This is a genomic window from Paenirhizobium selenitireducens ATCC BAA-1503 (assembly GCF_000518785.1).
Taxonomy (GTDB): domain Bacteria; phylum Pseudomonadota; class Alphaproteobacteria; order Rhizobiales; family Rhizobiaceae; genus Allorhizobium; species Allorhizobium selenitireducens.
The window spans coordinates 1-41,992 of the sequence record NZ_JAEG01000022.1 but is presented as its reverse complement, the minus strand read 5'-3'; the positions used below and the strand labels follow the sequence as shown (position 1 = coordinate 41,992).

At 61.5% G+C, this 41,992-nt stretch carries 34 protein-coding genes and 3 pseudogenes; 16 read left to right on the top strand and 21 right to left on the bottom strand.

Features of this window, described 5'->3' with window-relative positions:
- Positions 1-111: 111 nt before the first annotated feature.
- The 9 genes from L867_RS0120465 to L867_RS25950 form a co-directional block, all read right to left on the bottom strand.
- Complete coding sequence (locus tag L867_RS0120465; RefSeq protein WP_028738581.1) at positions 112-1,107, bottom strand: LacI family DNA-binding transcriptional regulator; 996 nt, start codon at positions 1,105-1,107, stop codon at positions 112-114.
- Positions 1,108-1,255: 148 nt separating this feature from the next.
- Positions 1,256-2,170, bottom strand: coding sequence for a TIM barrel protein (locus tag L867_RS0120460; protein WP_028738580.1), 915 nt, complete (start codon positions 2,168-2,170; stop codon positions 1,256-1,258).
- Between the two features lie 35 nt (positions 2,171-2,205).
- Positions 2,206-2,955: a glycerophosphodiester phosphodiesterase family protein gene (locus L867_RS0120455; protein ID WP_028738579.1), complete on the bottom strand. Its 750-nt coding sequence runs from the start codon at positions 2,953-2,955 to the stop codon at positions 2,206-2,208.
- A gap of 32 nt (positions 2,956-2,987) precedes the next feature.
- Entirely contained in the window at positions 2,988-3,869 is an 882-nt protein-coding gene (locus L867_RS0120450) for an ABC transporter permease (protein WP_028738578.1), read from the bottom strand.
- Positions 3,870-3,879: 10 nt separating this feature from the next.
- On the bottom strand, positions 3,880-4,806 hold the full coding sequence (locus L867_RS0120445) for an ABC transporter permease (protein WP_028738577.1): 927 nt from the start codon (positions 4,804-4,806) through the stop codon (positions 3,880-3,882).
- 10 nt (positions 4,807-4,816) lie between these two features.
- Positions 4,817-5,803, bottom strand: coding sequence for an ABC transporter ATP-binding protein (locus L867_RS0120440; protein WP_028738576.1), 987 nt, complete (start codon positions 5,801-5,803; stop codon positions 4,817-4,819).
- Positions 5,804-6,802, bottom strand: a complete 999-nt coding sequence (locus tag L867_RS0120435) for an ABC transporter ATP-binding protein (protein WP_037174068.1) — start codon at positions 6,800-6,802, stop codon at positions 5,804-5,806.
- Between the two features lie 109 nt (positions 6,803-6,911).
- Positions 6,912-8,546 (bottom strand): ABC transporter substrate-binding protein, encoded by a 1,635-nt coding sequence (locus L867_RS0120430; RefSeq protein ID WP_028738574.1) that lies wholly within the window; start codon positions 8,544-8,546, stop codon positions 6,912-6,914.
- 133 nt (positions 8,547-8,679) lie between these two features.
- Positions 8,680-9,399, bottom strand: coding sequence for an HAD family hydrolase (locus tag L867_RS25950; RefSeq protein WP_051439135.1), 720 nt, complete (start codon positions 9,397-9,399; stop codon positions 8,680-8,682).
- Between the two features lie 183 nt (positions 9,400-9,582).
- Between L867_RS25950 and L867_RS0120420 the strand changes: the two genes are divergently transcribed.
- On the top strand, positions 9,583-10,524 hold the full coding sequence (locus tag L867_RS0120420) for a sugar-binding transcriptional regulator (protein WP_037174067.1): 942 nt from the start codon (positions 9,583-9,585) through the stop codon (positions 10,522-10,524).
- 127 nt (positions 10,525-10,651) lie between these two features.
- On the opposite strand, the gene L867_RS25945 is transcribed toward L867_RS0120420, so the two are convergent.
- Positions 10,652-11,992 carry an AGE family epimerase/isomerase gene (locus L867_RS25945; RefSeq protein ID WP_084638668.1) on the bottom strand — a complete coding sequence of 447 codons (1,341 nt, stop codon included), beginning with the start codon at positions 11,990-11,992 and terminating at the stop codon, positions 10,652-10,654.
- Between the two features lie 540 nt (positions 11,993-12,532).
- On the opposite strand from L867_RS25945, the gene L867_RS0120410 reads away from it, so the two are divergent.
- The 3 genes from L867_RS0120410 (at position 12,533) to L867_RS27540 (ending at position 16,449) form a co-directional block, all read left to right on the top strand.
- Complete coding sequence (locus L867_RS0120410; RefSeq protein ID WP_028738572.1) at positions 12,533-14,806, top strand: glycosyltransferase family 4 protein; 2,274 nt, start codon at positions 12,533-12,535, stop codon at positions 14,804-14,806.
- A gap of 46 nt (positions 14,807-14,852) precedes the next feature.
- Positions 14,853-16,154: a glycoside hydrolase family 130 protein gene (locus tag L867_RS0120405; protein ID WP_028738571.1), complete on the top strand. Its 1,302-nt coding sequence runs from the start codon at positions 14,853-14,855 to the stop codon at positions 16,152-16,154.
- A 151-nt stretch (positions 16,155-16,305) separates the two neighbouring features.
- The gene (locus L867_RS27540) at positions 16,306-16,449 is read left to right on the top strand and encodes a hypothetical protein (protein WP_156951580.1); all 144 of its coding nucleotides are present in this window, start codon (positions 16,306-16,308) and stop codon (positions 16,447-16,449) included.
- A 234-nt stretch (positions 16,450-16,683) separates the two neighbouring features.
- On the opposite strand, the gene L867_RS0120395 is transcribed toward L867_RS27540, so the two are convergent.
- The 6 genes from L867_RS0120395 to L867_RS0120370 form a co-directional block, all read right to left on the bottom strand.
- A complete protein-coding gene (locus tag L867_RS0120395; RefSeq protein WP_028738570.1) occupies positions 16,684-17,379 on the bottom strand; it encodes a VIT1/CCC1 transporter family protein in 696 nt (231 codons plus the stop codon).
- 81 nt (positions 17,380-17,460) lie between these two features.
- Positions 17,461-18,402, bottom strand: a complete 942-nt coding sequence (locus tag L867_RS0120390; RefSeq protein ID WP_028738569.1) for an FAD:protein FMN transferase — start codon at positions 18,400-18,402, stop codon at positions 17,461-17,463.
- Complete coding sequence (locus L867_RS0120385; RefSeq protein WP_028738568.1) at positions 18,383-20,581, bottom strand: PepSY domain-containing protein; 2,199 nt, start codon at positions 20,579-20,581, stop codon at positions 18,383-18,385. Before L867_RS0120385 ends, L867_RS0120390 begins: the two co-directional genes overlap by 20 nt.
- Positions 20,582-20,599: 18 nt before the next feature.
- Positions 20,600-21,070, bottom strand: coding sequence for a DUF2271 domain-containing protein (locus tag L867_RS0120380; protein WP_028738567.1), 471 nt, complete (start codon positions 21,068-21,070; stop codon positions 20,600-20,602).
- A gap of 28 nt (positions 21,071-21,098) precedes the next feature.
- Positions 21,099-21,449, bottom strand: a complete 351-nt coding sequence (locus tag L867_RS0120375) for a hypothetical protein (RefSeq protein WP_028738566.1) — start codon at positions 21,447-21,449, stop codon at positions 21,099-21,101.
- A 48-nt stretch (positions 21,450-21,497) separates the two neighbouring features.
- Entirely contained in the window at positions 21,498-21,776 is a 279-nt protein-coding gene (locus tag L867_RS0120370; RefSeq protein ID WP_028738565.1) for a PepSY domain-containing protein, read from the bottom strand.
- A 134-nt stretch (positions 21,777-21,910) separates the two neighbouring features.
- Here L867_RS0120370 and L867_RS0120365 point away from each other — a divergent pair, with 134 nt between their 5' ends.
- The 6 genes and pseudogenes from L867_RS0120365 (at position 21,911) to L867_RS25930 (ending at position 29,972) form a co-directional block, all read left to right on the top strand.
- Complete coding sequence (locus L867_RS0120365) at positions 21,911-22,570, top strand: response regulator transcription factor (RefSeq protein ID WP_028738564.1); 660 nt, start codon at positions 21,911-21,913, stop codon at positions 22,568-22,570.
- The gene (locus L867_RS0120360; RefSeq protein ID WP_028738563.1) at positions 22,567-23,931 is read left to right on the top strand and encodes an ATP-binding protein; all 1,365 of its coding nucleotides are present in this window, start codon (positions 22,567-22,569) and stop codon (positions 23,929-23,931) included. Before L867_RS0120365 ends, L867_RS0120360 begins: the two co-directional genes overlap by 4 nt.
- Before the next feature lie 897 nt (positions 23,932-24,828).
- Complete coding sequence (locus L867_RS0120355) at positions 24,829-25,257, top strand: hypothetical protein (protein WP_146086537.1); 429 nt, start codon at positions 24,829-24,831, stop codon at positions 25,255-25,257.
- Positions 25,258-25,755: 498 nt separating this feature from the next.
- Complete coding sequence (locus L867_RS25940) at positions 25,756-27,132, top strand: site-specific DNA-methyltransferase (protein ID WP_051439134.1); 1,377 nt, start codon at positions 25,756-25,758, stop codon at positions 27,130-27,132.
- Positions 27,132-28,034 carry a hypothetical protein gene (locus tag L867_RS25935; protein ID WP_051439133.1) on the top strand — a complete coding sequence of 301 codons (903 nt, stop codon included), beginning with the start codon at positions 27,132-27,134 and terminating at the stop codon, positions 28,032-28,034. The genes L867_RS25940 and L867_RS25935 overlap by 1 nt, the downstream gene beginning before the upstream one ends.
- 799 nt (positions 28,035-28,833) lie before the next feature.
- A pseudogene (locus tag L867_RS25930) lies at positions 28,834-29,972 on the top strand (RHE_PE00001 family protein).
- Positions 29,973-30,171: 199 nt separating this feature from the next.
- On the opposite strand, the gene L867_RS0120330 reads toward L867_RS25930, so the two are convergent.
- Positions 30,172-32,328, bottom strand: coding sequence for a hypothetical protein (locus tag L867_RS0120330; RefSeq protein ID WP_028738560.1), 2,157 nt, complete (start codon positions 32,326-32,328; stop codon positions 30,172-30,174).
- A gap of 380 nt (positions 32,329-32,708) precedes the next feature.
- Here L867_RS0120330 and L867_RS0120325 point away from each other — a divergent pair, with 380 nt between their 5' ends.
- From L867_RS0120325 to L867_RS25920, 3 genes and pseudogenes are all read left to right on the top strand, one after another.
- A complete protein-coding gene (locus tag L867_RS0120325) occupies positions 32,709-33,425 on the top strand; it encodes a hypothetical protein (RefSeq protein WP_104367949.1) in 717 nt (238 codons plus the stop codon).
- Positions 33,426-33,456: 31 nt separating this feature from the next.
- Entirely contained in the window at positions 33,457-34,656 is a 1,200-nt protein-coding gene (locus L867_RS0120320; RefSeq protein ID WP_028738558.1) for an XRE family transcriptional regulator, read from the top strand.
- 105 nt (positions 34,657-34,761) lie between these two features.
- A pseudogene (locus L867_RS25920) lies at positions 34,762-35,860 on the top strand (IS3 family transposase).
- A 157-nt stretch (positions 35,861-36,017) separates the two neighbouring features.
- Here L867_RS25920 and L867_RS0120305 read toward each other — a convergent pair.
- The 4 genes from L867_RS0120305 to L867_RS0120290 are packed head-to-tail and all read right to left on the bottom strand — an operon-like array spanning position 36,018 to position 40,749.
- Entirely contained in the window at positions 36,018-37,367 is a 1,350-nt protein-coding gene (locus tag L867_RS0120305) for an efflux RND transporter periplasmic adaptor subunit (RefSeq protein ID WP_084638667.1), read from the bottom strand.
- Positions 37,368-37,370: 3 nt separating this feature from the next.
- Positions 37,371-38,852 (bottom strand): TolC family protein, encoded by a 1,482-nt coding sequence (locus L867_RS0120300; RefSeq protein WP_028738556.1) that lies wholly within the window; start codon positions 38,850-38,852, stop codon positions 37,371-37,373.
- Positions 38,849-40,051, bottom strand: a complete 1,203-nt coding sequence (locus L867_RS25915; RefSeq protein ID WP_051439132.1) for an ABC transporter permease — start codon at positions 40,049-40,051, stop codon at positions 38,849-38,851. The genes L867_RS0120300 and L867_RS25915 overlap by 4 nt, the downstream gene beginning before the upstream one ends.
- Positions 40,048-40,749: an ABC transporter ATP-binding protein gene (locus L867_RS0120290; RefSeq protein WP_037174069.1), complete on the bottom strand. Its 702-nt coding sequence runs from the start codon at positions 40,747-40,749 to the stop codon at positions 40,048-40,050. The genes L867_RS25915 and L867_RS0120290 overlap by 4 nt, the downstream gene beginning before the upstream one ends.
- A 156-nt stretch (positions 40,750-40,905) precedes the next feature.
- Here L867_RS0120290 and L867_RS27535 point away from each other — a divergent pair, with 156 nt between their 5' ends.
- The 3 genes and pseudogenes from L867_RS27535 to L867_RS0120280 all read left to right on the top strand — a co-directional run.
- Positions 40,906-41,343, top strand: a complete 438-nt coding sequence (locus L867_RS27535) for a hypothetical protein (protein WP_146086536.1) — start codon at positions 40,906-40,908, stop codon at positions 41,341-41,343.
- 130 nt (positions 41,344-41,473) lie between these two features.
- Positions 41,474-41,664: pseudogene (locus tag L867_RS25910) on the top strand (transposase); the annotation flags it as partial.
- A 65-nt stretch (positions 41,665-41,729) separates the two neighbouring features.
- A partial coding sequence (locus L867_RS0120280; RefSeq protein ID WP_028738553.1) for a transposase occupies positions 41,730-41,992 on the top strand: 263 nt, incomplete at its 3' end.

The following is a 41,992-nucleotide window of genomic DNA, read 5'->3' as shown; positions in this document are numbered from 1 at the left end:
GGGGAGAAGAGGAACGGCCATCGCTCGCCTTGCCAGAGACGAGCAGGGCGACTTGCCTCTTGTCGAGGGCATGGCTTTTCTCAACCGTTTCCCATCGCCAGAAGACCCGGATCAACAACCCTGGTCGATCCGTCGCACCGTGCCGCCGGTGTTCAGCTTGTAGCCAAGCGTGAGATGGCGGGGCGTTGCCGAGTTTTCGGCGATGTCGAGCAAAAGCGAGGCAGCCGTCGCGCCCATGCTGGCATCGGCCATCTCGATCGTCGTCAAGGGCGGATGCATCAGCCGGCCGATGGCGATGCCGTCGAAGCCTGCGACCGACACGTCGCCGGGAACCGAAAGCCCCTCGCGGCGAAGGGCGCTGATGACGCCCAGCGCAAGAAGGTCGTTCGAGGCGATGATTGCGGTCGGGCGGTGAAGCGACATCGCCTGGGCAAGATCGAGGTCGTCGTACCCGGTGGTAAAGGAGATCTGCAGGGCTTCGTTGATCGGCAGCCCGCTCGCCTCCATCGCGTCCCGGTAGCCTTCATAGCGCAGGCGCGCACGGTCAGAACTCTCGAAGCGGCCCGATACGAACAGGATCTGCCGATGGCCGTGTTCGATCAGATGCGTGGTGATCTCGCGCCCGGCAAGCCGGTTGTCGGTTGTCACGGCAGCCGGAAAGCGCGACGTCGGCAGGTTGTTGAGCAACACCGTCGGCGGCAGGAAGGCGGGGAACGTCGACTGGCTTCTCAGCGGGTCGCACACGGTGAGGATCAGGCCCGTCGGCTTTTCCGCCAGCAGATAGTCGACGGCATCGGCCTCGCGAGACGGGTCGTAGTCGGACTGGGCGATCAGAACGCCGTGCCCTGACACCCGCATGCGGTTCTGGATGCCGGACAGCGATGCGGCGAAGACCGGATTGGTGATGCTGGGAATGAGCACGCCGATCACCGGCCGGCGACGCCCCGGCGGAAGGGTTCGCTCGATCCGGTGATAGCCGAGATCGGAGGCCGCCTTGCGCACGCGCCGCACCATGCCCTCGCTGACCGGTCCGCTGCGATTGAGCACGCGGCTGACCGTGGCCATGGAGCAACCCGCTCGCGATGCGATTTCCTCAAGTGTCGACATTTGTTTCGCTCGTCATGTCGTTGCGAAAGTCAGGCAGGGTTGTGGATCATATGCGACAGCGACCGACAATGGCTCGGCCGAATATCCCGAAACGCCATTGGCCGCCGTGATCTCCACGGCGGCCATGCATGTCTGTCCGGCCGGGCGATCACTCGGCGGCGATGGACTTCTGGCGATCGTTGAGCGCCATCAGCTTGCGGGCACGTTCCAGGCTTTCCGGCTGTTCGGCGCGGTAGCGGGCGCCGATTTCCATCATTGCGACCGTGCCGGGCAGGAAGTCGAGTTCGCTGAAGATGTCTTCCCAGTCGATGTCGCCCCAGCCGAGCGGCATGTGCAGGTCGCCGATGCCCATCGCGGTGTTTTCCTGCAGGTGATAGCCCTTGTAGAAACCCTGCGGGCGGCCGAAGCTGTCATGCAGGTGCAGATGGCCGGCAACCGGGGCCATGGCGGCGATCTGTTCGCGGAAGTTGAGGCCGCGATAGGTCGATTCGATATAGGCGTGGCTGAAGTCGATGAGCGCGACGACATTGGCGTGATTGACGGCCTTCACCGTCTCGGCGACCTCGGCCGGCGTCTGGCGATACTGGCCGGGCTCGGTGGTGAAGATGTTTTCGAGCGCGATGCGCACGCCGTAGGGCTTGGCGAATTCGGCGAGTTCCAGCAGCGCTTCGCGTTCGCGAAGGTCGGCGGCGGCCCGGTCGAAGATCTGCTCGGCGCGCAGGCAGCCGCCATGCTGGACGAGGATGCGGGCATCGATGCGATCGCAGATCTCGACCAGCGCCTTGGCGGCGTCGATCTGGTAGCGGCAGGTGGCGGGGTCCATGAAGTTCGATGAGACGAGGCCGTGGACCGTGTAGCGCAGGTCGAACTGCTTGGTGAGGGCGACGAGGCGCTCGGCGCGATCCTTGATGATGCGGCCGCCGGCGATCAGGTCGAGGGTGGTCACGCCCAGTTCGACCGTGTCGACGCCCATGTCGGCGAGCGCCCGAAGGTCTTCCCCGAGGCTCAGCATTTCGCCATTGTCTGAGGCGGCGTTGAAGCCGGTTGCGATGATATTGCTCATGGTTTCACTCCAGGTGTGTGGGTTGGGGCAAGGGTTCAGGCGGCGGTCGCGATCTTGCTACGCAGCGTCAGCGCAAGGTCGGGGCTGTCGGAGGTCAGGTGGCCGACGCCGCGCTCCAGCCATTTGGCGATCAGCGCCTCGTCGTTGAGCGTCCAGACGCAGAGGCGATCAGCCGGCAGGAGGCTTGTGATCAGGTCCCATTCGGCCTCCATCAGTTCGTGATGGATGGCGACGATCTCCACGAGCCCTTCGACCTGCGCGATGAAGCGCTTCAGGCCCCCCTGCTTATCCGCCCAGGCGGCATTGACGGAGACGAGCCGGGCGATGTCCGGCGCGACGCGGCGGCATTCTTCGAGCACGGAGACGTCGAACGAGGTCAGGTAGCTGCGACCGGCAATCCCCTGGGCTGCGAGTTCCGCAGCGACCTTTTCGACGATGCCCGGATAGGGCGTGCCGGTCTCGTCGCTCTTGATCTCGACATGCAGGGGCAGGCCGTCGGCCGCCGCCAGCACCGAAAGCACCTCGGACAGTGTCGGAACGGTCTCGTCGCTGTCCTTGAGCCTGACGTTCAGCCGCGCCTCGGGCGTCAGCGCGCGGACCGGGCCCTGGCCCTCGGTGGTGCGCTCGAGCGTCGCGTCATGGATGACGAGGAGTTCACCGGCATCGGTGAGGTGGACGTCGAACTCGACGGCGTCGACGCCGAGTTCGAGCACGTTGCGAAAGCCTTGAAGCGAGTTTTCGGGCCAGAGATTGCGGGCGCCGCGGTGGCCGGTGATCAGTGTCATTAGCGTGGTCCTGGATGTGGGGTTGAGAAGTGTCAGCGCACGGTCGGGTCGAGCTTGTCGCGCAGCCAGTCGCCGACCAGCGAGATCGACAGCGTCGTCAGCATGATGACGACGGCGGGCGCGAGCATGATCCACGGCGCGCGCGTCAGGTATTCGCGGCCGAAGCCGACCATGTTGCCAAGGCTCGTTTCGGGCGGCTGCACGCCGAGCCCGAGGAAGGACAGGCCGCTTTCCATCAGGATGATCTCGGGAAAGGTCAGCGTCATCGAGACGATCAGCGTCGAGGCGACATTGGGCAGGATGTGGCGGAAATAGACCCTGAAGGGCGTGGCGCCAAGCTGTACGACCGCCGAGGCATAGCCCTGGGCGCTGGCGGAGATGGCCAGTCCCCGGGCGATGCGCGCATAGCGTTCCCAGCCGTAGAAGCCCATCAGACAGACGATCAGAAGCATGGACGAGCCGAAGAAGGCGAGAACGGCCAGCGACATGATGAGAAAGGGCAGGGCCGCCTGAAAGTCGGCGAGCACGAGCACCAGGTGTTCGACCCAGCCGCGGAACTTCGCTGCGGCAAAGCCGAGCACCGTGCCGAACACCGCCGAGAGGATGGTGGCGCTGAACGCGATGACAAGCGAGACGCGGATCGACTGGATCAGGCGGGCGAGCACGTCGCGGCCGAGCTCGTCGGTGCCGAGCCAGTGTTTGGCATTGCCGGGCGCGGCCAGGCGGTTGGCAAGGTCCATCGCCGTGATGCCGTAGGGGCGCAGCAGGTCGGCGAAGATCGCCACCAGCACCATGGCGACGAGCCACAGGATACCGAGCCCGATCGTGAGGGGGACGTTGCGGCGAAGGGTGGAAAACACGCCGGCCGTGCGGCCGCTCTGCGGTTGCGCCTGTGCCATGTCTGTCGAGCTCATGACGTCCTCCTCAATGGGCGGTTTGGGCGCGAAGGCGCGGGTCGAGCCAGCCGTAGAGCAGGTCGACGATGAGGTTGGAGATCACCATGGTCGCGGCGATCATCAACAGGATGCACTGGACGACGGCGAGATCGCGGTTGGCGACGGAAACCACCAGCAGGCGGCCGATGCCGGGCCAGGAGAAGATCGACTCCACCACGACCGCGCCGGCGATCAGCGAGCCGACCATGAAGCCGACGATGGTGACGATCGGCACGGCGGCATTCGGCAGCGCGTGTTGCCAGACCACGTCCGGCCATTTCAGCCCCTTGGCGGAGGCGGTGCGGATATAGGGCTGGCCCATCACCTCGATCATGGCGCTGCGCGAAAAGCGCGCGAGGATGCCGATCCCGCCAATGCTCATGGTGAGCGTCGGAAGCAGGCCGTGCATCCAGGTGTCCTGTCCGCCGGAGGGAAGGAGACCGAGGCTCACGGAAAAGATCAGCACCAGAAGCAGGCCCATGACGAAGGACGGGATGGTGAAGCCGAGGATGGAGAGCATGATCACGCCGCGGTCGATGATGCTCTGGCGGTGAAGTGCGGCATAGACCCCGGCCGGAATGCCGATCAGCAGTTTCAGAACGAGCGCCGGAATGGTCAGCTGCAGCGTTGCGGGAACACGTTCCAGCACCAGCTGCAGGGCGGACGCCTTGTCGCGCATCGAAACGCCGAAATCGCCGGTGAAGATCGACTTGATGTAGGCGAGGTACTGGATCCAAAGCGGCTGGTCGAGGCCCCAGGCCTTGCGGAAGGCATCGACCGCGTCCTGCGGCACGTCGGGGCCGAGCATGACCTGGGCGGGATCGCCGGACATGCGCAGCACGACGAAGGCGAAGGTGACGACGGCCAGAATGGTGACGAAGGCGCGCAGCAGGCGGGTGAAGACGAAGCGGATCATGGTCGTCTCCTTACGCGGCGAGCGGCGCGTCGGCGCCTTCGACGAGATGGCAGGCGGCGGTCCGCTGGACGCCGATGGTCCGCAGCGCCGGCACGGTCGTGCGGCAGATGTCCGCCGCCAGCGGACAGCGCGGATGGAAGGCGCAGCCGGACGGCCGGTTGGCCGGGTTCGGCGGCTCGCCCTGCAGGATCGTCCGGCCGGTGAGCGGCTTGCCCGGAACCGGCACGCTGGAGACGAGCGCCTGGGTATAGGGATGCTTCGGCGCGGCGAAGATCACGTCGGAAGAGGCTTCCTCGACGATCCGGCCGAGATACATGACGGCGACGCGGTCGGCGATGTTGCGCACCACTTTGAGGTCATGGCTGATGAACACCATGGCGATGCCGTTGTCCTCCTGCAGGTCGCGCAGCATGTTGACCACCTGCGCCTGGATCGAAACGTCGAGTGCCGAGACGGGCTCATCGCAGACCAGCAGCTTGGGGCGGGTGGCGAGCGCGCGGGCGATGACGGCCCGCTGGCGCTGTCCGCCGGACAGTTCGTGCGGGTAGCGGTCGGCCTGGTCGTGTCGTAGCCCGACGGCCGCCATCAGCGCTTCGACGCGCGCCGGGCGCTCGTCCTTCGACAGAAGGTCGTGGATTTCCAGTGGTTCGCCGATCTGGGCGGCGATGGTGAGGCGCCGGTCGAGTGCCGCCAGCGGGTCCTGGTAGACGAGCTGCATCTGGGCCCGCAGCGCGCGCCACTCGGCCGTGCCGAACGTCGGCATGGACTTACCTTCAAAGGTAACCGTTCCGGATTGTGCCGGATCGATGCCAAGCAGCATGCGCCCCAGTGTCGACTTGCCGGAGCCGGACTCGCCGACGATGCCGAGCGCCTCGCCCGGCATGACGTTCAGGGAAACGCCGTCGACGGCGCGAACGGGGGTCGGTTTGCCGAACAGGCCGCGCCGCAACTGGTAGACGCGGGTGAGGCGGTCGGCCTTGATGAGGGGAGCAGTCACTTATGCGCCTTCCAGGATCTTCGTCTTGACGGGGTGCGAGCGGGCGGCCGGGACGGGGCTGAAGCAGGCCAGCCGGCGGCCGTCCTCCATCGGTTCCAGCATCGGCCGCTGGTCGGTGCAGCCGTCGGTGGCGCGCGCGCAGCGCGGTGCAAAGGCGCAGCCGGCCGACAGGTGCTTCGGGTTGGGCACGGTGCCGGGAATGGGGATCAGCCGGTTGCGCGGGCCGTCGATGCGCGGGATCGCGTCGAACAGGCCGCGGGTATAGGGATGGCGCGGTTCGGAGAACAATTGTTCGATCGAACCCTGCTCGACGATCCGCCCGGCATACATGACGCAGACGCGCTCGCAGACCTGGGAAACCGCGCCGAGATCATGGCTGATGAACACGGTCGCCATGCCGGTTTCGGCGCGAAGGGCGATCAACAAATCGAGGATCTGCGCCTGGATCGTCGCGTCGAGCGCCGTGGTCGGTTCGTCGGCGATCAGGAGATCCGGCTGTCCGGCAAGCGCCATGGCGATCATCAGCCGCTGGCACTGGCCGCCGGAGAATTCGTGGGAATAGAGATCGAAGCGTCGCCGGGCGTCGGGAATGCCGACGAGGTCCATCAGCCGCAGCGCCTCGGCCTTGGCGGCGGCCCCATGGAGCCCGCGATGGAGCACGAGCGCTTCGGTGATCTGCCGGCCGATGCGCAGCACCGGATTGAGCGAACTCGACGGATCCTGGAAGATCATCGCGACGCGTCCGCCGCGCACGCTTTCCAGCGCCTGGCGCGGGGCGCCGCAGACCTCGCGCCCCTCGACGCGAACCGAGCCGGAGACGCTCGCCTTGCCCGGCAGCAGGCCAAGCGCTGCAAGCCAGGTCACCGACTTGCCGCAGCCGGACTCGCCGACCAGGCCCAGCGCCTCGCCGGGTTTTACGTCGAGATCGATGCCGTGCAGGACCTGAACGCCGTCGAAGGCGACTTTCAGATTGCGAAGTTCCACGAGATTGGGGCTCATTGCGGTCACCTTCTTCAAGGCCTGATGCGGCAGGGCGCTTGGCCCGCCGCTGCGGTTGCTGGAAGGGCAAATCCGGCGGCGCAAACGCCGCCGGATCGAGCTGGAGCGATCACATCGTCCAGTTGTTTGAGCGGAAGTCCATGGCGAAGGCGGGCGCCGCCTTCCACTTGAGCGAGGACTTCATGCCGGTGAACACGGCGTTCTGATGCAGGACCTGGTAGGCCGGGTCTTCGCGCTCGGCGATTTCCAGCATGCGGGCATAGGCCTTCTTGCGCTCGGCGTGGTCGGTGGAGGTTTCCATGATGACGGACAGCTTGTTCAGCTCCTCGTTCGACCAGTCCTTCTTCTGCTGCATTTCACCGTTCGGGCCGAACTGCGTGACCATCGGCGTGATCGGGTCGTTGATCGAGTTGCCGGCCGACCAGTCGCGCACGCCCTTGACGCCTTCCGGATCGTGGATCTGCGCCCAGTTTTCCTTCATCTGGATCTCGACGTTGAGACCGACCTGCTTCCACATCTCGACCATGATCTGCGCGTTGGCAGTCTGGTTGGTGTAGTAGTTGTTGAGCAGGCGGTAGGGGATCGCATCGCCCTTGTAGTTGGCTTCCTTGAGAAGCTGGCGGGCGAGTTCCGGGTTGAACTCAGGTGCTGCCCAGCCGTCGATGAACATGTCGTTGTTCTTGTAGGAGTCGAACTGCAGGCCGGCGGGGATGACGGTCAGGCCGCCCCAGAGGGCTTCGACGATCGCCTGGCGGTCGATCGAGTGCGTCATGGCGCGGCGAACCAGCGGGTTGGCGAGGATCTCGTTCTGGGTGTTGAACACCGAGATACGGTGGTTCCAGATGGTCGAGCTCTGGACCTCGAAGCCGGATGCGGCCTGGACGGTCGCGATCTGGTCCGGCGGCAGGTCGCAGGCGAAGTCGTACTGGCCGGAAAGCAGGCCGTTGACGCGCGAGGCGACTTCCGGAACCTCGACGAAGCGGATTTCCTCGAGCGGCGGGCGGCCACCCCAGTATTCGTCGAAGGCGACGAGGGTCAGCGAGACGTCCGGCTTGTAGTCGCCGACCATGTAGGGGCCGGTGGTGATCGGCTTGCGCGCCCAATCGGTGTAGGAGGCGGCTTCGTCCCAGGCGCGGCGGTTGGCGATCTGGCTGCCGCCGGAATAGAGGCGGCCTTCCAGCGTGACGTCCGGCGTGGCGTTGTGGAAACGCACGGTGTACTTGTCGACGGCTTCCACGCCTGCCAGTGCCGGCCACAGGCGGCGACCGATGCCCGGAACGGCAGCCGGCAATTCCTTGACGGAGGTCGGCTTGTTGTCGGCTTCGAAGATTGTCTTGCCGCCCTTCGGCTCGGTGTTGCCGAACACGCGCTCCTTGGAGAACGAGAAGACGACGTCTTCAGCCGTCAGTTCGTCGCCATTGTGGAACTTCACGCCTCGGCGCAGCTTCAGCTCGAGCGTCTTGTCGTCGATGCGCTTCCACTCGGTGGCAAGACCGGCGACCGGACCCTGGTTGCCCATCCAGTCGCGCAGGATCAGGCCTTCCCAGAAGTTCGGGAAGAAGACGCGTTCACCGACGTTCGACTGCTCGTTCCAGATGTCGAGCGTGTTGTTGTTGGTGATCTTCTGCACGGCGATCGTGACCGAAGGGCGCTTGCCCTGGGCGAAGCTCATGCGCGGCAGGAGCAGGCTGCCAGTGGTTGCGCCGATCAGTCCAAGCGCGCCGCGTCGATTGATGGAAAGCATCGAAATCCTCCTTTTGGGATGGGTTCACTCGAAAACAGAGACCGTCCTCTTGCGCGTTCCGAGTGTCGGTTTGTTAATGGCATCGTGAATTTTGCATGACGGGACACGCCGCGGAGGCCGCGGCGGGCATCGCTCAGACGGGCACGGTCAAATCCCGCAGATCCCGGGCCAGATGCGGATGCGGGCCTGCGGAAAGGACGGCATCGAAAGCGCGCGAAAGCTCGTCCGCGCCGGTCGCGACAAGCATTGCGCCGGCATCGGCAAGCACGGCGCGGCGCCCCTCGCGCGGATCGGCCGGATCGACGAAACCGATCGCCCGCATTCCGGCCGCCGCCGCGCCGGCGATGCCGTGCGGGCTGTCGTCGACGACCAGGCAACGGGCCGGGTCGACGCCGAGTGTCGCTGCGCACAGCAGGAAGAGATCGGGCGCCGGCTTCGGCGCCGCGACCATTTCGGCGCTGAAGATGTTCGGATCGAACGCGTCCCACAAGTCGAACAGGCCGAGGCTGTTGCGCAGGCGCTCCAGCGTGCTGTTGGACGCCACGCACTTGCGCTGGGGCAGGGAGCGGACGAGGGGAGCGATGCCGGGCATCAGCTGAAGCGAGTGTGAAAACGCGGCGTAGAGACGGTCGCGGCATTCGGCGAAGGCCTGATCCACGTCGGCGACCCCCAACTCCTCGATACAGATCCGCCGGGCGTCGCTTTCCGAATAGCCGGTGAAGCGCCGGTGGACCTCGGCATGCGAGATCGCCACGCCGGCAGTCTGCAGGACCTCCCACAACACGCGGCTTGAGACCGGCTCGCTGTCGATCAGCACGCCGTCGCAATCGAAGATGAGAAGATCCGCCGTCATGGAATTCCGCTGCCTGTTTCTTGGCTGGTGGACTAGTTGCGTAGAAACGCCCTGACCTCGCCGCCAAATCGGTTGCTGACCGCCGGGCTTTCCGAGACAATTGCCTTCGGCTCCGCGGTCGTCTATGCGGTGTCTCTAGGTTACATATGTTACGTCAGTGTGACATTTGGTCGAGGATGCAAGTTGGATAATCAGGAACTCATGGTGCGGGCGTCGTGGCTCTATCACGTCGAGGGTTTGACCCAGGCGCAGATCGGCGAACGCATGAGCCTCACCCGGCGGCGGGTGAACGAACTCCTGGGCGAGGCCCTGGAGAAGGGCGTGGTGCGCATCAGCTTTAGTTCGCCGCTCGCCGAAAACGTCGCGCTGGAGGCGCGGCTGTGCAGCCGCTTCGGCCTGGAGGAGGCGGTCGTCGCGCCGACCCCGTCGGATCCGGCCCACATGCATGCAGTGATTGGCCGCGCCGCCGCCGCCTTCCTCGACCGTGTGGTGCTGAACCGCAAGCCGCGCTCGATCGGCGTCGGCTGGGGAGCGACCCTGCACGAGACGGTGCAGCACATGACCGGCGCGAACGAGCCGGACATGCGGATAAGGTCGCTGATGGGCGGGCTGACGCGGGGTTCGGAGATCAACACCTTCGAGATCGTCCGCAGTTTCGCCAAGGTGCTGAACGCCAAGTGCCACTATTTCGCGGCACCGATCTATGCCGGCAGCGAGGAAGCGCATGACGTGATCATGGCCCAGCCGGTGTTCCAGGACTTCCTGCGCGACGGTTCGAACGTCGATCTGTCCTTCCTCAGCGTCGGCGACGTGACGGGCAAGTCGCTGCAGGTGCGCTATGGCCTGCCGTCGCAGACGGATATCGGCGAACTGGTGGCGGCAGGTGCAGTCGGCGATCTGCTCGGACGCTACCTGGATGCCGAGGGGCGGCCGGTCGACCATCCGCTGAACCGCCAGGTGATTTCGCCCGACCTTCAGGCCTATCGCGGCATTCCCAGCCGCATCATCGCCTCGGGCGGACCGCACAAGCGCGCCATCCTGCGCGCCACCGCCAAGGCCGGCCTCGCCACGGCAATCGTCACCGACGCCGACAGCGCCCGCTGGCTGCTGGACGAGGTGAAATAGGGCGGAGAGGGCGAGAGTGGGCTGGTGAGCGTGGATGCCATCACGATTTCAAAGGGGTAGCGATCCGCCCGCTGCTCGCCCGCCCGCCGGTACCCGCCCGGCCCGGCGTCTGGCCTCGGGGTGTCGGTCATTCGAAATAGGCCGAACTTGCCGATTTGCCGGACCGTTTCCCAGTCCGGCTCCCGGCAGGCGGGAAGATGGATGGGGCCGCCCATTCAACTCGGATGCGGCTGCGCGTCCATCCAGCGCCGATGTCCACCACGGCGGGCAGGCGGGAGGGCCGTACCGTGACGATGCCGAGCCTGAGCGCTTCATCTTCTACCGACAGACGATGCGCGTCAGTCTTGTCCAGCAGTTCGGCCACGGCCGTCCAGAGGTGGTAGAGCGAGCTTGCCGGGATCGTCTTCGCCACCGGTTTACCCTCGAGATCGAGCGCGTCGTGCCAGCAGCCGGCGGGGGCTTCGGAGAAGTAGGAGGCAAACAGCGCCGCAGCGACCGCCTCCGCTTCCAGCCGGTGGGCCTCGTCGCCGAGTGCGCGATGCTGCATCAGGAAGGCTTTCAGCATCTCCACCTGCGGCCAGAGACGGCGGTGACTGGAGAGCGGCGTGCCGTCGGCCAAGACTTCGTCCAGCAGGAAGATCGAGCCCTCGAACCGGCCGACGGCGAGGCCCGTCGCCAAAAGGGCCGCGCAGAGCGGGCTGTCCTTCTGTCCGGTCAGCACGGCATGGCGCCGGACCAGCCAGACCCACTCGCACATATGCCCGGGCTCGAGACGATCGGACCGGTAACGGTCGGCGACTTCCCATAGCGGACCGAAGCTCTCGCGCAGCGGCCCTGCCGCACCGTCAAAGAAGCGGGCGTGGAAGAGGGTGAGCAGCCGGTCGGCCATCTGTCGGCAATCGGCGTTGCCGCCGGTCTCGCACAGCGCCAGGCTGGCTTCCAGATAGTGCATGTGCGGGTTCTGGCGGCGCGGCAGGGTGCCGAGGCTGTCTTCCGCCCAGCCGCCGCCCGGATTGCCGAGCGTCTGGTCGATCGCGGCAATGGCGGCCTCGATCTGCTCTCGGTACCGGCGTCTGCCCGTCGCTTTCAGCAGCCAGGCAAGCGCCAGAAGCACGCAGGCATTGTCGTAGAGATCCCGTTCCGGATCGGTGACGGCGTCGGTGAGCCGGTTGAAGGCGCGCGCATAGCCGGGCCGCGCGCCGGCGTTCCAGGTAACGCGATGCAGGTTGGCAAAGGCGCGCTCCGCCTTTTGCAGCGACCCGGCGGGTGCGACCCCGAGCACGGTGGCATGGGCGTAGACATAGATCAGCCGTGCGGCCGTGCGGGTGCGGACGATCCCCGTCGTCTCCGGCGTGCCGTCGAGCTTCAGCGATTCCATGAATTGGCCGTGGCGCTCGTCATAGGCGGCCACGGCCCATTTGGGCAGCGCCTCCTCGATGAAGAAGTCTTTCAGACGTTGCAGATCCATAAGGGCCTATTCCTTGTTGATGGCGAGGTTGATGGCGAGCCGGGCGAATGACGCCGGGGCCGGGTGCGACGAGCGCGCCACGGCAAAGGCATGGTCGCCCTGGCTGCGTCCGTTGCGTGCGTCGTGGCCGAGGGCTTTTCCGCCCCGCCTGCAAAAGTCGCGATAGCCTGCTATCGGAGGGCGCGCTTCGCCCGACCGGTTCGTCCCGAGCGCAAGTCGAGAGCAATTGCATTGCGCAGGGCGGAAGAAACCGAGCCTGTCTCCGACGATGCAATTCGGAACTCGAAATCTTATTTCGGTCTTATTGTCAGAGATATTTGTGATATTAATGAGGCACGCACATAATATGTGGGCCTATTTATTCAAATAATAATCTTTGCGCGCGGGAACAATACATTGTTTCCGTGAGTTTAGTCGCGCGCAATATGAGAAAATATTTGAAATTGTTCAGTCAGGCATTCGCCGGAGCGGCTCTCCGTGACTTGCGAAAACTGAGAGCCGGCTCGCTCACAACTGATCCTGCACGAAGGGAATACCGGAATGAGCACGTTCAAACGTCTGGCCATCATTGGCAACTCCCTGCCGCGGCGCTGCGGCATCGCAACCTTCAGCAGCGACCTTCAGCAGGCGATGTCGACGTCCTTCGGCGCGATCCAGACCTCTATCGTCGCCATGACGGACAAGGACCACACCTATCTCTACCCGCCGCAGGTGGTGGCCGAGATCCATGACGAGGTTCTGCCGGAATATGTGGCGGCGGCCGACCAGCTGAATGCCGGCGGTTATGACGTGGTCTCGCTGCAGCATGAATTCGGGATCTTTGGCGGCGAGGCAGGCTCCAACATCATGGCACTTCTGCTGCGCCTGAAGATGCCGATCGTGACGACGCTGCATACCGTGCTGTCGGAACCCGATCCGGTGCAGAGGGTCGTGCTGCAGCAGATCGTCTCGGTGTCCTCGCGCATCGTCGTGATGGCGGAAAAGGGGCGCGAACTGCTGCAGACGGTCTATGGCGTTCCGGCGGCGAAGATCGACGTGATCGCCCACGGCATTCCGGACGTGCCCTTCAGCGAGCCGGATTTCGCCAAGCAGAAGCTCGGCTTCACCGGCAAGGCCGTGATCCTGACCTTCGGGCTGCTGTCGCCCAACAAAGGCATCGAGGTGATGATCGATGCCATGCCGGTCATCCTCGAAACCTGCCCCGATGCGGTCTATGTGGTGCTCGGCGCCACCCATCCCAACCTGCTGCGCGACAAGGGCGAAGCCTATCGCGAAAGCCTCAAGGCGCGCGCCGAGGCGCTCGGCGTCGGGGACAGGGTCGTCTTCCTCGACCAGTTCGTCGACCTGCCGATGCTGCTCGACTTCATCTCGATGTGCGACGTCTACGTCACGCCCTATCTCAACGAGGCCCAGATGACCTCGGGCACGCTGGCCTACAGCTTCGGGCTCGGCAAGGCCGTCGTCTCGACCCCCTACTGGCATGCGGAGGAGCTGCTGGCCGACGGCCGCGGCTGCCTCGTGCCGTTCAATGCGCCCATCGAGACCGCCTGCGCCATCGCCCAGTTGCTGAGCGACGCTCCCCGCCGGCAGGCGATGCGCGAGCGAGCCTATGCCAGCAGCCGCTCGATGACCTGGGAACGCACGGCCGGGAAATACATGGCGAGCTTCACCGCCGCGCTGCGCAGCCAGCCGCTCAGGCTGGTCGCGCCGGCCGCCTCCGTCGCACAGACCGCCCAGTCCAGCGAACCCGCCCTCAATCTGCAGCATCTTCTGTCGATGTGCGACGATACCGGGATCTACCAGCACGCCGTCCACTCCGTGCCGGACCGCGCGCACGGTTATTGCGTCGACGACAATGCACGCGCGCTGATCCTCGCCTGCGGCCTGTCTTCGCACGGCGAAAAGGTTCTGCCCGAGCCGCTCGCCTCCCGCTTCGCCGCCTTCGTCCAGCACGCCTGGAACCCCGACACCGGACGTTTCCGCAACTTCATGGGCTTCAGCCGCAACTGGCTGGAGGATCAGGGCTCGGAAGACAGCCACGGGCGCACGCTCTGGGCGCTCGGCATCTGCGCATCCAGCGACAAGGACCAGGGGCGACGGGCCTGGGCCTCGGCGCTCTTCCCCCGCGCGCTGGATGCCGTCGAGGGCTTTTCCTCGCCGCGCGCCTGGGCCTTCACCTTGCTCGGTCTCAACGGCTATTGCGGCCAGAACCCTGACGACCGGACCGCGGCGCGCCTGCGCCGCGCGCTCGCCGAACGGCTGCTCGCGCTCATCGCCTTTGTCGAGACGCCGGGCTGGATGTGGTTCGAGGAAGGTCTGTCCTATGACAATGCGCGGCTCTCGGAAGCGCTGATCGTCACCGGCGTCGCGACCGAAACGCCGCGCTATGTGGAGGCGGGCATTCGCACCCTGCAATGGCTGATGTCGCGGCAGACCGCCCCCCAGGGCCATTTCAGGCCCGTCGGCACGGAAGGCTTCTACGATGTGCGCGAGACGCCGCGCCTGTTCGATCAGCAGCCGGTCGAGGCCACCGCGACGATTTCCGCCTGCATCGCCGCATGGCGCGTGACGGGCGACGGCGAGTGGCGCGACGCGGCCCTGCGCGTGTTCGGCTGGTTCACCGGCAGTAACGATATTGCCGTGCCGCTCATCGACGACGAGACGGGCGCCTGCCTGGACGGCCTGCATGCCGACCGTGCCAACCAGAACCGGGGTGCGGAATCCGTCATCTGCCTGCTCGTCAGCAGCGTCGAAATCCGCCAGCTCCTGCGCATCCGCGGGCGCCATCCCGGCGCCGTCGAGCGGCGCGCCTGAGCGCGTCGCCGACCTCCATTCCCAGCCAGAACACTTCGAGGCAATTTTGTCCCACCGCACTTTCCTGAACCGCCAGGCCCTCTATCTCCGCCCCGATTCCGCAAGGGTCATCGTTCGACCCTTCAAGCCGGCCACCGAGCCGCGTGACTTCAATCCGACAGACAAGTCGCGCGCCAACCATATCGTCGAGCGGGTGCTTTCCCTCGACGAGCAGACCACGGCGAACCAGCTCACCGAGATCCTGGAGAATTTCGAGGGACGGCACCGCAATCTGCTCAGGACCTTCGAATCGCGCGCCGACAACATGGAAGAGGCGTTTGCCGGACATGCGACCTTCAGCCAGATGCAGCGCCAACTGATCGGCGCCTATTTCATGAACGAATATTCGTTCGAGGCCGCAGCGCTGTTCAATCCGAGCATCGTGCCGCATCCGGACCAGACAGGCGTCTCGCCCGGCGGACTGCGCTTCATCCTCAGCCTGCGCGCCGTGGGCGAAGGACACATATCCTCGCTGACCTTCCGGTCGGGGGAAATCACCGCCGAGGGCGCGGTTCGGGTCGACCTGCCAGCCCGGCTCGCCTCGCTGCCTGAGGTCACCGGAGGCTTGCTGGCGGGCGACGGAGAGGCCATCGATCTGACCTTCAAGGCCGACAGCGATGTCAGCGAGCGGGTGATCTTTCCCGTCACGCCGGCGCAATCCAACGGCATCGAGGATGCCCGCTTCGTTCTGTTCGAGGACGAGGGGAAGAAGACCTATTACGCCACCTACACCGCCTATAGCGGCGTGGCGATCCGCTCCGAGCTGATCGAGACCACGGACTTCGTCACTTTCCGCATGACGCCGCTCAAGGGTAGTGCGGCGCGCAACAAGGGCATGGCGCTCTTTCCCCGCAAGATCGGCGGCAGATATGCCATGGTGGCGCGGCAGGACAACGAGAACCTGTACCTCATCTATTCCGACGATCTCTATCACTGGGATGGCGGGGAAAAGCTGATGTCGCCGAAGCTCCCTTGGGAGTTCGTGCAGATCGGTAATTGCGGCTCGCCGATCGAGCTCGACGAGGGCTGGCTGCTGCTGACCCACGGGGTCGGCCCGGTGCGGCGCTATTCGATCGGCGCCACGCTTCTCGACAAGCGCGACCCGTCGAAGATCCTCGCGCGTTCCATCGAACCCCTGCTGCGGCCGGAGCCGACCGAACGGGAGGGTTATGTGCCGAACGTCGTCTACACCTGCGGCGCCTTGCGCCACAACGACCTGATCGTCCTGCCCTATGCCGTCTGCGACACCTATTCCAACTTCGCCACCATCGGCATCGGCGCCCTGCTGAAGGCGATGGCTTCGACGTAGGGAGCGGGGGCGGGGGCAGATCATCGCCCTGTCGAGGTGGGCAGGTGTCGCCCGGCTCCTCGAATCGAGCGCTTCTTCGCTTCCGTCAGCCGCAGGCATTTCGGCGGCAATCTGCCGTCGCACCGCGAGCCTCTGGCCGAAAGGACACACAATGACAATAGTCATACCGCTCGATCCCCAAGCCTCGCTCAGTCTGGCGCTTGCGATCATTGAATCGTCCAGTGCGCCGGTCGTGCTGCTCGACGGCAGTCTCTGTGTGATCGCGGCCAGCGCCTCGTTCTGTAACCCTTTTTGATCGGCTCCGAAACGATTGCGGGCCGACCGTTCTCGCAGATCGGCATTGGTACATGGAATGTCGCCCAGCTACGGGTGGAGAGGCCACGCTGGGGGCATGTCGGTTGCCGTTTCAGGTTCTCGCTCTGGGACCAACCTGGAGCGCCGCAGACTGGACAGAGTTAAGGCGGCATCACCGACCTCTCCGACAGTCTCTCCAGTCGCCAAGTATCTGCATCATGACGTCGGTCAATCCTCAGACGGTCGTTCCGACAAGTGCGCCGATGCCGGCCGTCAGGGCCATCGCGGCCGCTCCCCAGAAGGTGACGCGCACCGTGGCCTTGAGGATATTCGCGCCGCCGGCCTTGGCCCCGATCGCGCCGAGCAATGCGAGAAAGACGAGGGATGCAATGGAGACCGCATAGACGAGTGTGTCGATCGGCGTAACGAATACCATGGCCAAGGGAAGCGCCGCACCGATGGCGAAGGTGAGGGCCGAGGTCAGCGCGGCTTCGATCGGGCGGGCGGCCATGTGTTCGACAATGCCCAGTTCCTCGCGGGCATGGGCATCAAGCGCATTTCCGGCGGTCAGCTGATCCGCAACCTGTCGGGCGAGATCAGGGGTGAGGCCGCGCTTCACGTAGATCTGGGTCAGTTCTTCCAGCTCGGCTTCCGGCTGGGTTTCAAGCTCCTTGCGCTCGCGGGAGAGATCGGCCTCTTCGGTATCGGCCTGCGAGCTGACGGACACGTATTCGCCGGCGGCCATCGACATTGCGCCGGCGACCATGCCGGCCACGGCGGCCACAAGCACGTCGGACGACGCGGCGGAAGCAGAGGCGACGCCGACGATCAGGCTCGCCGTCGAAACGATCCCGTCATTGGCCCCAAGAACGGCGGCGCGAAGCCAGCCGATGCGAGAGACGAGATGGTTTTCCGCGTGCAATCGGGACATGGGTGGCTCCATTCGAAAGATGGTTTCGCGCCGTTATCTGCGCGTGGTGGTAAACACAAGACGTCGAAATGGCCGCCCTGCTCACGCCGCGAACAGACCGCATCCGGCACGCTTGTCTAGTTCATGATACAGGAACAGGACGGAAAGCCCGAGACTTTCGGCAAGCGGCAGACCGCGTGCCTCGCCGAGTACCATCATGGCCGTGGCCCACGCGTCGGCGCTCATGCAGTCGCGGGCAATCACGGTCGCGGAGGCCGGTGGTTGTCTGAGCGGCATTCCGAGGCGCGGGTCCATGGTGTGCGACAGGCGGTGGCCGCCGACATCGATGAAGTGGCGATAGTCGCCCGACGTGGCGACGGCGGCGTCGCGCAGTTCGAGAATGGAGTGCGGGGCACGCGCGTCCGGGTCAGGCAGTTCGACGGCGATGGTCCAGCGAGCGCCATTCGGCTGAAGCCCAAGCGCCCGCAACTCCCCGTCGATGGCGAAGAGACCGGCGTCGATGCCATGCTGGCGCGCAGCCTCCGTCAGGCAGTCGACGCCATAGCCCTTGGCGATACCGTTCAGATCGAAGCGCATGTCGGCATGTTTTCGGGCGCGCCCGCTGGCCGTGTCGAGTTCCAGGATATCGTGCGCCGGGTTGCGGCTCAAAAGCCGCGCGGCCTTGATCCGGTCCTCGTCGGCCGCGTCCGGGCCAAAGCCCCAGGCGGAAACGGCATCGCCCATGCCGATGTCGAAGGCGCCACCCGAAGCCTGGCCGATGGCAAGGCCGGCGGCGAGAACGGCGATGAGCCGCTCCGGCAGAGTGATCCATTCGCCGGGACTTGCGGCATTCAGCCTGTTGAGATCGCTGTCCGGTTTCCAGCTGGACATTTGCTCGTCCACCTCGGTTACGGCATTGGCCATGGCCATTCGGGCGGGTTCGGCGTCGAAATCGGCCGGCATGTGGAACAGCGCCGACCAGCGGGTGCCCATGGTCGGGCCGTTCAGCGCGTGGCGCGTCAGGTCAGTAAACGTCTTCGGCATAACGGCCCTCCGCTTTCAGTGTGGCAAGGGTAACACCCTGCGGCGCGAGAATATCGGCAAGAGCGGCGGCGACTCCGGCCGCCATCTCCCGTCCGCCGCAGACGAGAACCTGACCGCCGGCGGCGATGAGCCTGCCAAGCCGTGCCGCGTCCTTGCGCAGGATATCCTGCACATAGGCCGGCGTCGCTGTCCGCGAATAGGCCGTCGAGACCGAGGCGAGCCGACCGTCGTCCTTCCAGCCGGAAAGCTCTTCTGCATAAAGCGCATCGCTGGCGGGGTGGCGGGTGCCGAAGTAGAGATACATGGGCCGGCCCGAATGATTGGCGCGGGCAAAGCCGGCGAGCGGTCCGATCCCGGTGCCGGCCCCGATAAGGATGACCGGCTTTCCGCCGCGCGAGGGCCGGAAGGCAGGGTTCGTCCGCACGAAGGCAGTCATCGTTTCGCCCGGCTCCAGCGCCGTCAACTGGCCGGAGCAAAGACCGCCGGCCTGCTTGCGCACGCAGATTTCGAGAAAGCCGTCCCTGGTACCGGACGCCAGCGAATAGAAGCGCGGCAGGTCGGAGCCTTGCGGCACCACGCCGATCAGGTCGCCGGCTTCGAACCGCGGCAGGCCCTGGCCTGTCAGGCGTTGCCAAAGCGAGGTTTTCGGCAGGGCAAAGCGCAGGATCGCCGTCGTCGCCTGCACGTCGGCGCCGTAATCGCGCCGCGATATCAGCGGCAGTTCCCATGTCTTCGGCGCCGCCCGTTGATGGTTCAGCTCGAAGTCCAGGCCGAGCGCTTGCGCAAGGTTGCGTCCCCAGCGGGCGAAATCCTGCGGCGACTGGCGGTCCACAGTGTCGAACGGGGTCAGCAGCGGCCAACCCTTTTCCTCGGCAGCTCGCGCGATCCCGGCCGCGAAACCACAGAATTCCGGGAAGCTGCGATCACCGAAACCGAGCACGGCAAGCGGCAGGCCGGGTTTTGCCGGACAGCGCGCGAACTCCTCGAGAAAGCCGTTTGCCGAGGCCGGTGCCGCGCCATCGCCATAGGTGGCGGCGAGCAGGATGACCCGGCGTGCCCTTGGCCAGCGGGCGGGGTTGAAGTGCGCCATCGGCCCCACATGCACGCGAAGTCCCTGCGCGGAGAGCGCGGATTGGAGCGTCGCGGCAAATCCGCGCGTCGTGCCGCCTTCGCTGGCGACCAGCACGATGGTATCGGCATCGCCAGCGGCAACGGAGGCCGTCTTGCCATCGCGTCGGCCGGCAAGCCAGACCGAGACGCCCGTCCATCCGAGAACTGGAACGCTGAGGGCCGAAAGCCCGAGAAGCAGGCCGAGCCATGCCAGGCCCTGGCCGGTGTGCAGCATCATCATCAGATGCGAGACGCGATCGATCCAGCCGGCATCGGTCCAGGCGAGAAGCGTCCCGTTGCCCTGATCGAGATAGCCTTCACCCTGCGCCGTCTTCAGCGTGAAGACGTCGGTTGCGTCGGTGGCGGCCGGGAAGCTCAGGGAACGCAGTTCATCGACCGGCGTCTCCAGAAGCGTGGGTATGGCGGCGAGCGCCACGCCCGTCTGGCCGCTGACCTCTGCCGGGAAGGCCGGCGCGCCGGCGCCCTCCGGCAGGAAGCCGAAGGTGGCGGCGGTCATCCAGAGAGCCGTAAGCGAGGAGAGGAACAGACCCGGCAGGGCCAACCGCGACACCACGGCATGAAGTCGCCCGTCGCCGGTGCCGCGCATCGGCTTCAGAAGCAGCCGCCATCCGCCGGCGCGCCGCGCCAGAAGGAAAAGGCCGGACATCGAAAGAAGCAGCATGACCGCAGCACCACCCGCCGTGATGATACGACCCGTATCGTCCAGCAGCAGCGAACGGTGGAAAATGGTCAGCCAGCGTTGCAGCGCCGATGTGTCGGCGCTGCCCGCGGGCTTGCCCGTCGCGGGGTCGATGACCGCGGAGGCCGGCTGGTCGCCGTCGAAATAATAGGCGGTGATGCGGCCGGACGGTGCCCGCCTGATCTGCTCCACCGAGGGTTCGGCCGCCTGCACGCGCGCGGCAAGCTCCGCGACGCTGATTGCTTGTGCGGCGGGCCTTGTGAGCGCCTCGGCAGCCGGGAAGACTGACAGTGCCATGCCGCTCAGCGCAACGGCAATCAGAAGCACGGCGGCAATCAGCCCGAACCAACGGTGGAGCGACCGGATCATGACGAGCGTCCTTCCTGCTTAACGGGCGTAGGTGAAGTCGGCGATGTAGCGCTTGCCCTTCACCGTCTGGCCGGAGCCCGACGACGTCAGCGGCACGACGATCTCGTTCGGGCTGTCGCGCATGTCCTCGACGGCGGAATCGATGTGCAGTTGGTAGCCGGCATCGAACAGCATATCGGCCAGATCGAGCGTGATTTTCAGCGAACGGCCCGCGCCGACGCTGGCGCCGGTGATGCCGTTGATCTCGGCGTTATCGCCGCCCGTGGCGCGGTACCAGCCACTCAGGTGCTCGTAGTATCTCGCCTTGCCGCCAGCCATCCACAGGCTGCCGGCATATTTGCCCTGAGCATCCGTGACGTAATAGGCAAGGTAGGCGCCATCGCCGCCGTAGTTGCTAAGAGTGGTGGTGAACGTCACCTGGCCCGCCATGGCGAGGCCGGGTAGGGTGAGTGCCGTGGTGACGGCGAGCATGGCAAGAAGGGACTTCATTGTAATTTCCTCTGCGGTTCTGGACGGTTCAGTTCACTTGGACGGTTGGCTTGGAGCCCGGTGCGAACAGTCCATTGGCCGGCGGCGTGGCGTTCTGCTGCTGCATGACGCCGCCACGACCGCCGCAGGCGCTGTCGTCGTCGTCATCGTCATCTTCGTCGTCGCCGCGGCAGTCGTTGGAGGCCTGGCGACCGCGATCGTCATGATGGCGGCGATGCCCGTTCTGGTGGTCATCGTCGTCGCCCTCGTCATAGTCCACCAGGTCGATGGCGCTTGCGGCGCTGGTTTTCAGCGCGTCGAACGGCATGGCGAGGCTGCCGAAGGCGACGAAAAGGCCGGTGCCTGCGCAGGCAGCCAGAAGAAGTTTGCGGTAAGTCATGGGGTTGTCTCCTGTTCGGGGCGTCGTGATGGGGGGGTGGAGGAGAGGTCAGCGATGGTCGTGGCGTTCCTCAATCTCGATGATCTCGAGCGTCGCGGGGTCTATTTTCGCCTCGAAACGGCGGCCATCCCTGTCGATGCCGTAGACTTCGTAGCAACCGTCATCGATCTTGATGCGCTTCAGCGTCCAGCCGCGATCCTCGGCCATGGCCCGGACGGCCTCGCGCGGCTGCCAGTGGGCAATCGGAATATCGCAATCGTCCCTGGCCTGGGCGGATGTCGCGGCCAGGATGGCCAAGGCCACGGTGGGCAGGATGCCGGTCTTCATCGTCGCTTCCTCTTCTGTGTTGGAGCGATGATTGGCCTCGCGAACTGACGGGCACCTGACAAACGACGCGACATTGCTTCAGCTTCCCGTAAGCTGGCGGGAGGACTAGGAGAGATGTGAAACGGGAGGCAATGATGCGGGTTCTGCTGATCGAGGACGATACGGCGCTGGGTGCTGCCATTCGCGACCAGATCGCTGCCGATGGCCATTCCGTCGACTGGGTCGTCCGACTGGATCGGGCCGGCGACGCGCTGGCCGCCGCCGGCTACGATCTTGTCCTGCTCGATCTCATGCTGCCCGACGGCTTGGGCATTCCATTTCTCAAGACTTTGCGCGGCAGGGGCGATGTCACGCCGGTGATGATCCTGACCGCTCTCGACCAGGTTTCGGACCGGATTGCCGGGCTCAATGCCGGGGCTGATGATTACATGGTGAAGCCCTTCGATCTGGCCGAGCTTTCCGCCCGCATCGGCTCGGTCGCCCGCCGCTATACCGGGAACCCCAACCCGATCGTCACGCTCGGCCCGCTCACCGTCGATCTCGCGGCTCGAAGCGTCATGCTGAATGGCAAGGCCGTTATTCTGACCGCGCGCGAATGGGTTCTGTTCGAGGCTTTCCTGCAGCGTCCGGGCCAGCTCTTTTCCAAGGCGCAGCTTGAGGAGAGGCTCTATTCCTTCGATACGGAAATCGACAGCAATGCCATCGAGGTTCATGTCAGCCGGCTGCGCAAGAAGCTCGGCGCCCATGTGATCGAGACCGAACGGGGCCTTGGTTATCGATTGGGGCGGGCATGAAGATCGGCGCTTCGCTTCAGACACGCCTGGCGCTTGCGGTCGGGCTTTCCGTCACGCTGCTGTGGTTGGCGGCCGCTGCGGTTACGGCGCATCGCCTCGGCGGGGAAATGCAGGAAGTGTTCGACGACGGGCTGAAAGCCACGGCGCAGCGCATCCTGCCGATTGCCCGGCACGACCTGCGGGAAGGCTACGGGCGTCGCGATGCGGTCGAGCATGATGACGATGAAGAGGACGACGACGGCGAGACGCGCATCGGCCGCGAGGCGCGGTATGGCGAGGATGTGACCTTTGTCGTGCGTGACCGCGACGGGCGGGTCCTGCTCGCTTCAAGAGGCGCTGACGTCTCGATCTTTCCGCCCTTTGTCAGGCGCGGTTTTCTGGAGACCGACACGCACCAGCTCTACTACGATGTGAACGCCGAAGGGAGCCTGACGATCGCCGTCGCCGAATCGCTCGACCAGCGCACCGAACTCTCCCACAAGATGCTGCTCGGCCTTGTCCTGCCGTTGATCGTGGTGATCCCCTTGAGTTTGCTGGTGATCAGCCTGGTGGTGCGCCGTTCCCTGCGCCCGGTGCGTGGGCTGCGGGAGGAGCTCGCCCATCGCGGCGCCCAGGATCTGTCGCCCTTGCCGGACAGTGGCCTGCCGAGCGAGCTTCGCCCGATCTCGGCGGGCATCAACCAGCTGCTGGACCGGCTGAAGGCGGCGTTCAACGCCGAACGGGCCTTTGCCGCCAATGCGGCGCACGAGCTTCGCACGCCGGTCGCCGGCGCCATCGCCCAGGCGCAGCGCATTCGCTCCGAAACCACGGAGGCGTTGACGGGCCAGCGAGCGAGCGAGATCGAAACCACACTGAAGCGGCTGATGCGCATGTCGGAAAAGCTGATGCAGCTCGCCCGCGCCGAAGGCGGGCGCCTGCAAAGCGACGAGCCTTCCGATCTGAGGCTCGTCCTGCAGATGATTGTCCAGGATTTCACGCGGGCCGGCGAGGGGCGGATTGTCCTGACCCTTCCGCAAGCCCCGGTGCTGTCCAAGCTGGATCCCGACGCCGTGGGCATTCTGTTCCGCAATCTGATCGAGAATGCGCTGAAGCACGGTGCACAGGATGGCGTGGTCGAGGCGTCTCTCGATGCGGACGGATCGCTTCGCGTCGCCAATGACGGCCCGGTTCTGCCGGGCGAAGCCATGGACCGGCTGATGCAGAGGTTCGAGCGTGGCGACGCAAAGATCGGCGGCAGCGGCCTTGGCCTTTCCATCATCAAGGCCATCGCCGACCGCGCCGGCATGACCGTGAATGTCATCTCCCCCAGACCGGTCAGGCATCAGGGCGTCGAGGTCCAGGTCAAGCTGCCGCTTGCTTGATTTCCGGCGAGAGGGAACATGCAAGGGGGCTATGGACGAGCGTCGCGTCTCGATCAGGAAATCGGTGCGCTACGATCGAACCGCACCGCCCGGGGGGGGTGCCGGAGTCCACATTGTTTGAGTTTTGCGCCCCTGGCTGGTTCGTCCAGCATGGCGTGATACCGGTATCCGGCTTCGGCTGGCCGGTACCTCGCCGACAGGTTGAGGAAGCAGGCTTTGGCCAAACCAGTCGACCAGATTGTCGATTTCGATCGCGGATCGGCGTGACGTCGACGGCCTTCGCTGGCCCAGCGCCGATTCCGGTTTCAAAACCGTCGGCACCAGTTCTGGGCATCAGGTCGCGAATGATGCCAAAACGATATCCGGCACGATTGGAAAATCAAGGAATCAAGGGTTCTAGAGAGAATTGGCTGTGGAATTATTTCTTTATGTCCGCCCCTGTCGGCGAAAACTGTTCAAATCAACGAAGACCACGAATAAAATGTCTTTTGATTTCAGTAAAGTAGACCATCGCGCAGCCAATCCAATAGTGCAAAACTATCATCCTACGCGGTTCCCCAGCGCGAAAAAGCCCGTGCCGTTGGCGGATAATGCCAGAGTGCGTGCGTGATAGTCGCGACAGGATTGTGGTTCAGTGAATCCGAATTGTCGTTTCGCGGTTCCGAATTGCAGTTATGTGACACAAAATTTTAGTTATGCGGTATCAGGACGCCATTCGTGGGGTCTACTCATTTCATGCTGCCGACGCCTCATAATGCCGGTCAGTCAGGCGTACCGATCTGTTGCTCGGATATCACGGCATACCCCATCACGGTTTTGCGATCGAACGACGCAATATGGACGCAGTCGGACGCAATGGCTTGGACCCATTTAAGAAGTCATCGCGTCGGATAAACCATGTCACAAATGCCTCCATTTCTTCGCGGTTATCGCCAAGCCCTCCGGGATGTGCAACGCGCGGTGTTGTTGCGCGGCCGGACCCGATCCGGCCCGCCGTCGGCGTGGTCCGCGGTGTTGGTCGCGGGGGATTGGATTTCAGTCCCGCTTAGACAGTTACGAGAAACAGGTATCAGATCGCTGGATCCAGAGGTCCGTGAGCTGATATCTACGCCTTCGACCAAACAGTCAGACTTTGACCAGGGCTACCAGGCGGGTTTCGACAAGGCGGTCGAAATCGTGGCCGGCTGGGGCCGTAAAATGAACAACCCCGCTGCCCGCGACGCGATTGGAGAAACAGTTGAGGGCTTGCAGCAAGCGCGGCTTCAAATGATTTCAAACGAAGGTGAGAAAATCAGAACTCTTCGAAAGCGAAAGTTTGCCATCTGATGGTGCAGAGCGGTGAGCTCGGTAAGGGCTCGCGGCTTTTCGGTCGGCAATCGCGCGGGGATTGGTATCGGTAGCGGCTGCTGGGTGGACGATGCAGCGACCCGTGCGGGAGCGACATGCACTCGGCCAGTAGTCGTTCCAATGGTCGACCGCACCGCTAGAACCCCGATTCGAGCGCTATCAATGGAAACGATATTCATTAACGCGAGCTCGGAATGGCGTGTTCGGAGAAAAATATTCTACGAAATGAAGCCTTCAAAACCTCTTCAAGAAAACCGCCGGTTCGAACCCGATTGAAGGCCTTAGAAGTCGGTTTGAAGACATTTTGAAGATCAATTGAAGACGTTCATTGCGCCTTCGAAACTATCGGAAACACTTTTGCTTTCTACGCTGAGCCGCTTGAACAGCGTACCGATACGACGCTAGTTTCGATCGGACGGCGTTCTACAGACCGTTTGTTGATTGCCCAAATCCCGATATCCAACATGGAGAATGCGCATGCATCCGCCAAACGAACAGTCGTGCCCGATCGATATACTTATACCCTATGCGAGCAACGCCCGCAGGCATTCGAGGAAGCAGATTGGCCAGATTGCCGAAAGCATCAAGCGCTTTGGTTTCTGCAATCCTGTGCTGATATCCAAAGACAACACCATCATTGCTGGCCATGGCCGTGTCCAGGCCGCAAAGCAGCTCAGCATGACCGAGGTGCCGGTCCGAATGCTGTCCCATCTCTCGCGTGATGAAGTGCGCGCCTATATTCTTGCCGACAACAAGCTTGCCGAGAATGCCGGCTGGGATCGCGATATACTGGCAATAGAAATGCAAGGTCTCATTGATCTGGATTTCGACATCGAACTGCTCGGCTTCTCCACCACGGAAATCGATTTCACGATCGACGGGGTACAGAGGTCGTCATCGGCAGCTGATGAAGCACTCGACGCTGTCGAGCCGATATCACTTGGACCAGCCGTCTCACGTCTGGGCGATCTTTGGCAGCTTGGACCACATCGTCTCTTGTGCGGGGATGCCCGATCTCACGCGGACGTTGCTCGGCTTTGCGAAGGTGGCACCGCAGCCCTGTTGTTCACGGATCCGCCTTACAATGTTCCGATCGCCGGACATGTCAGTGGGCTTGGCCGGATGAAACACCGGGAGTTCGCGGTCGCTTCAGGCGAGATGGACGAGACTGCCTTTACCGGTTTTCTTCGCGACTCCCTTGGTGCGGCGGCAAACCACCTCACAGATGGCGCAATAGCCTTCGTCTGTATGGATTGGCGCCATATCGGTGAATTGCTCGCTGCCGGCCGGGCGGTGTTCGAGGAACTCAAGAATCTTTGCGTCTGGAACAAGACGAATGGCGGCATTGGATCGTTCTATCGATCCAAGCATGAACTGGTGTTTGTCTTCAAAAAGGGCGGCGCCCCGCACATCAATAACTTCGGCCTCGGCGACACCGGGCGGTATCGCACCAATGTCTGGGACTATCCCGGGATCAGTTCGCTCGGAGCGGCACGAGACGAAGAGCTTGCCATGCATCCGACCGTCAAGCCGGTAGCTTTGATAGCCGATGCCATCCGGGATTGTTCGAGGCGCGGGGATATCGTGCTGGACGTCTTCGGTGGCTCCGGCTCGACGCTGATCGCGGCAGAGCAGTGCGGCCGCGTGGCCCGGCTGATCGAATTGGACCCACTCTACTGCGACACCATCATCCGTCGTTTTGAACGAGCGACGGGCGAGCCTGCACGGCTCGAGGCCAGCGGATCAAAGTTCTCGCAGATCAACGCCGAACGCCTGAGCGGCAAGGACGGCGTCAGTGCCGATGTCAAAGCGACGGCATCGAAGAAACGCAACTCCAGGAAGGGAGCAGACTGATGGCAACGAGACGAAACAAAGGACGCGGACGGGGCACGAGTGACGGCGTCAACGACGGGCGCGAAAAGCTCACCCCATTGCAGAAAGTGCTGTTGAAAGAAGCGGCACGCGAAGTCACCATCGTATCGGACGGCCTATCGCAGAAGGTCCGCATGGACGAGGTGGTTACACGCAAACTGATGCAGATGGCTGCAAAGGGTGGGCAGCATTCGATCAGCAATGCGGTCTATCAAATCAACGCGGCGCAACGGCTTAATCAGCAGAACATTGATGACAAGGTGGCATTTGGACACAAATACAAAGCCTATCAACGCTATCTGCTGGAAACGGCCCTCAAGCACGGCGCCGACGTCAACAGCGTACTCCCGCACCCCGACGATATCGTGGTCGAAGAAGGGATAGGTTACAAAGTCATTGGACCCATCGACGAAACTGAGCTGCAGGCGGTGAGGAAGGACTGCGACAAGCGAGACGCGGCCATTCTGCAAGCCGCCTTGGAGGAGCGGCTGGGGCCGGCTGGTGACGGCGATCAAGATGGTTCGCCGGAGGAGTCATGGAATGCAAGTCCCTTGCTGATGGTGTCAATTTTCAATGACAACTTGCCAATGCGCTTCCAGAAATCCGATATTCAGATCGCCATGGAACTGATGCGATATCACGCCGTCTCCAAGCGCGAACTGTTGAAGCGTGCTCATCGCAAATGGACGTCCCTAGGCCGGCCGAGGCCACGGGGCTGGAGAATGCCGCCGATCCAGACCGTCGTCGCAGCAGTTGAGCGGGTGATGCCCGTTATGATGACCGTCTACCCCGAGGTCGAGAGCGGCAGACTGACCCCTGTTCCCGCAATTGCCGCGAGGCTGCAGACATTGTTGAACCAGCAGGAGGCGGGACTACCCCGCTGAATGTCCACGCATCAAGTCGTCGTCAGCCGAAGCGTATAGCGATTGCGGAGGCTCCATGGGTGCCGGATCACGCCGCTGCGCCAGGATGTTGAGAGTTATCGATGCCAGCAGATTCCTCCGCCGAGAGCTTCCTGGCAGACGGCCTCCACCACGATGAGTTCGTCGCCCGGAACGCATCCGAGAAAGGCGAGCATTTTATCGTTTACCGTCATCGGTCGCCTTAAACCGTTTGCGGACGATTTCCAAAACTGTCGTTGGCACCCGCCCCAGGGCGGTGCGCCGTTGCGAAGAGTACCGGGTTCGCGAGCCAGGAGAGGCATCTGATGCCAGGGATCAGAGACTATTTCGCCTCGGCCGAAGCTGACAGTTCGACGAGAACAACGCCACCGTGCGTGATGAATCGATTGGCATAAGTGTGGACTTCGACGGGGCAGTCGACGGTGGTAGGGACCGAGTATTTGTTGTTGTTGAAACGGGCCGTTCAGGTCTTCGACATCGAGGTGGAAAGCAATGCAAGCCGTCGAACGACCGACACAATGGACGAGACTGCCGCGCTCGGCTTCGGACATCTGCCCGATCGTCTGCGCGGGTCCTCCGGGTAGTCGCTCGCGTCACGGCGGCCGAGATTACGTTGCGGCTATATAGTAAAAATAAGATTATACGATGAAATTTATAAACACTAACATAGTATATAGCAATAGATATGGATTGCTTATCGATGGTTATATCGAAAAATAGCAAACACATCATGTGGCGAACCATAATATTTATATAGAGTTCCTTTAGTAAGTCATTTACCATTATTTCAATGGCTTACGATATCGCGAAAATCAGCATGAGCGCCCTGATGCGGCCGGCATTTGACGCCGCTGTCGCTCTCACGCGTCTGGACGAGCGCATCGCCCGATCATCGGTCGGCTCGGGCTGGATGGAGCGATCCCAATTCACCGATGCCTGCGCCTCACTGTGGATCGACGGCGAACTCGTCCATCTCGAAGACCTCGTCCTCCACGACCACACACGCGATGTTTGCACACCCACCCATGAGCTGACAATCGCCCGCGACGTCCTGCGCACGCGTCGGCGGATCGCCGGCCAATCCCTTGATTGGGCGCTCTCTGCCGACGGCATCCGCTCGCTGCGGAAAACCGCGGAGATCACGACGGCTGACACGGAAGAGGCGCAGACGATCGGCGCCATCCGGCGTGCGGTCACAATCGATCCGGAAGGGGAGGGGGATGACGCCGACGACGTCGAAAATCTTCCCGGCGTCGACTATGCCGCCATCGATGCGGTGCTCGCCCGATCGGAGGCCGCGATCGAGAACGCAACTCGGCCCGGCTGGATCGGCGCGGCGGATAGAGACGCACTGGTCTATGATCTCGACTGGGACGAGGATGCCCGGCTGGAGGAATGGCGCGGCGTCGTGCGGCAGGCGCAAGACTTGCCGGCGGTGTTGCAGGCGATCGTCGCCCTCGACGCCTGGAACGAGCTGTCCGTGCTGCAGCACGCCCCTTGGCTCGGCCGGCTGTTTTGTGCCGCGATCCTGCGCCAGGCGGGCATAACGTCAGGTGCTCATCTCGCTGCCATCAACCTTGGCCTCAAAACCATCCCCGTCGATCGGCGCCGACATCGCGACCGGGAGGTCCGGCTGCTCGCCATTGCCTACGGACTGATTGCGGCCGCCGAGCTCGATCTGAAAGAGCATGACCGGCTGGCGTTGGCGCGCACGATGTTTGTGCGAAAGCTGGAGGGGCGCCGGACGTCGTCAAAACTGCCGGAACTGGTCGATCTGGTGATTGCGAGACCGCTCGTGTCAGCCGGGATGGTGGCGAAAACGTTGGATGTGACGCCGCAGGCGGCGCGGCGGATCGTTTTGGAACTCGGCCTTCGGGAGATGACGGGAGGGGGAGGTTTCGAGCATGGGGTGTTGTCTGAGAATGGAACAAGGGCGACGCCTCCGGCCACAGATACGATGCCCGAAGGGATGTCTAAGACCGACCTTTGCCGGATATGATGGGCGGGGCATAACCTGTGTGTACGGTGAGGGCTGGAGTATTTTGGAGTGTTTGCGCCTGCGGCGCGTTCATCTCTTTCCCCGTACAAATCTAATCAGCTTCGGTCTTTTGGCTCGCCTTCATTCGAAGGCAGTGTAGAAACGCTCGAAGACTGTCGGTTCGGAAAGGATTATACTTTCCGGATTTCCGAGGTGGGTGTACCGAATTACATCGGACGCAGCTAGGATATCATCAAAGAGCGTCTGCCAGCGCGCCTGATCGAATCCACCGGCCTCTTGGCACCGTGAGGCCAGCCTGACCAGCCAGTCCTTGCGGTGCGGGTTGAGGTCCATGTTGGCGGATAATTGCAATTCCTCTGTCTGCTCCGTTGTTATCAGGCCTTTCGCTTTCAGGCCGTAGCATATATCGCTTGCCAGCTGCATCCGGAGTGCTCCGCCGACGATATGGGTCCAGGATACCGAGCGCCCCATACTGTTCATCAGGCCACCATATTCGACCGCTCGCAGCAAAAGCCGTCTAACAAAATGTGCCGCGTCGATACCGCGGATGGGTAGAACGGTGGCAAGCACGGCGGAAGCACCGCAGCTTAGGAAACCATTGGCGACGGAGGCATGGTTGCGGTCATGAGGATGGGTATCGCAGGCGCTGAGGATGACGATGGGCGGCACGCGGATATGATCGCGCAGGGACCATATATCGATCGACTCGCCGCCGATGATGAGGCCACCCGGGACCTTGTCATTGATATGCTGCCCATGGCTGTCCACGATCAGCATTGGGCCGTTATAGGCATTGATCGCACGGACAAATTCCTCGAGCGTCTTGGGCGTGCACCTCGTGCCGCGGATAGCGCGTCCCTTGCTGTCCTCGAGCGTGGCGACTGCTTCGCCGATGATCTCGGCAAGATGGTCGTTTTCATCGAACATGGATAGGAGGAGAAAGTTACGGAAGTTCTCCGGCGTGACTTGTACCGGTAATTGCGGGCGCAATTGCTCCATCAGAATATTGCCCGGTGTCACCGGTATCCGCGATAAATCGGTGTAAATCCCAAGGGGAAGGCCATCTACCGGCAGCCATTCAATCGCCGCGTCAGAAATGATTTTGATACCGGACTTTGATGCCCGGATGATATCCAGATGCTCCCTAGGCACGGCATCAGCAAGAGCCTGCTGAACTGCTCTGAAAACCCGCGCTGTCTTCGTATCCGGAGGATTGTCATAGTTGCGGAGATGGGTAGAGAGCTGTGCGACCACTCCGTCAGTGCGGTTGACTGCCGGCGCAAGCCGTATAGTGGCAGCAAGCGTCGAAGCCGATCGCATGGCTACCGCGAGGGACTGGAGCTTCAACTCGGCGCCGCGGGAACTCATGACCGGGCCGATATTGTCCATATCCTCCTCGTCGGCCTTTACCGTCAGGGTGAAACCTCTTTGCCGCTCCATGGCCCGCAGCACTCTCTGTATGATTTCGGGTGCATTTTGCTGGAGCTGTTCTTCTATCCGTCGGTAAGAGGCGGGCGCAACCAACACGATATCTGGTAGGCGCGGATACACGAGAAATGCAGCGCGGTCAGCGACGGCTTCCTGCAGCTTCAGGACAGCTTCTGTCGATTCGGTGATCCCGCTTACATAGCTTTCATGGCTAGAAGCATTGAGATGTCCTTCCGGATCGGAAGGGGCGTCCTCACCCACGCTCCGAAGCGTTAGCTCGTTCGCTACCGTCACATTATGCCCGTGATAGAAAATGCTCGAAGGCCGGGATTTAAGCGGCGTCCAGTTATCCAGGGCGGCCAGACTTTCATCGATATCGAGGCGACGGTGCAGAGATTTGGCTTGCCGGAGTGCCACCTTGCAAAACTGGCGAATACGCTCGACGGTGATTTCGCCTGGCAAAAGCGCGCCGACACCTTCAACCATACTGACATGCAGCGGTTTGAGCGTGAGGGTTTTTCTCCATTTGGAGACTGCGCGCGCGACAGCCTCGTCCCCCGTGAACACCACCATGAACGGCGCGGCAGGCATGGGCTTGCGTTTCTGGATCAGGGTTTCGACATTGACAGGGCTCCAGATCCAATGCGCCATACCGGCCCGCCGGCGTGCCAACTGGTTGTCGGGCGGCATCGTGAGCTGGACGATATCCCTCGGCAAAAAGGCCGGATGCGCCAACAAATGGGCGAGGGGGATTAGTCCCGGTGCAAATCCTTGGAAAGGGGTGACCTCATACGGCTCCCAGGCTTTCAGGGCATAGATATAGAAGATCTCGGGATGCGGCATAACCATGGGCGGATCGTGGCATTGCGGGGTGGAAGAACATCATTGTTGGAAACCAGACGCTCGAAAGTTGGGACCAGGATGGGCTTTTCGCCCGTCGGGCATATGCGACCTGCCTGACCGGATCCCCCGTCGGCCGCACATTCTCAACGTATGGTTTTAGAATGCAAGAGGCAGAGTAGGGCATCTAGCTAAAGTTCATAGGTTAGCTGCGACCAGATACCCACACTTTGCGCGACACGAAGTCGACCCTCTCGCAAGACTTTGAAGGTCAGGTTTGAGATTGAGATAGGAGGACATGCTTACCGAGTCGAAGATAGGCACCTTGCTCTTTACGCAATTTTTGCGTATATGATTCCTGTATTTTGCAATTCGATGCGGAGCGCACTGTGGAGCATTATATCAAAAGACGGTTCCCGCCGGCCTTGTTCAAGAATCTCTTCCTCGATCTGGAAGACCGGTTGAGCGCTTCCGCACTCAAGGCCTTTACGATGGTACGCGACCACGCAGGCCTCGACCCCAAGCCAAGCCGAGAACTGGAGGGGCATGCCCGCTTTCGCATGATGGAGAAGGCGTTTCGGGAAACCTGTGAACTTCACGGTGGCAAGCTGCTCGAAAACGGCATCATCCCACTAACCGATTTGAAGATCTTCCAGCCTTTCATGCGGTTTGAGGTAAACGGGCAGGGGATCATCTTCGGTCTTGCAGCCATGCCGGAGCCGAAAGCGCTGCCCGTCAAAAACGTGTCGCGCAAGGCTGGCGTAACGCTCAACTACTACCTATCCCCGCGCCTCGACCTTGACGGAACAGGGCCCAAAATCGGCGACATCTTTGTGCTGTTCCTTGTCGCTCGTGACCGTGAGCGGGGCGGAAAGATCAGCGAATTCGCCATCGGTGTGATCGATGCGGCGTACGAGCAATATCTTTTCTACGAGCCGCTCGACAAATACCTTGAAGGTTATGCCGATGAGCCGGTAATCGTTCCGGTGCTGTCGTCTGGTACTGGTGCGAAGAAACCGATCATCAGCTTGAAGAAAACGATCAAACCGTTTGTACCACCAGAGCAGCCTGATGGCGACAATGACAACGACAGAGATACGAAGTGACCCGTGCTGATAAAGCCGGGGAAGGAAATGCATGCGAGTAGGAACCCCGGGGTTCGTCCCTGAAAGATTGATTGAGGCAAGAGCAGCACGAAGAATTCTAAGCAAGAAGGCATTGGCCACCCTGATCAGCGTCAACCCCAGCACCGTCACCCGCTGGGAGGACGGGACCAGCGCCCCTGATGCCGATGCCTTAGCCGAGTTGGCAGCTCACCTTCACGTTCGCAGAGAGTTTTTTCTTAGACCGGTCGCCAACAGCGACCGGCCTCTCTTTTACCGCACCTTGGCATCGACCTTGGTGAAAGATCTGAACTACCAAGAATCCCAGATGCACTGGCTGCAGGAAATCAGCAGTATCGTGGAGCATTATGTGGATTTCCCGGAGGTCGATATTCCGGACGTATTGCAGGGTGCGTCCTATAAGCAGCTTCGCGACGAGGACATCGAGCAGATCGCCTCTGGCCTGCGCACCCATTGGAGCGTTGGTGATGGACCCTGCATTGATATGATGCCGCTGCTCGAGCGCGTCGGATGCATTGTCGGTTCCATTGAGATGGGGACTTCAAAGCTGGATGGCCTCTGCAGCTGGGCTCAAGGAGGCAATCGGCCGCATATTTTGCTGTCCACGGACAAGATGTCGTTCCCGCGTCGGCAGATGGATGCCGCGCACGAACTCGGTCATGCGATCCTGCATCGCCATGTTACCGAAGAAGAGCTGAAGAAGGATCTCAAGGAGATCGAGCGCCAGGCGTTTCGGTTTGCCAGCGCGTTCCTGATGCCGGCAACGACATACTCCTATGAGGTCAAGAGCGCGTCGCTTGCGTCTCTGTTGTCCCTGAAGGAGCGCTGGCGGGTTTCGGTAAAGGCGCAGATCCGGCGCCTACAAGATTTGGATATCATCCCCACAGACCATGCGACATCGCTTTATAAGCTGTATTCGGCCAAGGGATGGAGCCGGGAAGAGCCCTTGGATAAGAACTGGCCCATCTCGGAGCCGACAGTTCTCGCCAACGCCCTGCAGCTGATCGTGGATTCGGCCGTTCGCAGCAAATCCGACTTGTTGAGTGTAGAGTTCACCATGAAAGCTGGCGACATTGAAAACCTCACGGCATTGCCCCCAGGTTGGTTTTCAAAAAATGCTGAAGTCATAGGACTCAAGCTGCGTGAAAGCACTGAGGTTAGTGAAGCTTTCTCCTCAGCGAGGATCTTGGCATTCCGGCCAAAAGGGCAATAGGGACGCGCCTGAGCGACATTTAAAATGACGTGCCCCCGATAAATCGGACCGTTTGAAGCTGGAATTTTCCAATTATGATCCCGTGACCGGGAGAAGGAGAGTTCCATGAAAGCATCGAAGTTTTCGGAGGCGCAGATTGCCTTCGTCTTGAAGCAGGCCGAGGACGGAACAGCTGTTGGCGAGGTATGCCGAAAGGCATGAAGTTCGGAGGCGACGCTCTACAATTGGCGCAAGCGTTACGCTGGCCTGATGCCTTCCGAGGTCAAGAGACTGCGCCAACTTGAGGAGGAAAACGCCAAGCTCAAGCGGCTCGTCGCCGACCTCAGCCTGGACAAGGCCATGCTTCAGGATGTGCTATCAAGAAAGCTCTGAAGCCTGCTCGCCGACGCCGCCTTGTCGATGAGGTGGGAGAGACCTGGAAGGTATCGGTTCGCAAGGCATGTTCGGCCCTGCGGATCGATCGTTCCCACTACACCTACAAGGGCAAGCGCGGAGAGCAGGCACCGCTCAAGAACCGCATCAAGGAGATCTGCGAGACACGTGTCCGCTATGGATATCGGCGTGTCCACGTGCTTCTGCAGCGTGAGGGATGGTCGATCAACATGACGCGAACAAGAAGACTTTACAATGAGTTGGGTCTTCATCTGCGCAACAAGACACCAACGCGCCGGGTCAAGGCCAAACTCAGGCAGGAGCGAACCGAAGCGACCAGAAGCAACTAGGTCTGGGCCATGGACTTCGTTCACGACCAGCTCGCAACGGGCCGGAAACTGCGCATCCTGACGATCGTCGACACCCACTCGCGCTTTGCACCGGCCACCGATCTACGGTTCTCCTATCGCGGTGAGGATGTCGTCCAGACGCTGGAACGCGTCTGCCGCCAGGTCGGCTATCCAAAGGTCATCAGGATCGACAATGGCAGCGAATTCATCTCTCGCGACCTCGACCTTGGGCCGACCAGAAGGATGTCGTTCTCGACTTCTCATGGCCGGGCAAACCGACAGACAACGCCTACATCGAATCATTCAACGGCAAGTTTCGCGCCGAGTGCCTGAACCAGCACTGGTTCCTGACACTTGACGACGCGCGTCAGAAAATGGAGGATTGGCGTAGAGACGACAACGAGGTTCGACCTCATAGCGCCATCGGCAACAAACCGCCGATTTCGCTGATGATTGGCTCAGGCGCATCCGGTCCGCCATGAGCAAATAGCCCGGGAAATCACCCAGCCCGGCGGTCCAAAATGGGGGAGCACCTCAAAACCGCCGAAGCTCTAATCGCTGCCGGATGAAAGTTCAGTGGCAGGTCAAGATGAAGCTAACGCCGAGCAAGGGACTCGAATTGGGGATGTACCCACGGGCTCACTGGGGTAGAAACACCACGTCTCCGGCCAATATACCTCTAGTGATTTCTATTCCCGCAGGAAAAGTTTCTCCGAGTAACACGGGGACGTTCATAGATTTGCCGTTTCGCTGAACCTGAACTAGCGCTCCTGCTCCATCTTTAATTATAGCAGCTGGCGGCAAGATCATTGCTGCACGGTTCGTGTAGGTTTCGATCATCATTCGAGCCGACATGCCAATCCGGACGGCTTGGCGTAGTGCTTCATCGTCAATCGCAAATGAGGCACGCACTGCAAACGAGGCTGCTCGTGTCCCGGTTTTTGATAGGTCTGCTTCAGCGCTGACGCTGACGATATTTCCGCCCAAGGTCTCGCCAGGAAAGGCATCGCTGCTAATCGTTGCGGGTTGACCGACCTTCACTAGATTGACGTCCACTTCATCCACAGTGCCTTCAACGACAAACGTGCTCGTGTCGGCAACGGAAAATAGAGCTGTGCCGCGCGTGATGCTGGCGCCTGGCTCAATGGACGTCTGCCCATTGTTTCCATTTTCAGGTGGTCGCGTCAGGATCCCTGCAACTGCCGTCGCGACCTTAGCTCCAGCCATCTGTTGCTTCAGATCGTTGAGCCTGCTTTGTGCGTTCTCCAACTCCAGCATAACGAGCTGGCGATTTTCGTCATTGCCGCGTACGACCGTGGCTGTGAGATCATCCCTTGCGCCGGCGACAGTGTTACGTTGTGCGTCCCGTTGCTGAATCAAACCATCATATTCATTTCGCGACACGATTCCCTGATCCAATAAAGCTCTCAGCTCCGTTACCTGTCTTTCCAGCGAGTCGAGTTGCATCTCTGCCTCTTCAAGAGAACGTTTAGCCCGCAACACATCCGGACTGTTTTCCCATCGATCCAAGACATCAGCTGCCATCGCTGACTTGATATAGGCAGACCGTGCATCGCGATAACGGCTGGCGATATCGCTGGTATCCATCACCACTAGGACATCGCCAACACTGACGTGGTCTCCGAGCTGCACGCGCTTCTCCCGAATGACACCGTCGAATGGAGCGACGATTGCTATAGATTTGCCGGCTCCAATTGTCCCGAGGATATCGAGCTGTTGCGAAACAGCCTGTGGTCCCATCACGATTGATTGTTCCGTTCTGACTGCATTGGTGGAGCGCGCGGGAATATTGTCGCGAAGTTGCCACAACCACACACCAGTAGTCAGGATAACGATCGCTGTTCCGGCCGCCAGCGCTGACCAGAGTCTTGCCCGCCGAGGCTGACTGGACTGCTCAGACCGCGGCGCGTCTTCACAAGTAGGAGATTCCGTTGCGCCTCGTTGTCGATCACTCGTTGTCTTCGTCATCCGTCAATCCTTCAAGGCTATGCGCCATGTGTCCAGCGTAGTGCCCAATTGAAGGTCAAGCCGGGTCAACGCATTCAAATAGCCTAAGCGGGCCGCGAGAAGCTGGTTCTCGGCCGCACGTAGACTGTCTTCGAGGGAGCGTACCTGGAATGTGGTGGAGCGTCCGGCGTTCAGCTTCACCTTTTCAATATCGATGGCACGGGTGGCGAGGTCGTGTGACCGTTCCGCGACGGCGAGCTGCTTCCATAACAATGTGATTTCAGACGCACTCCCCCGTATTTGCGTTTCAATACCGGCGCGAATTTCCGCCAACTGTATTTCGGAGCCGCGAAGTGTGGTGTCGGCCTGGACCAACTGCTGTTGTCGGGAAAGATCATTGAGTGGAAAGGAAAAGCGCACGCCGCCCATTACATCAGCCACATTCTGGTTCTGAGCTCCGGTCACGAACTCGCCGCCGAATCTGCCTCGTGCAAACAGGGAGATGTCCCAAAGCTGTTCGTTCTCAGCCACGACGATTCCGAGGCTGTTCTGTTCGATGGTATAGAGCTGCCCCTGAAAATCCTGCCTCTGGGTGAGAGCGACGGAAATCAGCCGGTCAATGTTGGTGTCGATCTTCTTGAGAGAAAGTGATTCAATCGCAACGATCTCCGTGCCGAGATCGAGACCGAGCAGATTAAGAAGCGCAAGCCGCGTTGTTCCAATCTGCTGGTTTGCCTGAAGAACCCGGAGTCTTTGGCTCTCAAGATCGGCCTCTGTTTGTACCGCGTCCATCGTGGCCATCCGGCCTGATGAGATGAGCGCGCGATTGATCCTCAGCAACTCCTCTCCCCGACTCACCGCGTCTTCGGCCAGCTTCAATTCCTCTTGGGCGAGAAACAAGTCGCGATGGGCGAAGATGATGCTGCCGATGGTTTCTGAGATAGTTGCCCTGAGCCGCAAGCGGTTGATCTTCTCGCCCAGCCGCGCTTGCTGGACCGGAACCATGTTCACCTCAACTCCAGCACCGCGCAATAGAGGTTGCTCCACGGTGACTTCAACTGCCGAAGTCACCGTGCGGTTGTCATCCCCAAGTGAAGCAGAGTTGCTCCATGCGAAATCGAACGTTGCCCCGGACTTCGTCAGCATCGAGACGCCGGGAGAAACGTCGATCGTTGTGCTGGCGCCACCACCTATCCGCTGGCGCGCAACCTCTCCGGAGGCGAAAAAATGCGGGGTGAAGCGGTCCTCTGCCACTCGCAGATCGAACTTCTGGGTAACGCGGTCGATATATGCGCTCTTGATACTACGATTGTCCCGCAGTCCCATGAATACGCAATCGGCAAGTGTCAGCCTTGTGCCGCTTAAGAATGTGCGCTTCGTGGCCGGCCGCTCTGATGTTTCCATCACATATTCCGGGCGAGGGGTTGGAATCGGTATCTTTGTTTCCGCAAAAGCCTGTGTTGAAATCGCCAGAAGGCCAGCCAGAACAAAGGGGAACAGCTTCATCCCTCGCTCCTCAAGGCTGCGACAGGATCCAAACTTGCCGCGCGTGCCGCCGGATAGATTCCGAAGAATAGGCCTACGATCAGAGCCATGCCCGCGCCTAGAGGGAGTGCCAGCGGCGCCGCCTCGAACTGCCAATCCGAACCGCTGGCCAAAGCCCTGCCGGCCAGATAACCGATCGCGGTGCCAATCATGCTGCCGACGACCGACAGGGTGAGGGTCTCGGACAGGAACATGAGCCGAATATCCCGGCGCCTTGCTCCGAGTGCGAGCAGCAGCCCAATCTCCTGTCGTCGCTCCATGACGCTCATCAGCATTACATTCATGATACCGACACCGCCAACCACTAACGATACGGCGCCAATGCCGAGGATCAACGTTGCATATATCTGCATCTGTTGCTCAATATTGGCGATAACTTGCCTTGCTGTAGCGACCTGCATAAAACCGTTCGCGATGCGGGGTTGGAAATACCCGGCGACGGCCTTAGCTGTCTGCTCATCGTTTGCGCCAGGTGAGAGGCGACCGGAGACCTGGGAGATCGTCACGGGCCACGTCAAGCGGCGAGCCGCCGCAAAAGGGATGACAACGGAGCGATCGAATTCGATGTTGAGGAGGGAGTTCGACGGCGTGTCCTGAAGGATACCTATGACCGCGAATAGCTGGTCACCCAAACTGATCCGTTCGCCGATCTGAATCGGTGCACCATCAATTGCCTGGATATTCGCGGCGACTCCGGCGCCGAGGACTGCAAAAGGTCCCGAGCTATCAAAATCCGAGGTAAAACGCCCACGGTCGAGCTTTGCCTTGCCGAGCGCATAGATACCATCAGTGGCAGCGATAATATTCGCCTGAACATCGGAACGTCTTGCGCGGATGTTTCCACCAGCCTGTGTAATCGCCGACACATCGGATATACCAATCTTCTGCATAGGCAGAGCAAGAACGTCATCAATATCAACCTCCGCCACGGTGTTCCCTGACGATTGTGGCTGCATCAATACAAGATCAGTTCCCAGAGCCTCAAATTGGCGCAACGCTTCTCGTCTGGCGTTGTGTCCTACGTGCAACATTGCGATCACTGCGGCTGTTCCAATGGCGATGCCCGTTAGCGCCAGCAGCCCACGACCGCTTGCGATACGGGTATCCCCGATGGTTTCGAGGATAATCTCGATCGCGATGCTGCCAGTCCTTCGTCTCATGCTGACACTACGCGTTTCGGCACAGAAGAATCGTCATCAACTATCTGGCCGTCACGCATCACAACCCGGCGTGGGCAGCGCGCAGCAATTGTTGGATCATGCGTCACTATGATGACCGTCAGGCCGTGCTCGACATTCAGCTTTAGGAACAGAGAGAAAACTTCGTCTGCCGTACGACTGTCGAGATTGCCTGTCGGCTCATCTGCCAGCAGCAACGCGGGATCGCCTACCAGCGCGCGCGCAATAGCCACACGCTGGCGTTGCCCGCCGGAAAGCTCTTCAGGGCGATGTGTCATCCGATCGGCAAGGCCGACCTTATGCAAAGCTGTGATCGCCATGTTCCTCCGTTCGACTTTGCTGACCCCACGATAGAGGAGGGGGAGGGCAACGTTTTCGAGCGCAGTATATCGCGTCAGTAGATGGAACGACTGAAACACGAAGCCGATAACCCGGTTACGCAACTCCGCAGTCTGATCAACTGTCAGATGTTCGACCGCTGTTCCCCCGATTTCGATGTTTCCATCTGTAGGGCGATCGAGCAGCCCGATCAGGTTCATCAGGGTCGTTTTACCGGAGCCTGACGGCCCGGTCAGTGCGCAGAAACCGCCAGAATCAACGGAAAGGGACACGTTCTGCAGGACCGGCACGGTTCTACGACCTTTTCCACAGTTCTTCGAAACATCGCGTACACTGAGCATCTTGTCCAGGTTCTTATCACGGGGATCGTCGGGTTCGCACAAAGCGTGCGCGCATTTACGCTTTCATTTCAATTCGCACGTGTCTAAACTGCCAGTTGTTGACCAGCAAGAGTCTTTTGACTGAACGCTGTCTATTGTCCAATATGGAGAGTTTACATGAAGAAATTTAATGCTCTAGCGCTTGCATCAGTTTTTGTGACTGCACTGATGGCGACCACGCTTGAAGCCCGCGCGGATGCATACGTGCTACCTGTAACAGCGCCTTACATCTCGTTGACAAATACAGTTTATACGAAGTCTTGGGGGACGTTGGGGTTACCCACGTCGGGTCACCTCATTGTCAGCGGAAGCTTCAATATTAAATATACGACCCCGACCTACGGCACTTTGCAGGTTCGGGTATGCCAAGATCTTCCGACAACGGACAAATGCACGCCTTGGGCTACTTCTGTGACAGGAAATCTATCCCTATTTGTCGGGAATGACGCTAGCTATCCATTTTATATGCAATCGAAAGCGGTATACTCGACCAACAGATCGACCAATGCCAACGCCGGCGGACAGAATTCGATGCTCAGCGTAAACTACGACTGATAGATTTCATCTCAGATCAAAGGCGCCAACCTTTTCGCAAAGGTTGGCGTTTCTGTTTAAAAAAACTGACCTGAGCCCCAGAATTTCCTCCAGAATTTGGTAGAGTCCGTCACATCAAGGAGACGGACGAATGAAGCGTTCACGGTTCACGGAAGAACAGATCATCGGGATATTGAAGGAGCAGGGTGAGCCTTGGCGAACGGCGCGAAGACAGTCGATGTCTGCCGCAAGCACGGCATCTCGGATGCAACCTTCTACAAATACAAGGCGAAGTATGGCGGCATGGACGTGTCGGATGCCCGCAAGCTGAAGGCGTTGGAGGTGACCTTGCCCCGCTGAACTAATCCATTTTGAAGTAAGCTCTGGCCTATTGAGAGGACCAGAGAATGAAGCGCAACCGTTTCACAGACGAACAGATTATCGGGATACTGAAGGAGCACGAGGCAGGCACGCCGGTCTCGGAGCTTTGCCGCAAGCACGGCGTCAGCGATGCCAGCATCTATAAATGGAAGGCCAAATTCGGCGGCATGGACGTATCCGAAGCCAAGAGGTTGAAGACACTTGAGGACGAGAACGCGAAGCTGAAGCGGCTTCTGGCTGACGCGATGCTCGACAATGCGGCTTTGAAGGACCTGTTGGGAAAGAAGTG

Excerpts from the sequence above, each read along its gene's own strand:
- L867_RS0120375 (WP_028738566.1), bottom strand. The coding sequence starts at position 21,449 with ATGACTTACCGCAAACTTCTTCTGGCTGCCTGCGCAGGCACCGGCCTT.
- L867_RS0120290 (WP_037174069.1), bottom strand. The coding sequence starts at position 40,749 with ATGCTCAGTGTACGCGATGTTTCGAAGAACTGTGGAAAAGGTCGTAGA.
- L867_RS0120450 (WP_028738578.1), bottom strand. The coding sequence starts at position 3,869 with ATGAGCTCGACAGACATGGCACAGGCGCAACCGCAGAGCGGCCGCACG.
- L867_RS25950 (WP_051439135.1), bottom strand. The coding sequence starts at position 9,399 with ATGACGGCGGATCTTCTCATCTTCGATTGCGACGGCGTGCTGATCGAC.
- L867_RS0120430 (WP_028738574.1), bottom strand. The coding sequence starts at position 8,546 with ATGCTTTCCATCAATCGACGCGGCGCGCTTGGACTGATCGGCGCAACC.
- L867_RS25945 (WP_084638668.1), bottom strand. The coding sequence starts at position 11,992 with ATGGATCTGCAACGTCTGAAAGACTTCTTCATCGAGGAGGCGCTGCCC.
- L867_RS27540 (WP_156951580.1), top strand. The coding sequence starts at position 16,306 with ATGACAATAGTCATACCGCTCGATCCCCAAGCCTCGCTCAGTCTGGCG.
- L867_RS0120360 (WP_028738563.1), top strand. The coding sequence starts at position 22,567 with ATGAAGATCGGCGCTTCGCTTCAGACACGCCTGGCGCTTGCGGTCGGG.
- L867_RS27535 (WP_146086536.1), top strand. The coding sequence starts at position 40,906 with ATGAAGAAATTTAATGCTCTAGCGCTTGCATCAGTTTTTGTGACTGCA.
- L867_RS0120445 (WP_028738577.1), bottom strand. The coding sequence starts at position 4,806 with ATGATCCGCTTCGTCTTCACCCGCCTGCTGCGCGCCTTCGTCACCATT.
- L867_RS25940 (WP_051439134.1), top strand. The coding sequence starts at position 25,756 with ATGCATCCGCCAAACGAACAGTCGTGCCCGATCGATATACTTATACCC.
- L867_RS0120465 (WP_028738581.1), bottom strand. The coding sequence starts at position 1,107 with ATGTCGACACTTGAGGAAATCGCATCGCGAGCGGGTTGCTCCATGGCC.
- L867_RS0120410 (WP_028738572.1), top strand. The coding sequence starts at position 12,533 with ATGAGCACGTTCAAACGTCTGGCCATCATTGGCAACTCCCTGCCGCGG.
- L867_RS25935 (WP_051439133.1), top strand. The coding sequence starts at position 27,132 with ATGGCAACGAGACGAAACAAAGGACGCGGACGGGGCACGAGTGACGGC.
- L867_RS0120305 (WP_084638667.1), bottom strand. The coding sequence starts at position 37,367 with ATGACGAAGACAACGAGTGATCGACAACGAGGCGCAACGGAATCTCCT.
- L867_RS0120300 (WP_028738556.1), bottom strand. The coding sequence starts at position 38,852 with ATGAAGCTGTTCCCCTTTGTTCTGGCTGGCCTTCTGGCGATTTCAACA.
- L867_RS0120435 (WP_037174068.1), bottom strand. The coding sequence starts at position 6,802 with ATGAGCCCCAATCTCGTGGAACTTCGCAATCTGAAAGTCGCCTTCGAC.
- L867_RS0120370 (WP_028738565.1), bottom strand. The coding sequence starts at position 21,776 with ATGAAGACCGGCATCCTGCCCACCGTGGCCTTGGCCATCCTGGCCGCG.
- L867_RS0120395 (WP_028738570.1), bottom strand. The coding sequence starts at position 17,379 with ATGTCCCGATTGCACGCGGAAAACCATCTCGTCTCTCGCATCGGCTGG.
- L867_RS0120365 (WP_028738564.1), top strand. The coding sequence starts at position 21,911 with ATGCGGGTTCTGCTGATCGAGGACGATACGGCGCTGGGTGCTGCCATT.
- L867_RS0120390 (WP_028738569.1), bottom strand. The coding sequence starts at position 18,402 with ATGCCGAAGACGTTTACTGACCTGACGCGCCACGCGCTGAACGGCCCG.
- L867_RS0120455 (WP_028738579.1), bottom strand. The coding sequence starts at position 2,955 with ATGACACTGATCACCGGCCACCGCGGCGCCCGCAATCTCTGGCCCGAA.
- L867_RS0120385 (WP_028738568.1), bottom strand. The coding sequence starts at position 20,581 with ATGATCCGGTCGCTCCACCGTTGGTTCGGGCTGATTGCCGCCGTGCTT.
- L867_RS0120460 (WP_028738580.1), bottom strand. The coding sequence starts at position 2,170 with ATGAGCAATATCATCGCAACCGGCTTCAACGCCGCCTCAGACAATGGC.
- L867_RS0120330 (WP_028738560.1), bottom strand. The coding sequence starts at position 32,328 with ATGGTTATGCCGCATCCCGAGATCTTCTATATCTATGCCCTGAAAGCC.
- L867_RS0120355 (WP_146086537.1), top strand. The coding sequence starts at position 24,829 with ATGTCACAAATGCCTCCATTTCTTCGCGGTTATCGCCAAGCCCTCCGG.
- L867_RS25915 (WP_051439132.1), bottom strand. The coding sequence starts at position 40,051 with ATGAGACGAAGGACTGGCAGCATCGCGATCGAGATTATCCTCGAAACC.
- L867_RS0120320 (WP_028738558.1), top strand. The coding sequence starts at position 33,457 with ATGCGAGTAGGAACCCCGGGGTTCGTCCCTGAAAGATTGATTGAGGCA.
- L867_RS0120380 (WP_028738567.1), bottom strand. The coding sequence starts at position 21,070 with ATGAAGTCCCTTCTTGCCATGCTCGCCGTCACCACGGCACTCACCCTA.